This is a genomic window from Flavobacterium sp. 123, from assembly GCF_003634825.1.
Classification (GTDB): Bacteria; Bacteroidota; Bacteroidia; order Flavobacteriales; family Flavobacteriaceae; genus Flavobacterium.
Window position 1 is genome coordinate 2,812,374 of the sequence record NZ_RBXD01000001.1, and the last position, 57,671, is coordinate 2,870,044.

The following is a 57,671-nucleotide window of genomic DNA, read 5'->3' on the forward strand; positions in this document are numbered from 1 at the left end:
TGAAGCTTATATTGATTTTTCTAAAAAAGAAAGCTGGGTTAACGAGTTAGACGAATATCCAAATTTAATCATCACTCAAACTCTTTCAAAAGCCTATGGTTTAGCAGGAATTAGATTGGGAATATGTTATGCATCAGCTGAAGTTATTTCGGTTTTAAATAAAATCAAACCTCCTTATAACGTCAACGAATTAACTCAAAAAAGAGCTTTAGACCGATTAGACAATCCGAATAAAATTAATTCAGAAATTGAATCAATTATAACACAAAGAGAGCAATTACTTAAAGTTTTACTTAATGTAAAATTTGTCGAAAAAATCTATCCTACTGAAGCTAATTTCATCTTGATAAAAGTAGATGACGCAAATAAAAGATACGATGAATTAATTGCAAAAGGAATTGTAATTCGCAACAGAACAACACAACCTTTATGCGAAAATACTTTGCGTTTAACTATTGGAACGGAAGTAGAAAATAAGAAATTAATTGAAGCTTTGTCTTCTTTATAAACGTTTTAAAAAATGAAAAAAATACTTTTTATAGATCGTGACGGAACAATGGTTTTGGAACCAAATGATTATCAATTAGACAGTTTTGAAAAATTGGAATTTTATCCAAAAGCCTTTCAATATCTAGGTAAAATTGCTACCGAATTGGACTTCGAATTGGTAATGGTGACCAATCAAGATGGTTTAGGAACAGATTCTCATCCCGAAATTAACTTTTGGCCAGTTCATAATTTAGTGATGAAAGCGTTTGAAAATGAAGGAGTGGTTTTTAGCGACGTTTTTATTGACAAGACATTTCCTCACGAAAATGTACCGACTCGTAAGCCTGGAACGGCTATGTTGACTAAATACATCAATAACCCAGCATACGATTTAGAAAATTCATTTGTAATTGGTGACAGAATAACTGACGTAGAATTGGCAAAAAATCTAGGTTCAAAAGCTATTTTTATCAATACTGACGAAGAGTTGGGAAGTGATGAAATTTCGTCCAAAAGACACGAATTAGAAGATGTTATCGCTCTACAAACTACAGAATGGAAAACGATTTATGAGTTTTTGAAGCTGGAAGAACGTTCAGCTTCCATAACCAGAAAAACGAATGAAACTGACATTTATATCAATTTAAACCTTGATGGAACCGGAAAAAGTAAAATAGAAACCGGAATTGCTTTTTTCGATCACATGTTAGACCAAATCGCGCGTCACGGACAAATGGACTTAGAAGTTATCGTAAAAGGCGACCTCGAAGTCGATGAACATCACACGATTGAAGACACTGCAATTGCTTTAGGTGAAGTTTTTGCCAAAGCATTAGGAAATAAATTAGGAATCGAAAGATATGGTTTTTGTTTGCCAATGGACGATTGTTTGTCACAAGTAGCCATTGATTTTGGAGGTAGAAACTGGTTGGTTTGGGAAACCGAATTCAAACGTGAAATGGTAGGTAAGATGCCGACAGAAATGTTTTATCATTTCTTCAAATCATTCTCAGATGGAGCAAAAGCCAATATCAACATCAAAGCGGAAGGAACCAACGAGCACCACAAAATTGAAGCTATTTTCAAGGCTTTCGCCAAAGCAATAAAAGTGGCCGTAAAACGTGATACGGAAAAAATGATTTTGCCAAGCACAAAAGGAATGCTTTAATCCCCCTAACCCCCAAAGGGGGAATTACTAAGCTTTATAAAGAAATTATGAATAAAGAAAAAACACAAGTTTCTTCAACTCCCCCTTCGGAGGCTGGGGGGATAGTAATTATAAATTACGGAGCAGGAAACATTCAAAGCATTATGTTTGCCATCGAAAGATTGGGTTTTCATGCGGTTTTGAGTAACAATCCAGACGAAATAAAAGCAGCTGATAAAGTGATCTTTCCAGGTGTTGGCGAAGCAAGTTATGCTATGAAAATGTTACAAGAAAGTGGCTTAGATACTTTAATTCCAACGCTGAAACAGCCTGTTTTAGGAATTTGTCTCGGAATGCAACTAATGTGCAACAAATCAGAAGAAGGAAATACTAAAGGATTGGGGATTTTTGATGTTGATGTAATTAAATTTACATCGAAAGTGAAAGTACCACAAATGGGATGGAACCAAATTTACAACCTAAAATCGGATCTATTCAAAGGAATTAATGAAAATGAATACATGTATTTAGTTCACAGTTATTATGCTCCTGATTGTGCCGAATCAATTGCTACTACGAATTATGAAGTAGAATATGCCTCGGCATTAGAGAATGGAAATTTTTATGGAACTCAATTTCACCCTGAAAAAAGTGGGGATATTGGAGAACAAATCCTAGGAAATTTTTTGAAGTTATAAATATTTCAATGGCAATGGCAAAAATCAATTTCAATTTAAACTTCTAATTTCAAACCTCTAATCTCTAACTTTAAAATGAGAATAATACCTGCAATAGATATCATAGAAGGTAAATGTGTTCGCCTATCAAAAGGGGATTACAATACCAAAATCATTTACAACGAAAATCCACTTGAAGTAGCTAAATCATTCGAAGCGCATGGAATCGAATATTTGCATTTAGTAGATTTAGATGGTGCAAAATCAAGCAAAATTGTCAATTATAAAATATTGGAACAAATTGCTACACAAACCAAATTGAAAATTGATTTTGGTGGTGGTTTAAAAGCAGATTCTGATTTAAAAATCGCTTTTGAATCTGGAGCAAACCAAATAACAGGTGGAAGTATTGCTGTGAAAAACAGAGCTATTTTCGAAAAATGGATTGCCGAATATGGTTCAGATAAAATCATTTTGGGAGCAGATGCCAATAACGAAAAAGTAGCGGTTTCAGGATGGTTAGAAGATTCAAATGAAGATTTGGTTCCCTTTATTCAGGATTATCAAGCAAAAGGAATTCAGTACGTAATTTGCACTGATATTGCCAAAGACGGAATGCTGGAAGGACCAAGTTTCGATTTATACGCTAAGATTTTGGCGAAAGCCAAAGGAATCAAATTAATTGCCTCTGGAGGGATTTCAACATTTGACGAATTACCAAAATTAGCCGAATTGGGTTGTGAAGGAACTATTATTGGCAAAGCGATTTACGAAGGAAGAATTTCGTTGAAACAATTGGAAAACTATGTTTTAAGTATAAAGTCATAAGTTTCAAATATGAGTTCAGATGTAATAAAAATAAAAAGCTTTTCTTTTGCCGTTAGAATTGTTAATTTATATAAAACTTTAAATACAAGAAATGAATATGTAATGAGTAAACAAATTTTACGCTCTGGAACTTCTGTTGGTGCAAATATTAGAGAAGCAAAAAATGCAGAAAGCAAAGCTGATTTTATTCATAAGATGGGAATTTCTCAAAAAGAAGCAGATTAAACTTTATATTGGTTAGAGCTTTTACAAGCAACAAGTTATATTTCAAATGAAGAATTTTTGAGTTTAAATAATGATGGGGTCGAAGTTTTAAAATTGATTAATAGCATAATTATTACTTCTAAAAACAACATTTCAAAAACTTAATAATTCATCCTTACAATTTAATACTTTATTTAGATGTTAACAAAAAGAATAATTCCTTGCCTCGACATAAAAAACGGAAGAACCGTAAAAGGGGTTAATTTCGTGGACTTGCGCGATGCAGGTGATCCCGTAGAATTAGCTAAAATTTATTCGGATGAAGGAGCGGATGAATTGGTTTTCCTTGATATTTCAGCAACGGAAGAACGAAGAAGAACCTTGGTTGATTTAGTTCGAAAAGTTGCAGCTACAATTAATATTCCGTTTACGGTAGGTGGTGGAATTTCAGCGGTTGAAGATGTTGAAATTTTGTTGCAAAACGGAGCGGATAAAGTTTCTATTAATTCTTCAGCGGTCAAAAATCCACAATTGATTAATGATTTGGCACAAAAATTCGGTAGTCAATGTATAGTTGTAGCTATTGATGCCAAACAAATTGATGGCGAATGGATCGTGCATCTTGTAGGAGGAAAAGTCCCAACAGAATTACGATTATTTGACTGGGCGAAAGAAGTTGAAGAACGTGGTGCTGGAGAAATCCTTTTTACATCTATGAATCATGATGGAACAAAGAATGGATTTGCTAATGAAGCTTTGGCAACACTTTCTGACTTGGTGAATATTCCCATAATTGCATCTGGTGGTGCAGGAAATATGCAACATTTTGTAGATACCTTTGTGGAAGGAAAAGCAGATGCAGCATTGGCGGCAAGCGTATTTCATTTTAAGGAAATTGAAATAAAAACATTGAAAAAAGAACTTAAAAACAACAATATAGAAGTACGTATTTAAGTAATAAGTCGGAATTATTAAGTTTGAATTGCTCAATACTTACGACTTTATGCTTACGACTTAACACTTAATACTTATAAAAAATGAACATAGATTTTTCAAAAAGCGCACATGGATTAATTCCTGCAATCATTCAAGATAACGAAACTAAATCGGTTTTAATGTTAGGATACATGAATGCCGAAGCTTATCAAAAAACAATTGATACCCAAAAAGTAACTTTTTACAGCCGCTCTAAACAAAGACTTTGGACAAAAGGCGAAGAAAGTGGTAATTTTTTGAATTTGGTTTCTATCAAAAATGACTGCGATGATGATACCTTATTAATTCAAGTGAATCCAGTAGGGCCAACATGTCACAACGGAACGGATACGTGTTGGGCTGAAGAAAACAAGTCTGATTATGGCTTTATTTCTCATCTTGAAAACACTATAAAAGTTCGCAGAGAAAATGCTGATTCTGAAAAAAGTTATGTTGCTTCTTTGTTTGAAAAAGGAATTAATAAAATTGCACAAAAAGTAGGAGAAGAAGCTGTAGAAGTAGTTATTGAAGCCAAAGATGATAATGATGATTTGTTTTTGAGCGAAAGTGCAGATTTACTATTTCATTATCTGATTTTATTACAAGCAAAAGGTTTCCAGTTACAAGATGTTATAAATGTTTTAAAAAGCCGTCAGAAGTAGCAATTACTTTTAAAATTTTCATTTATAAAACCCAATAGTAAATTAATATACTATTGGGTTTTCTTTTTTTTCCAATGACAATCAATTATATTTACTACTTATTAAAATGATAAGTATCCCGATGCAAGCGAATATTTCAGAAAACGACGTTTTTAATCCCGAATTAAAAAACAAAAAAACAGAAACGGGATTGCATATCATTTTAACCACAGATGAAGTTGATGCGCGTCCTATTTATATTTCTGGAAATTTTAATGGCTGGGTAACTCAGGATAAAGATTTTGTGATGGAACAAATTGGAATTAATTCCTATCAATACAAATTCCCAGAAAACTTTAATTATCCTGAAATACTTTTATATAAGTTTACCAAAGGAGATTGGAGCGATGTAGAAATTGATGTGCATGGAAACCGTACCGAAAATCGTTTTACAAAAATGCATACTGGAATACAAAAAGAACATGTAGCACGATGGCGAAAGAACTGGTTGCCGTTCAAACAATCTTATTTACCTCAGGTAAAAATTATTTCAGATGAATTTAAGATTCCACAACTTAATAAAACAAGAAAAATTTGGGCATTACTTCCTCATGATTATGACAAAACAGATGAGCGTTATCCGGTAATGTATTTACAAGATGCTCAAAATTTATTTAATGAAAAAGCAGCATATGGAAACTGGGAAATAGACAAGAAACTAGCCGTAATGTCCGAATATAATATTGGAAAAATAATCATTATCGCTATTGAACATGCCGAAGAAGATCGCATAAAAGAATATAATGTAGGCAAAACGGTATTGGGTAAAGGACAAGGAAAAAAATACATTCGCTTTGTTACCGAGACATTAAAACCATTTGTAGATCAAAATTTCAGAACAAAAACAGAACGAGAATTTACAGGAATAGGCGGGAGCTCTATGGGAGGATTAGTTAGTATCTTCAGTGGGTTAAAAAATCCAGAAACATATGGCAAATTGATGATTTTTTCACCTTCGCTTTGGGTTGTTCCAGAACTAAAAATTAATCCTAAAAAAGCCTATTCAGCAGATACAAAAATCTATTTGTATGCCGGTGGGGATGAAAGTGAAACGATGATTGAGCATGTCAAAAAATTTCAAGAAAACTTGCTTTCTAGTCACTTTGTTAAAGATAAAATCAAAATTAATTTAAGTATCAATAGGTACGGAACCCATAGCGAAACTTATTGGAGTGATGAGTTTCCAAAAGCAATTGAATGGTTGTTTTTTCAATCTAAATAACTATCAATCTTTATATAAACTATTTATTTTATTGCATTTAATTCCCAATTTTTAAAAAATGAAAACAAATACAATTCAAAATCTAGATAATTTTTCAGGAACAATTTTAATTCCTGTTTTTGAAACTTACGAAAAAAGCATTGTCCCAATATCGTTTAACGGATTGGAAATACCAGCTAAAGTTTTTTATGGAAAAAAAGACACTCATTATGCTGTTGAACAAAATAATGCTATTTATTTGTTCATTGGTTTAGGAGAGAAAATTGATTACAAATCATTGAAAACTGTTTTTAGAAGTGTTTCTTCCAAACAAAAAGATAAATTAAACACGAATATAGCGCTTGTTTTACCAGAACAATTTGATGACAATCAAGTGGAAGCAATTGTATCTGGATTGTTTTTAGGAACCTATGATTTAGGACATTTCAAGTCAGATAAAAAAATCCATCCTTTTTTAGAATCTGATTTTGTTTTAAATTTATTTTCTGAAAAAGATTATTTACCTACAATCAAAAAAGGAATAAAAATTGCCAAAGCACAGCTCGAAATCTACAATCTAGTTGATTTACCTCCAAATAATGTAACTCCAAAATATTTAGCTAAATGGGCTCAAGAAACTGGAAAAAAATATGGCTTTGATGTTGAAGTTCTTGATTTTGAAGCTTCAAAAAAAGCAAAATTAGGTGCTTTTTTAGCGGTAGGAAAAGGCAGTGAAAATGAGCCTCAATTTGTAATTATGAATTACACTCCAAAAGAAAATGTAGCTAAGATAAAACATATTGGATTGGTAGGTAAAGGAATTACTTTTGATACTGGCGGATTGAATATAAAAACATCTGGGATGCTTCACATGAAATGCGATATGGCTGGTGGAGCAGCGGTATTTGGTGCAATGCAACTTATTGCAGATTTACAATTACCAGTAAAAGTTACTGCAATTGTTCCTTGCGCAGAAAATTCAGTTGATGCAAAATCATTTGTACCAAGTGATGTGATTCACAGCTATAGCGGACATTCTATTGAAATTATTGATACAGATGCTGAAGGAAGATTGGTCTTAGCTGACGGACTTTCGTATTTAATTACAAATTACAAACCCGAATATATCATTGATATTGCAACACTTACAGGAAGTAGCGTAGGAACATTTGGTTATGAATGTGCAGCATTATTTACCAATAATGACGAAATTTCAAAAAAACTACAAGAATCAGGAGATGAAATTGGGGAGAGATTATGGCCTTTACCACTTTGGGAGGCTTACAAATCTGATATTGAAAGTGATATTGCTGATGTCAAAAATTATAGCGGAAAACCAGTAGCTGGAGCCATTAGTGCCGCTAAATTTTTAGAATATTTCACTCAAGAACATCCTGCTTGGGCACATTTAGATATTGCTGGAGTAGCTTTTGGAGATGATGAATTTGCAAAAAGCAAACACGCAACTGCTTACGGAGTTCATTTATTGACTAAATTCATTGAAAATTTATAGTTTATGAAAAACGCAAAGACTTTTATCTGTATTTCAAATTATTTCAAAGGAGCTGATTTTTTAATTAATTTAAAAAACTTAGGCAATAAAGTCTATTTAGTAACTAGTGAAAAACTAAGAAATTCACCTTGGCCAAACGAACATATAGATGAGATTTTTTATATGGAAGGGCAAGATATGGATTGGAATTTAGAACATTTGTTACTTGGCGTTGGAAATTTAATGAAATCAACTAAAATAGATGCTATAGTGGCTCTTGATGATTATGATGTTGAAAAAGCAACTTATCTTCGAGAGAATCTTCGAATTGACGGAATGGGGCAAACCACAGGGCGTTATTTTAGAGATAAACTTGCTATGCGCATGAGAGCAAAAAGTTGCGGTATTCCAATACCTAATTTTTGTTCTTTATTCAACGATCATGATATTAATACTTTTGCTGATACAATTCCAGCTCCTTGGGTTTTGAAACCACGTTCCGAAGCTTCCGCAAATGGTATCATAAAAATATTTGACAAAGAAAGTTTGTGGATACATATCAACGAAATGGGGAATAACAGATTCAAATATCTATTGGAACAGTTCAAGCCTGGTGATGTTTACCATTGTGATAGCTTGATTTTAGATCGTAAAATTTTGTTCAGTCTGACTTCAAAATATTTGGCAACGCCAATGGAAATTTCACAAGGAGGGGGCGTATTTCGTTCTGCTAATATTGCATATAATTCTGAGGATGAAAAAGCTATAAAAGCGGTTAACGAACAAGTTTTGAAAGGTTTTGGATTAAAACATGGGGCTGCACATACTGAATTTATAAAATGTAAAGAAGATGGTAAAATCTATTTTCTGGAAACATCATCCCGAGTTGGTGGTGCACATATAGCCGAAATGGTAGCAGAAGCTTCAAATATAAATTTATGGAAAGAGTGGGCGGCAATTGAAGATTCTTTGGTAAAAGAAACTAAGTACACACTCCCTAAAGTAAAAAAAGAATATGCTGGAATCGTCTTAACCTTATCAAAATACCAACATCCAGATTTATCCTCTTTTTCAGATCCGGAAGTTTGCTTTAGAGTTCCACTCGATTATCATGCTGGATTAATTGTTAAATCAGACAAGCAAGAAAGGGTTTTAGAACTTTTAAATACCTATACCGATAGATTCGTAAATGATTTTACAGCCATCGTAGCACAAAATAAAGTTTCTAATTTGCACTAATTTTCTAATTTTACAAAAAATCAATTTCAGATTTATAAATAAAAAATACATGAAAAAACAACTTCTTATTCTTTGTATTGCATTTCTTTCGGTCACTTCTATGAATGCACAAGGCTTACTTTCAAAATCAAATGTTGTATTTACAAGGCAAGATACTTTACGTGGAAGTATTACAAAAGAAAGAGTTTGGTGGGATGTCAAAAAGTACCATTTAGACATTAAAGTAAATCCTTTAGATAGCACTATTACAGGATATAACACTATTCAATATAAAGTATTGAAAGAATATAATAAAATGCAAATAGATTTACAAAATCCAATGGAAATCTATAAAGTAATTCAAGATGGTGTAGCATTAAAATACACTAGAGAAGGAAATGCTTTTTTTATTGAATTAGTTGCATCCCAAAAAATCGGACAAACTAAAGAATTAATTGTGTTTTATGGTGGAAAACCAAAAATTGCTGTGAGACCACCTTGGGACGGAGGAATTACTTGGAAAAAAGATACCAATGGAAAACCATTTATTGCTTCCTCCTGTCAAGGTTTAGGTGCCAGTGTATGGTGGCCAAACAAAGATCACATGTACGATGAAGTCGAAAATATGCTTATCAGTGTGAATGTTCCTAAGGGATTAATGGATGTTTCAAACGGTCGTTTGCAAAGTGTAAAGCATTTAAAAGATGGCACAACAACTTACAATTGGTATGTTTCAAACCCTATTAACAATTACGGTGTAAACATAAATATAGGAGATTATGTTTCTTTTTCAGAAAAATTCAAAGGAGAAAAAGGTGATTTAGATTGTAGTTACTATGTACTAAGAGATAATTTAGCCAAAGCAAAAACACAATTTAAAGACGCTACTCGCATGCTTAAAGCCTTCGAATATTGGTTTGGACCTTATCCTTTTTATGAAGATAGTTATAAATTGGTAGAAGCTCCTTATTTAGGTATGGAACATCAAAGCAGCGTCACTTATGGCAATGGGTATCGAAACGGTTATCGAGGTAGAGATTTGAGCGGAACAGGATGGGGTTTGAAATTTGATTTTATAATCATTCATGAATCGGGTCATGAGTGGTTTGCAAATAATATCACATACAAAGATATTGCTGATATGTGGATTCATGAGAGTTTTACAAATTACTCCGAAAGCCTTTTTGTGGAATACTACTACGGAAAACAAGCTGGTTTTGATTATGTAAAAGGAACTAGACAAAATATCGAAAATGAATCAACTATTATTGGTCATTATGATGTAAACAATGAAGGTTCAGGTGATATGTATTACAAAGGTGGAAATATGCTACATACTTTACGCCAAATTGTAAATGATGATGAAAAATGGAGAGGTATACTAAGAGGTTTAAACAGTACTTTTTACCATCAAACAGTAACGACAAAACAAATTGAAGACTATCTGAGTCAACAAGTTGGTATAGATTTAAATCCGTTTTTCAATCAGTATTTAAGAGATATCAGAATTCCAACTTTAGAATACTGTTTTAAAGATGAACATCTTACTTACAAATGGGCTAATTGTGTTCCTGGATTTAATATGCCTGTGAAAGTAACTGTTAATGGAAATGAAAAACTATTAAATCCTACAACAGAGTGGAGTAGTACTGCTGCTAATGCGGAAAACAACACCCTAGAAGTAGATCCGAATTTTTATGTAGCAAATTTTAATATTTTAAAATAAATTAATTTAAGGTTGTATTTTTTAATACAACCTTTTTTATATTTTTTTGAATTGAATTGGGTTTTGTCCAACAACCTTTTTGAAAATTCTATTAAAATAGGACAGACTTTCAAAACCACATTCAAAACAAGTTTCGGTTACATTTTTATCCTCTTTCAACAAACGTTTAGCTTGTTCTATGCGATATTGATTCAAAAATTCAGTAAAAGTTAATCGTGTCATTTTCTTAAAATATCGGCAAAAAGCAGCTTTAGACAAATGAGTTAGTGTGCCCATTTCCTCTATTGTTATGTTTCTTTGAAAATTATTCTCAATAAACTTATAGACAACTTTCAATCTGGATTGCTCTTTATTATTATAAAAATTTTCAAAAGCTTCTTCGTGTAAAAAAGTCCTCTCATCAGATGTTGCCAACATTTGAAATAGAGACAATACTTCAATAAACTGTTCGAAGTTTGGTAAAAGATGAATTTTTTTTAAACGTTTACCAACCATTTCTCTCGTGGTTCCATTAAAACAAATTGCTTTTTTTGAATTTTCAAATAATTGATAAATTGCCGAAAGTTCTGGAGTAGTTACAAAATCATTTTTAAAAAAATCTTCTTTGATTTGTAAAACCACTTTTTGGTATTCCGTTCTGATTCCATAATCAAAATTTAAATGGGGAATATTAGAACCTATAAAAACCAAATCAGAACCCTCAAATTCACCTACATGATTTCCTACTCGTCTTGTACCATGTGGCGCTTCAATAAATGTTAATTCAAATTCAGGATGAAAATGCCAATAATAAAAGTCATTTAGTTTGGGATTCACTAAAATTCGGAAAGAACTTCCTGCTAAGCGTTTGATATCTTCAAAAACAATTTTCATATGATTTTATCTTAATTGCCCCATAAATATACTATTGATTGTTTAAATATAAAAATAAATGTCAATATAGTACAAATTTTGGTAATTTTTGTTGAAATCCAAGTCGGATTATCCTACTACTTTTGAATTATGAAATTTTAATAACATATCAATATGGAAAACAAGAACCAAACCATGAACCCTACAATGACGCCAACTATGGCTACTAACGCACATAAAGATATTCCTGGAAATCCTTCTGTTGCAAAATCTAGTGTACACAAATTAAACAGTCGCTCAAATGGTGAGCCGCTTCGTTTATTAACTGAAGAGCAATGGAATTTCTGGATTGAAAATGGCTTTATCGTAATCAAAAATGCTGTACCAAAAGAAAATGCAAAAAGATTAGCAGATTTCATTTGGGAATTTGAAGAAAAAGACCCTAATAATCCTGAAACATGGTACGCACCTCCAAGAGCAGAAATGCAGATGAAAGAATTAAACAATAGCGGAATGGTGGAATTATACAACCACCAATACCAATGGGACAATCGCCAAATGCAAAAAGTATACGATGCATTTGCTGATGTTTGGGGGACAGAAAAATTATGGGTAACAATTGACAGAGCTAATCTAAATTTTCCAGTAAGACCTGACCACGAATTCAAAGGATTTATTCATTGGGATTATGATCCAGAAACAAAACCTCAAAACGTTCAAGGTGTATTGGCATTAGTAGATGCGGACGATGAAAATATGGGTGGTTTTCAATGTATACCTGAACTATTCCGTACTTATGACACATGGAAATTAACGCAACCTGAAGATAGAAATCGCTTTCAACCTGACACTACAGGTTTTGAAGGACAATTCGTAAAACCTAAAATGGAAGCGGGTGATTTACTAATTTTTAATAGTTCACAACCCCACGGAATTCGTCCAAATTTAACAAAAGATAGAGTGAGAGTGGCACAATATATTTCAATGATGCCTGCTGAAGAAGATAACGAAGAATTAAAAGAATGGCGAATCAATTCTTGGAAAAACCGAATTGCGCCAGTGGGATATGCATTCCCTGGAGATCCTCGCAACTGGGAGCAAACCAAACACAAAACTGCTGAGTTGAGTGAATTGGGAAAAAAACTCCTTGGAATAGAGAAGTGGTAATAAATAAAAAAGGGATACTTGATGTATCCCTTTTTTTATTTATTCATTTAAATTATATCAAATTTTTCTTGATGTAATCATAACTTATAGCGGTAGACACTATTGGGTTTGGTTTGTAATTTGTTTCGTGTTCTAAAAAGAAACGTTTCATACCTGCAAGCTCAGCTTGAGCAAAAATAGATTTAAAATCAATTGAGCCAGTTCCTATTTCTGCATTCCAATCTGGATTAACTTTATCCATATCTTTAACATGCCACATTTTGAAACGACCCGGGTGATCTTTAAATAATTGCAATGGATCATTACCTGAACGAACTACCCAGTATAAATCCATTTCAAAATCAACTAAATTTTTATCAGTTTCATTCAATAAAATCTCATATCCATTTGTATCCCCAAATTTTGTAAATTCAAAATCATGATTATGATATGCTAATTTTAAACCTCCAGCTTTACAAAGCTCTCCAACTTTATTAACTTGTTCCGCTAGTTTTTTATAATCATCACCCGTTTTTCCTCTTAGTTCTTGAATTACATAAGGTACGGTTACATACTCACTTCCTAAATGATTAGCAGTTTCAATATATGATTTAACCAAATCAGTTGTACCATCTTTAATCATTGAATTAAAATCAAAATGATTACTAGTTGCTTTTAAACCGTTATCATCAAGCATTGATTTAAAATCATGTACTGATGTTCCAAAAAAGCCTTTGTCAACAGAATAGCCAAAAGTTTCTACTTCAGTGAAGCCAACTTTCCCTACTTGAGCTAAAACTCCTTTAACATCTTTAGGCAATGTATCTCTTAGTGTCCATAATTGAATTCCGATAGCTTTTTTTCTTGAGTCGAAAGCAAATGTTGGTGCAATTGCTAAAGCTCCCAATGCTAATCCTGCATTAATTAAAAATTCTCTTCTTTTTATCATAGTATATTTTTTTAAATTAGTTAAATATCACAAATTGTTATAGCCTGTTTCAATGAGGCCAATTTATTTAGATTTTTAGGAATGAATTCTTGGCCAACAAATCCTTGAAAACCAGTTTTAGCAATAGCTTTCATTATTGCAGGATAATTAAGTTCCTGTGTTTCGTCAATTTCATTTCGACCAGGAACGCCTGCAGTATGAAAATGAGCAATATATTGATGATTGTCTCTAATGTTTCTAATGACATCACCTTCATCAATTTGCATATGGTAAATATCATAAAGCAATTTAAAATTCTCAGATCCTAAACGTTTAGCTAATTCCACACCCCAATGCGTTCTGTCACATTGGTAATCCTTGTGATCAATTTTGCTATTGAGCAATTCCATAACTAAAGTTACATTGTGTTTTTCGGCTAACGGAATTAATTTCTGTAAACCTATAACACAATTATTCCAGCCTTCTTCATCCGTTTTTCCTCTTCGGCTTCCGCTAAAGCAAATCAAGTTTTTATAACCAGCTTCAGCAACTAAAGGTATCATTTCGGTATAATTTTTAATGAGTATCTCGTGAAATTGAAGATCATTAAAACCATCAATTAGATTTATTTCAGCCCCATTACACATGGTAGAAACCATATTATACTTTTTTAATATTGGCCAATCTTTTGGTCCAACCAAATCAATACCTGTGATTCCTAATTTTTTAGCTTCTATACAAAGTGTCTCAATGTCTAAATCATTAAAACACCATCTTGCAACAGAATGATTAATATTTCCTTTAAGCATATTCGATTGCAATTTTTTGTCCTGTTTAGAATCCTCAAAATCAGAAAATCCAGAAGAAATACCAATAACAGCAGTTCCTGCTAATATTCCTTTAATAACAGATCTTCTATCTAAATTGGTACTCATTATTATTATGCAGCAGAAGAAACCTCTTCTGTTTTATTTTTATCATTAAATAAAAGGGCAAAAAGTATAAATACAGCCAAAGCTATTCCTGCAGGAATAATCCAAACCATTTGCCAATTAATACCACCTTCTAAGGTTTTGTAATTATCAGTAATCCAGCCTGCTACAGCAAAACCAATCAACATTCCTACACCATATGTAGCTAAAGTGATTAACCCTTGAGCGGCACTTTTATATTTTTCACCAGCTTTAGAGTTGGTGTAGATTTGCCCTGATACAAAAAAGAAATCATAACAAATACCATGTAACGCAATTCCAATGATTAACATGAAACTCAAATCATTACCATTACCATAAGCAAATAATACATAACGAATAGCCCAAGCTAACATACCCACTAAAATAGTTTTCTTAAATCCGAAACGGCTAAAAAATACAGGAATTAACAATAAAAATAATGCTTCAGATATTTGACCTATTGCCATTTTTCCTGTTGGATTTTCAACTCCAGCTTCTGTTAAAAATGGGTGTGCATTTTGATAATAAAAGGCTAGGGGAATACAAATAAGAATTGATGAGATAAAAAATACTGCGAAGTTTTTGTCTTTCAAAAGTTTTAGAGCATCAAGACCGATAATATCTGAAATCTTAATTTTTTCATCTGAAACTTTTGGAGGAGTAGCAGGTAAAGTAAAACTGAAAACACCTAATATTAACGCAGCAATACCAGCTAATAAGAAAGTATTTTTAAGCATTCCTTGTGATATTGCTTCTGAAGTATCCCAATGGAATACAAAACTAATAGCTAATCCAGCTAAAATCCAACCAATAGTACCCCAAACCCTAATGTTTGCAAACTCTTTTTCAGGATCTTTCATTTGATTAAAAGCAACTGAGTTTACAAGTGCTAATGTTGGCATATATAAAACCATATAACTCAATACATAAGTATAAAACATACCTACTTGTTCTGATTGATACATTTGATACATCAAAAATGCACCAACAAGATGAAGAATACCTAATATCTTTTCTGCATTAAAATAGCGGTCTGCAATTAAACCAATGATGAAAGGAGCAATGATTGCACCCCATGATTGTGTTGAAAAAACAGCAGCAGTTTCAGATCCAGTTGCACTTAGATTATTACCTAAAAAAGTACCTAGTGTTACAAACCAGGCGCCCCAGATAAAAAATTCTAAAAACATCATGGTTGATAATTTAATTCGGGTAGTAGTATTCATTCGTTTTTGGTTTTTTAATAGTTATAGTTTTACTTAGTTATATTTTATTACATTCCTGTTTCACAACCAGTTGTAACTTTCATTGAATTCCATTCTTTAATCATAATGTTTCTATACCAAACATTTTCACCGTGATCTTGCAAAGCAATTTTACCTTTTTTAGACGAAGCAAAACCTGGCCATCCAGCAAATTTACTACCAGCAACCAATGCTTTAAAATTATCATCCCAAAGTGTTGTTTCAACAACTTTTACACCATTAAGCAACATCGTTAGTTTTCCAAATTTGCATACTAAATCAACTGAATTCCATTCGCCAACTGGTTTTACTGGCTCTGAAGAACTTTTAATTAAATCATACAAATCTCCTGCTCTGTGTTTTTCGATTTTCCCGTCAGGATGACCGTCATTGTCTAAAACTTGCATTTCTAAACCTGTTTCATAAGTATTTTTATATTTATCTAAATCTTCATTTACATAAAAAATAATACCACTGTTTGATTTTGGAGCTACTTTCCATTCTAATTTCAAATGAAAATTCTCATAATCTATATCTGTTACTAAATCTCCTCCTTGACCATTTTTAGCCGCCGCAGGATCAAAGTGTAAGACTCCATCTTCAATTTTCCAAGCTGTACCAGCAGTTTTCTTTCCGTAAGAATGCCATCCAGTTGTTGTTTGTCCATCAAATATTGATTTAAATCCTTTTGGTAATGTTTGTCCATTTGCTGTTTGAATCATTATCATAAGAATTAATGAGCTACAAATATTTTTAACCATTTTTTTAAAATTTTATTTTTTTGAATTAATAATTACCCTTTTTATAAAGTTAAAGCTTTCCAACCTTGACGATATTCTCTTTTGATAAATTGGTTCACTTCATCAAAATTTGTAATTTTCATAGCATCATTATCCCATAATAATTTTGCTGAACGTCCTGGATAAACTTCTTCACCAAGTTCTTCTCTCATTACATCATAACCTCTGATAGCAAGGTTTGCCATCAATAAAGCTTCAGTCAAAGGACCTGCGATTTCAAAAGGAGAACTTAATTCCTGTTTGCCATAACCAGCCATAGCTGCTTCAATCCATTGTTTGTAATGACCATCTGAACCATCTTTTACTCTAGCATATTTTTGAGCTACATTAAGATTTTCATTTTTACTTAAAGGAAGTAAACGAGGATTTAATCCGTATGTATCACACATCATTTTACCTTTAGTTCCGGTAAATAAAGTTCCGTTACCTCCATCACCAAAAATTTCATTTGGACCTAATTCTGTAGGTCTTTCAGGCTGAATACCACCATCCATCCAATGAACAGTTACATCACCTAAAGTTTTTTCAGTTTTAGGAAAAGTTAAAGTTACATGACTTGAAGGCGGGCAACTTTCTGGAAAATAACCTCTTTTGAATTCATCAACATAAACAGACCCAACACTACATTGTACATCTTTAGCATATTTTAAATTCAATACACTAAATGGAGCTTCAAGTAGGTGACATCCCATATCTCCTAAAGCACCTGTTCCATAGTCCCACCATCCACGCCAGTTAAAAGGCACTAACTTATCTACATAATTTTTATATGGAGCAGTTCCTAACCACAAATCCCAATCTAATTCTTTTGGAATTTCAGTGTTAGCTGTTGACCAAGGAATTCCTTGTGGCCAAACAGGACGATCGGTCCAAGCATGAATTGTATGTACATCACCAATTAAACCAGCTTCGTACCATTCTTTCATAATTCGAGTACCATCATTTGAGGCACCTTGATTTCCCATTTGGGTAACAACTTTATATTTTTTTGCAGCTTGAGTCAAAAGACGTGCCTCATAAATATCATGAGCCATTGGTTTTTGAACATATACATGTTTTCCTAGTTGCATTGCTGCCAATGCTTGTATAGCATGGTTATGATCCGGAGTTGAAACAGAAACAGCATCAAAATTTTTATGCTCTTTGTCTAACATTTCACGCCAATCTTTATAAAATTTAGCCTTTGGATATGCTTTTACACTATCAGCAGCTCTTCTTGTATCTACATCACATAAAAAAGAAATATCTGCTTTCCCACTTTTATAAAACATAGCAGTGTCTGACTTTCCTTTACCACCAACACCAATACTTGCTATTGATAGACGATCGCTTGGTGCAATATATCCTCTTCCTAAAACGTGACGAGGTACAATCATGAATGCAGCAGCTGCCAAAGCACCTGTTTTTATGAAATCACGACGGTTATTTGTGATTTTATTATCTTCTTCTTTTTTCATGTATATATTTAATGGGATTAGTTAGTCTATTTTAAAAACTTATATTTCAAATCAATATTTCGCGTGAACAAGCAATATATTGACCTATTTTTTCAAGGATAAAATATAAGTAGCTATTGTTTTAGCATCTTCTTTTTTCAAACTTGGATGTGCAGCCATTGGAATTGATCCCCAAACACCTGAACCACCTTTAATTATTTTTGCAGATAAATAATTAATGTTTTTATCATTTAATGTATATTTTTTTGCAATGTCTAAATAAGAGGGTCCAACTAATTTTTTGTCAATTTTATGACAACCAACACAATCCATTTTAGCAATTAATTTCTCTCCATTTGAAGCTTGATAAACTGCTTCTGTTTTTTTTGTGTATTTTTCTTCTTTATTTTCTTTTGAAAAAGAAGTTAAAGTAATCATTGCAACGCTCAATAATAAATAAGTAATTTTCATTTTTTTGTTTTTTATAATCCTAAATTTTTTCTGTTTAACTCTGTATTTGTTTCTACGGCTGCAAAATCATCAAACGCCTTATCAGTAACTTTAATAATGTGTTTTTTAATAAATTCAGCACCTTCGCGAGCACCATCTTCTTGATTTTTAATACAACATTCCCATTCCATTACTGCCCAGCCTTTATAATCATATTGCGCTAGTTTGCTGAAAATAGTTTTAAAATCAATTTGACCATCACCCGGAGAACGGTAGCGTCCTGCACGATTAGCCCAACTTTGATATCCACCAAAAGTCCCTTGTTTTCCAGTTGAATTGAATTCGGCATCTTTTACGTGAAACGCTTTTATACGTTCATGATAAAAATCGATATATTGGATATAATCTAATTGTTGTAAAACAAAATGCGATGGGTCATATAGAAGGCAAGCTCTAGAATGATTATTTACTGCTTTCAAAAACATTTCATATGTTTCTCCGTCAAATAAATCTTCTCCAGGATGAATTTCATAACAAACATCAACACCATTTTTGTCAAATTCATTCAAAATTGGTAACCAACGTTTGGCCAACTCTGCGAATCCATCTTCAATTAAACCAGGTGGACGTTGTGGCCAAGGATGAAAATATTGCCAAAGTAAAGATCCACTAAACGTAGCATGCGCATTTAATCCTAAGTTTTGAGAAGCTTGTGCCGCATATTTCAATTGTTGAACCGCCCATTCTTGTCTAGCTTTTGGGTTTCCTCGTAAGTTAGCAGGAGCAAAACCATCAAAAAAATCATCGTAAGCAGGGTGTACAGCTACTAATTGACCTTGTAAATGAGTAGATAATTCTGTTACTTGTAATCCGTAAGATGCAATTTTACCTTTCAACTCATCCGCATAGGTTTTACTTTCTGCTGCTTTTTGCAAATCAATAAATCGAGCATCTAAAGTTGGTATTTGCATCCCTTTGAAGCCTAAATCAGCAGCCCATTTGCATATACCATCTAATGAATTAAATGGAGCTTGGCCACTAATAAATTGTGCTAAAAAGACACCAGGTCCTTGTATTGTTGTCATATTTTATTATTGTAAACTTTTAAGAATTCCTAATGATGTATTACAAAACGTAAGGAGTCCATTTTTTATCGGACTGCGCAGAAGCTACTACGTTATCAATAAACGCCATACCTCTTAATCCGTCTTCAACAGAAGGGAAGTCTAACATTTCTGGTGTTGGTTCTTTACCATCTAATTTGCAACCAAGCGTTAAAGCAAAGTTGCGATAGATATTAGCAAAAGCCTCTAAATAACCTTCTGGATGTCCACCAGGAGTACGACAATTATGTATGGCAAATGAAGATAAATGTGCGCCATAATTTGAACCAGCTCTTAAAATTTGAGTTGGTTCATCTAACCATTTAACTATTAGAGAATTTGGTTCATGCTGAAACCATTCAATTCCTCCTTTTTCACCATATACTCTAATTCTTAAAGCATTTTCTTCACCAGCAGCAACTTGAGATGCCATCAAAACACCTTTTGCACCATTATCAAACTTTAACATTACCGCACCGTCATCATCCATTACACGACCTTCAACTAGAGTGTTTAATTCCGCGCAAATATCAGTGATTTTTGAACCTGTAATATATTCAGCAAGATGCGCTGCATGAGTTCCAATATCACCCATAACAGAACTTTTTCCTGATTTCTTTGGATCAGTTCTCCAAGCAGCTTGAGCATTACCTTCTCTTTCAGATAATTTACTCAACCATCCTTGAGGATATTCAACCCAAACTTTACGAATTTTTCCTAGTTTTCCTTCGCGAACCATTGCTTTCGCTTGTTTCACCATTGGATAACCAGAGTAGGTATGTGTCAAACAAAGAATTAATCCTGTTTCTTTTAATTTTTGTTCTAAAAGTCTCGCTTCTTCCATTGAAAAAGTGATTGGTTTTTCGATAACAACATTAAAACCATAATCCAAAGCCATCATTGCTGGAGCAAAATGAGCAAAGTTAGGAGTAACTATAGTTACAAAATCGATTCGTTCATCAGCAGGCAGAGCTGCTTCAGCTTTAATCATTTCTTCATAAGTAAGGTATGTTCTTGATTCTGGAAGAAACAACGCTTTACCAGATGCAACTGCTATTTCTGGATTAATACTCAATGCACCGCAACTTAATTCTATAAGTCCGTCCATATTTGCTGCTAATCTATGAATTGCTCCGATAAAAGCATCTTGGCCACCACCGACCATACCCATTTTTAATTTTCTCATAATTTGTAACCTAGATATTTTTTTTCTTTAATTCTTTTACTGCATAATCACAAGCACGAGCTGTTAAAGCCATGAATGTTAACGATGGGTTTTGACACGCAATTGAAGGCATACAAGAACCATCAGTAACAAATACGTTGTTTACCTCATGCATTTGATTCCATTTGTTTAAAACAGATGTTTTTGGATCATTACCCATTCTAGCAGTTCCCATTTCGTGGATAGCCATACCTGGATAGCAATCGTTATCATACGTTCTAACATTTTTCATTCCTGCAGCTTCAAGCATTTCAGCAGCATCATTAATCATATCTTCACGCATTTTTGCTTCATTCTCTTTGTATTCACAATCAATAGCCAATACAGGTTGTCCCCATTTGTCTTTTTTAGAATGATCGATGTATACTTTGTTTTCGTAGTAAGGCAACATTTCACCAAAACCACCTAATCCCATACTCCAAGAATCAGCAGGAAGAGACATTGTATCTTTGAAATCACCACCAAAGGCTAATTCAGCAACTTCTTTATGCCACAAACCTCTACTAGCACCACCTTGATATCCAAAACCTCTTAAGTAATCTCTTTTGTCGTTACCAATATTTTGGTATCTTGGAATATAAATTCCGTTTGCTCTACGTCCGTAAGTGTATTTATCTTCAAATCCTTCTGCACTTCCTTCAGCTCCACAACGGAAATGGTGATCCATTAAATTGTGTCCTAAATGTCCACTTCCATTTCCTAATCCTGTTGGATGCGCCTCCGAAGTAGAGTTTAATAATATAAAAGTTGATCCTAAAGTTGATCCATTTACAAAAACAATTTTAGCATAAAACTCCATTGTTTCATTTGTTTCAGCATCTATAACCATTACACCTTTTGCTTTTTTAGTGTCTTTATCATAAATGATATGATTCACAATAGAGTAGGGTCTAACCGTTAATCTTTTAGTAGCCATTGCAGCTGGAAGAGTAGCAGATTGTGTGCTAAAATAAGCACCAAAAGGACATCCGCGACTACATAAGTTTCTGTATTGACAATTTCCACGACCATTGTGAGGAACCGTTAAATTTGCGGTACGACCAATTGTCATAATTCTTGATCTGTTGTAGTGTTTCTCAATTCTTTCTTTAACTGATTTTTCTACACAGTTCATATCCATTGGAGGAAGGAAATGTCCATCTGGCAATAAAGGCCAATTTTCATTTTGCCCACTAATCCCTGCAAATTTCTCAGCATAATCATACCAAGGAGCAAGATCTTTGTAACGAATAGGCCAGTCATTACCATGACCATCTTTTGCATTATCTTCAAAATTATGGTCGCTAAAACGGTAACTTTGACGTCCCCACATTAATGATTTTCCACCTACGTGAAATCCTCTATACCAATCAAAACGTTTGTCTTCAGTATATGGACATTCAATATCATTTACCCACCATTTTTCATTAGCTTCACTGTACGGATAATCTCTTTTTTGAACCGGATGCGTAGCTTTTTGTTCTTCAGTAAGTCTACCAGCGTGTTCAAATTCCCATGGCGCTTTCATAGCAGATTCATAATCTGTTACGTGTTCAATGTTCATTCCTCGCTCCAGCATCAATACTTTAAGTCCTTTTTCTGTAAGTTCTTTTGCTGCCCAACCACCACTAATTCCTGATCCTATTACAATAGCATCATAAGTGTTTTGTTCCTTTAAATTGGTATTTATATTCACGTGTATGTAATTTTTTATTTGTAAAATAGTTTAATAGCAAGTAGATTTTGATAACTACTAGTTAGTAGCCCAAGCTTTTTGTCCAGGTTTGTATTCTGCACTTCCATCATATCTACCAGGTACTGGAAGATATTCACGAGCTTGAGTACATCCAATTTCTGAAGAGAAATAACCAAGAATTGTTAAATCTCTAGCGATCAAAAAGAATGAAGGTGCTTTATTAGAAGCAATAGCTTCATCAGTTAAACTATGCATTAATTTTTGACGCTCTTCGATAGACATTGACATAAAATCTTTATTGAAATCTTTTAAGCATTTCGCTTGCATATCTTTCATTCCAGAAGCAAAAATTTGTTGCATTTGAGCTGGGTAACAATCACGAACCATCATTGGAATAAATGCTCCCAATCCTGCTGCTTTAGCTCCAGGAGATGATGCTGTAGTTGGAATTATAATATCTGCAAATTCAGCTAAGATTTCTTCATCTGTTGCAGAGAAAGATATAAAGTTTTTATCCTTATCTAAAACAGTAAAACTTTCAAATAAAACTCCCATTGTTGTCGCTGATATTGCGCCACCCATTAAAAACGCTACTTTTTTTAGTGCTTCCCGTCTATCCATTTGATATAATTATTATTTATTATAAATTATTGATGAAAATTATGCAATTATTAATGCATTACAATAATAAATAAAAAAAAGACAGATTCGTTTTTTTAATGTTAATTTATTGACGGAATTAAATAATTTATAAATTATTAAGGGTTTAGCTTTAAAAAATTCATCAAAAACTAGCTCAATTTAGTTAAACACAAAGGAAAATGCAGTTTTAAGAATTATCATAAAATGTTAAAAAGAGTAATAACGCGATTTTAAGTAGGTTTTTTATTCCAAAAAAAGCTTCTACAACGTTTTTTTCGTCCTCATTGCGTTAAAATGACGTTTTATGTTGAAATAATTTTAAAAAAAATACGCTCCTAAAAACTAGAGAAATTTAAGCTTTAATTCTGGAAACATTATTCGAAATTTATCTTTCAAATAACCCCAATGTACCACCAACCCAATCCTTGTCTTTATTAAATTTAACACCTATCATTTCGCCACGACTCAGCCTAGCTAGATTACAAAGAAGAGTAGGGGAATCATTCCCTTTTTTCCATACACAAAGGACTCGAATTTCAGCTTTAACCTTTCCATCTGGCGATTGTACTATAGGAATATAATTAACTTTCTTTTGCAGAATATAAAGTTCTTTATCCAAAACAGATTCGACATCTTCTTTTTTTACATGAAAAATAACACCTGAACCCGAAAACGAAAACAAAGGCTTTAGAACATAATTTTCAAGATCTTCAGGTATTTCTTTTAAGTCACTCAAAAGAGTAGTTTCTATAAAATACTTTCCTTTTAAAAAAGGTAAAATAAACTTACTGATTCTAAAAAACCAATTCGGATGGCCCGCCCATTCTACATCTAGGTCATCTGAAAAACTAAAATTCAATTTTAAATCTGTTCGCAAATCTAATTCATCAAAAATGACTCGATTGTAAATTCGCTTTATCTGAATGTCATTTCCAGCTTCGTTTTTATAAAATAGTTGTTTCCCTTTTTTTATTACATCTGTAACACATACTATAGGAATACCAATATCTCTTCGGCAGTAGTAGAAATCAATTTTTGTGTTTTGCTTTTCAGGTTCAATCTCAAGTAAAACTACATTTTCTTTGGGATGATTATTACAAATTACATCCTCTAAAATAGTCAGATATTCTTGAGATTCAATGCCATTAACAAAAGGCGTTAACGATTCAAGAAAAGAATATTGCTTCTTGAATTTTTCATATAAATTAATCTGATAATTAAATAAAGAAGGGAATCCTTGAACCTCAATTAACTTAGGAATAACAAGTCCATCTTCTTCACATATCCCAAAATCAATAGCCAAAAAAGTGGTGTGTTCATCTTCATTTGGAACTTTATTATTTAATTCTAACGATTTATCAGTTAAAGATTTAAACCTTTCGTCCTTAATCAAAGCTATAACTTCATTTGAACCTTCAATCAATTGATTTTTTAGTTCATTTGAAATAAAAAACGGTGTTTCTCCTAATCGAAAAGTTGGCATGTAATCAAAATCAGAAGCAATATCATCTTTTAATTGCTGGTATTTATCTTCTGTAAATTGAGCATTAAATAACTCCCGATATTTAGAAACCATATTCTTATTTCTTTAATTAATTAGAAAGTGTTTTATTTGTTTTTATCAAGTCATTTATAGCAATACGGAGAAAATTTGGTATTAAAGTTTCATTTGTTCGGTATATTTTATCATCATCTAATAAATCTTCCAACATATTTCGGAACTTTCTTTTTCCTTTCATTTTTCTAATCTTATCCTTAACCTCTTTATTTCTAAGATGCGAAATAAAACTTATTGGATCTGCTTCTGGATGAAATTGAGTACCAACAAAATAATCTGTGAACCGAACCGCCATAATTGCTCGCTCATATTGCACGTAATCCCGTATTTTTTCCAAAGAAATGATTTTAGCACCTTTGGCTTTAAAAACACTCAAATTGGGTTGAACAACCTGATAATCTCTAGAATCAATAGCGTAAAACGGATCGTCTAATCCTTCAAAAAGAGGATCGTTAATTCCTTCTTTTGTTTTATGAATAGTCATCACACCAAAAGAAGTATCGTTGCGCTTTGTAATTTCGGCCAAGCCAAAATGTTTACAAGCCATTTGAAACGAATGACATATAAACAAAACGTGTTTTTTAACTTCATTTTCGGTATTCCATCTATTGAGCTTATCAATAAATTCATAGTATTTTACGTCCCAATCCCCATCACCAACCAAGGGATTTCCTGGACCACCAGAGGAAATATAAATATCAAATTTTTCTATATTAGGTAATTCAGCTTTTTTTCTTACATCAAAAATCTCAAAGCTAATAACTGGGGTAAATCGATTTATGACATCAATAATACAGCGCATTCCTTGATTTGGCTCGCCATTATACATATCTAAAATTGCAACTTTTATGGTATTTTGATTCATTATGTTATTTTTAAAAAATCATACAAATATATTGATTTTTTATATGTGATTTTTTGATTTAAAGCCCTTTAGTAAATTCATCTGTAATAAAATCTACAACCTTACATAAATCATTTGTTTGTTGAAAAACAGCCAATTGTTTATCTGCTCCAGTTCCGTTTTTTAATATTTCATGCACAAAATTAATGTCCTCCCGACTGCCTAATTCATCAACTACATCATCAATAAAATCCAATAATTCCAGAATCAGCATCTTAGTTTCTACTTCTTTTTGCAATCCAAAATCAATCATATTATTATCGATTCCGTAACGAGCAGCTCTAAATTTATTTTCTTTAATCAGTGCCAAACGATAAATATTGAAACTGGTATTGTTCATGTTTAGTTTGTACAACTTAGCCACAATAGCCTGAATTATAGCTACAATACAAATTGTTTCTTCCACAGTTAAACACATATCGCAAATTCTAAATTCGATGGTATTGTAAAATGGATGTAGACGTAAATCCCACCATATTTTTTTAGGATTATCAATACAATTGGTTTTAACTAATGTGTCTAAATAATTTTCATAGGAACTTACGGAATCAAAATATTCAGGCAATCCAGTTCTTGGAAATTTATCAAAAACCTTAGTTCTAAAAGATTTATATCCCGTTTGTCTTCCTTCCCAAAAAGGAGAATTTGTAGAAAGCGCAAATATATGTGGCAAAAAATAGGTTGCTTGATTCATTAATTGCAAGCCAATTTCTCGATTTTCAATACCTACATGACAATGCATTCCAAAAATTAAATTAGAACGCGCTGCATCTTGCAATTCATTAACAATGTCATGATATCGGGGATCATCCGTTATGGGTTGGTCTTGCCATTTAGAAAAGGGATGGGTTCCTGCACCACCTACAATCAGTTCTTGTTTATGAGCTAATTCAACTATTTTTGACCTCAAAAACCGAATCTCATTTCTGGCATCACTAACACTATTACAAATATTAGTCCCTACTTCAACCACAGATTGATGCATTTCTGCTTTGACCTGCTCGTTTAAAATTATTTTTGCACCATCAACAATTTTTGATAAATGGGAACGTAAATCTCTAGTAACAGGATCTATAATTTGATATTCTTCTTCAACACCAAGTGTAAAAATCGGCAATTTTTTCATTTTCATTCTTTTTTAAAAACAGTTCCTTTCGGAAGCACAGCATACTCTTTTACATTCAAATTGGATAGATAATTTATTTATTCTCAGCAACAGCTTCTTTGATAAAAGTACCCCAAGTCAAATTGATTTTTCCTGATTTTTGTTTTTTTGCGAAAGCAATAGCCATTTTAGCTGATTCTTCCACAACCCATTCGAAATTCTCTGCTCCAACAGAATTAATATCCGCATCAGGCGCAGGATTTCCAAAATCTATGGCATATGGAATTCCATCTCGAACAGCAAATTCAACAGTATTAAAATCATATCCTAATCCTTTACAAAGGCGTAAAGTGTACTCTTTTATGGTAGCGAGTAACTTTTTATCTACTGGCGGTCCATCTATCACATAGCGTAAATGGTGCGGATTCCTAGGTTCATACTGCATAATTCGAACTGCTTTACAACCCAAACAGTATACTCTGAAATACTCTGTGAATACAATTTCCTCTTGTAACATCATAACTAATTGTCCCGTTTCCTGATGCTTCTCCCAAAATTCTTCTTTGTTCTCAAGGCGATATACATTTTTCCAGCCACCACCAGCATAAGGTTTCATGTATGCAGGAAAACCAATGTAATCAAAAATATACTGCCAATCCATTGGATATTTTAGGTTTCTGAAAGAATTTCCGGTTGTATCAGTAGGATGTTCCGCAGAAGGTAAAATAACGGTGTTAGGCAAGGGAACGCCTAAAGTATTCGCTAAAGCATTATTGAAAAATTTATCATCCGCACTCCACCAAAAAGGATTATTAATCACATTAGTTCCCGTAAGTGCAGCATTCTTTAAATAGGCGCGGTAAAAAGGAACATCTTGCGAAATTCTGTCTATAATTACAGCATATTCTCCTCCTTGATTTTGAACTACTTTATCTATAGAAACTGCTTCGGCTATAATTCCTTTCTCGTTTTTTGAATTCACTCTATCAATAAAAGCCTGAGGATAGGTATCTTCCATACCATATAAAATTCCAATTTTTTTCATATTAATCTATTTTTAGAAAAATTTAATTCGAGATAAATAATGTGGGAACATTTCTTTCCAAACAGGCCAATCGTGTTCTCTATCTGGTCGGATATCCAACCAATGATGTACGTTTCTATCACTTAATATTTTGCTAAGTTTTAGATTAGAATCATAACAAATGTCCCAATTTGATGTTCCTAAAACAATATCCATATTCCATAATTCAGGATCGTTTAAACCATACAGATAATCTTCAGGACTATTATAAAAAACATCATCATTATGAAATCCATCCATAAAACTCTTGATGCTAAATGCTCCGCTCATAGAAAACATATGACTCACATAACCTGGGTGTCGAAAAGCAAAATTAGCGGCATGATACCCTCCAAAACTACATCCAGCAAGTGCTACTTTTCCAGAAGGAGTATTGTTTTTAACTCGTTCAACTAACTCATGACAAATCATTTTATCATACCAAACATGATTTTCAATACGATGAATCGGGTAAATTTGTTTGTTGTAAAAGCTATCTTTATCAATACTCGCCGGACAAAATATTTGGATTAATCCTTGTTCTAAATACCATTTAGCAGATTCAATTAATCCCATATCCTTGTTTTCATGAAAGCTCCCCATAGAAGTTGGGAATAAAATTACAGGATATCCAGCATGACCAAAAACTAGCATTTCAACATCTCTGCTCAAATTTGGCGAATACCATTTAAAATACGCTTCTTTCATAGCTTTATTTTTAACAATTATAATGAAAAAAAACGAGCCTGAGGCATTATTTTATATGATTAGTGGAATTTTTTTACAAAAAAACGCAATGATAATCAAATGATGATAAATCAATAACGTTTACTTAAATAAGACCTTTTTTTTTAAATTTTAAGCAACAAAAAGCTGCTTAAGAAATTGTAATCCTTGTCCAATTATAATTAAATAGTTTCAAAGAGTTGTATTTGACTTTTTAATCTTTCGATAAGCATTCCCATCATCCTTTTGTTTAGACTAGAAGAATTTTTGATATACAAGGCATATTCCTCTGCGGTGAATAATCCAATAATCATTCCTTTCAAAGAATTTCTAAACTTGATATCTTTTTGAATGGCATTGTCTATAATGGTCATTCTTTTTTCAATGGAATGCGCATTAAAATCAATATGATTTTTACTTGTATAATTTAGAAATGAAACAATAAACAAATCGTTTTGCAGTTTCAAAATTGGACGAAGTACCTCATTTTGAAACAATTCATCTGCTGAGGATTGAGGTGTCACGGTTCCTAATGTTGGACCACGGAATTCTTTTAAAAAAGCATCTCTTTGATTCATCTGTTTTTTCTTTAAAAATAAAAAAAATAGCAATAGTAAAAGCTTATTTTTGTCATTATAAATAAACAATATGAGATTTCATACTAGAAAATGGGTGAAACCCGAAGATTTGAACCCAAACGGAACTTTATTTGGAGGAAAACTATTAGCTTGGCTTGACGAAGAACTAGCTTTATATTCGATTATTCAATTAGAAAACTCTCGAATTGTTACCAAACATATGTCGGAAATTAATTTCAGAAGCTCTGCAAAACAAGGAGATATTATTGAAATTGGAATTGACGTGGTGAAATTTGGAAACACATCGCTCGTATTGACTTGTGAAGCTAGAAATATGATGACACGTGAAACCATTATTACCATTGACAACACAACTATGGTTAGTCTTGGCGCAGATGGAAAACCACAAGCACATGGCAAAACTCAAATAGAATACGTTAAAGATCGTTTGTGAAAAATCTAAATACTTGTTTCATTTGAAAAACGATTTAGAATTTCCATAGCTTTATCTGTGTCTTTTTTGTCTACAAAAATATGATCGTGATAAAAAGCCGCAACTACATTACAGCTAATCCCATCTTGAGATAAAGCTTTAGAAAAAGCTGCAGTCAAACCAACAGCTTCTAAAGAAGAATGAACCGTTAATGTTATCCATGAAGCACTATAGGAGTAGGGAAGTGAGTGTAAATTCGCTACTTCTTTTTTAAGTATAATTGTAGTTCCTTCTTGCTCTTTGAAGGACATAAGAACATCACTATCCGCTAAATTCACTACTGAATTCATTACACAAAAAACATATTCACCTTCGTTTAACTTCGGTTTCATGGTTTTGAGTAATTTTTCTAAATCTTTTTCTCCAGTCATTTTATTTCTTTTTAAAATACTGAATAATCCCATACGCAGAAACTAATGTCCAAGAACCTTCCAAAATAATGAAAGGCATATAATCCAATAGGATAGAAGCAAAGCAAGCTATTCCAGCTCCCATAAAATTTATAGATAAATATCCTAAACTCTCTTTAGATAATTTATTAGTAAGGTTCAGAAAATAGGCTATCGAAAGTAGGGTTACTCCAATAAATCCAATCCAGTCTGTTAAAGTCATAATGTATGTGTTTAGCCCATTAAATTCCCGAAGAAGCGATTGATTTTTCAGTAGGAAGCTCATAAATTTCCAAATCAAAATAGCCTACTGAGGCAATAATATGATCAAAAATATCAGCCATAATGTACTCATAATTTTCAAAGCGTTTGTCATACGAAAAAGCATAAATCTCTAAAGGAATCCCTTGAGAAGTTGCTTGTAATTGTCTGCAAAGCATAATCATCTCCTTATTCAATCCTGGATGTTGATGCAAATACTCTGTTATATATTTTCTAAAAACACCAAAATTTGTCATGTTTCGTCCATTAACAGGCACAGATTTATCGATATTATGTGCTAAATTGTATTTATTAATTTCTGCTTTTCGAGTATCAATATAGGCGCTAATGAGTTCAATTTTTTTTAAATTTTCTAATTCGGTGTCATTCAAAAATCGGATACTCCCTGTTTTTATAAGCACGTGCCTTTTGATGCGTCTCCCATCTGAATTCAACATACCACGCCAGTTTCTGAACGAATCTGAAATCAAACTATACGTTGGAATTGTAGTGGTCGTATTATCAAAATTTCGAACTTTAACCGTAGCCAAATTGATTTCGATAACATCACCATCAGCTCCATAGCGCTCCATTGTAATCCAATCTCCTATACGAACCATGTCGTTAATCGCAACCTGAACACTCGCTACAAAACCCAAAATCGTATCTCTAAAAACTAAAATAATAACCGCAGAAACAGCTCCTAAAATAGTCAATAGTTCATTTTGGTTGATATCAAATATTTTTGATACAATAACTGTCAGACCAAACAACCAAAACACTATCATGATAACTTGAATAAAACTATCAATTGGTTTATCACTATATCGAGGTTTCAGTTTCAAATAATCTCTTAGGGAACTAAAAATTGTTCTAATAATCCACAATAGTAGAAGAACAATGTATACACCAACTAATTTTCCGAAAACACTTTCCCAATATTCAAATCGATCTAAAATAATTGGAACTGCTTTATAAATGAACAACAGCGGAATTAAATGCGCAATATACTTTTCAGTCTTATTAGCAACCAGAATATCATCAAATCTAGTTTTAGTATTTCGTGCTATAATGGCCATTACTTTAACCAAAACAAATCTAAAAACTAAATAAATCAAATAGGATATAAGACATAAAACTAAAATATTTAGCACTAAGCTCAGGTAGGACGCAAAAGTACTTCCCAATCCCCATTTTCTGAAAATTGGATATAAAAAAGTGAATATCTTTTCAATGATTTTATACATTTCTCAAGTATTTCTTCTCCATGTAAAATGTACCAAATGGCACTACAGAAGCCGCACAAACAAGGCCTAATTTTTTCATTCCCCAATTATCTTCAAATTTCAACATCAATGCTAAAATGATGTAGCCAACAAATAATAAACCGTGAGCCATTCCTATAGGAAATAATAGTGTTTTATATAAATCAAAGTTTGTTGGTTTGATAAAAAGCATATTTGAAAATAAAACCAAATATGAAATCCCTTCAAGGATTGCGATAATTTTAAAAATTTTGAGCATTTAAAATACAATTAACGATTTAAAGAATAGATAAAGAACTAAAAATCCTGTTTTAAGGACTTTTACACACACAAAATTAGGTATTATCGTTCGTTTTTGATGCATTCATTGTCAAAGTAATTTACTTTTGTAATCTTAAACTTTGATAATGAGCAAACGTGATTTAAAAAAATACCTGTCGGAGCTGAATAAAGAGCAACTTGAAGAACAAATCTTAGCGTTGTATGAAAAATTCAGTCCCGTAAAAGTGTATTATAATTTTGTTTTTAATCCAAAAGAAGAAACACTTTTGCAGGAATGCAAACTCAAAATTTCGAATGAATATTTTCCTATAAAAAATTCAGGACGACGATGCAAACCTAAGATGAGACGCTCTGTGGCACAGAAATACATCAAACATTTCATCTTGTTAGGAGTAGATCCATTTGTAATTGCTGATGTAATGTTATACAATATTGAAATCGCTCAAGCATATTCTTCCGAAAATCTTATCAAGCAAGAACTTTTCTATAAAAGTATGTTTAATTCCTTTGAGCAAGTCATAAGTTTCTTGATTTCGAATGGTATTTTAACCGAGTTTAAACCCCGTATAATGAACATTCACAAAGAAACCATTGCTCAAAAATGGAAAAATGAACCTGAATTCAATGCCGTTATTGAACGATTTGAGTATTAATTTATCCCCATAAACCAATTTTATTTAATCCAATCTAATTCTTTTAAATTAAAAGTAGCGGATTAACTGTTTTTTAGGCGTACTTTTGCAAAAATCCAATAAAAATAAATGCCGCAAAATACATTAGAAATAGAAATCGAGGACAAAAAAGAACTTTATGCTTACCAAAAAGGTGACATAGATGCCATTTTTGAACGCATAGATAATGGCCCCCAACAACATCATTTATTGTATCAATTGCCTACAGGTGGAGGAAAAACTGTGATTTTTTCAGAAATCGTAAGACGCTATTTATCCAAGCATGACAAAAAAGTGGTCGTTTTAACACACCGAATTGAACTTTGTAAGCAAACTTCAAAAATGCTCAAAGGATTTGATGTCAAAAACAAAATCATAAATAGTAAAGTTAAAGACCTACCAGACCAAAACGATTATTCTTGTTTTGTGGCGATGGTTGAAACACTAAAAAACCGAATCAATGATGAAAAATTGCATTTGGATAACATTGGGCTTGTAATTATTGACGAGGCGCATTATAATTCCTTCCGAAAATTATTGAGCTCTTTCAAAAACGCATTTATATTAGGAGTTACTGCAACGCCTTTGAGTTCTAATATTAAATTACCAATGCACGAAAGCTATGATGAATTAATCGTAGGAGACACCATTGGTTCTTTAATCGACAAAGGATTTTTGGCGAAAGCCATAACTTACAGCTATGATGTAGGATTAACTTCTCTAAAAGTTGGAATCAACGGGGATTACACCGTAAAATCTTCGGATGATTTATATACCAATATGGCCATGCAAGAAAAATTATTGCATGCTTATACCGAGAAATCGTTAGGTAAGAAAACATTGATTTTCAATAATGGAATAAATACATCATTGTATGTATACGAAACATTCCGAGAAGCAGGTTATGGTATTCGTCACTTAGATAATACCAGCAGTGCCGAAGAACGAAAAGATATTTTACATTGGTTCAAACACACGCCAGATGCTATTTTGACCTCGGTAGGAATCTTAACCACAGGTTTTGATGAGCCTACAGTAGAGACAATTATTCTAAACAGAGCTACAAAATCATTGACTTTATATTTTCAAATGATTGGTCGTGGTTCCAGAAAATTAGCTCATAAAGATGAATTTACCGTTATCGATTTAGGAAACAATGCCGCTCGTTTTGGCTTGTGGAGCGAACCCGTAAACTGGCAACACATTTTTAAATCACCAGAATTTTATCTAGAAAATTTACGTGATGATACTGAAATCGAATTGTATTTCAAATATTCAATGCCTCCAGAAGTTCGTGCTAAATTTAGCAAAACTGCGGATGTAACTTTTGATGTAGATGAAGAACACAAACTGATTATCAAACAAAATCTGCGTTCAAAAGTAGTTTTAGAAAAATCATTGGAGCAACATGCGTCAATGTGTATTGATAATTCTGAAACGCTGCAAGAAGCTAAAGCGCTAGGAAAATTACTTGATGACGATATTGAATGTCGCATCAAACGCTATTCAAAATGCTTGAGCCAATGCAGTAAAAACTACCGCGAATGGTTAGTTGACGATTACAAACTAAAATTAGTTTTGTTAACCGGTAAAAAGTATCGTGAAAAAATCATGAACGAACCTGATTGATTTATACTTTAGGAGCTAATCCCGCTATTCGTTGCAATCTTTTCCTTTTTAAAGAAAAAAAGGAAAAGGATTTTCGCTGCTATCGGGGCTAAAAATAAAGTAGAAAACATCACTTTTTTATAAAATTATAAAATTCAAAAAAATGCAAAAACAATTCTCTGATTTAGGAATTTCCACTCCCATACTGAAGGCACTTTCTGATTTGAAAATTGTTGTGCCAACAGAAATTCAACAAAAAACAATTCCATTACTTTTATCCAATACAACGGATTTAGTTGGGCTTGCAAAAACGGGTACAGGAAAAACAGCTGCTTTTGGATTGCCAATTTTACAATTAATTGATACTAATTCACCCGTAATACAAGCCGTAATTCTAGTTCCTACACGTGAACTAGGGCAACAAATTTTCAAAAACTTAGAAAGTTTTGCTACTTATTTACCTGAAGTTTCTATTGCAGCAACTTGTGGTGGAATTCCAATCAAACCACAAATAGAACGCTTAACAACACCAACTCATATAGTTGTAGCAACTCCAGGACGTTTAATTGATTTGATTCAACGCAAAGCCATAAACTTAAAAGAAACCAAGTTTCTCGTACTCGACGAAGTGGATGAAATGGTAACAATTTTAAAAGAAGGTTTAGACGAAATCATTACAGAACTCCCTAAAAACCATAAAACATTTTTATTCTCTGCTACTTTAGCAGGACCTATAAAACAACTCATTCAGAACTACTTAAACAAAAATGTTGTTCAAGTCAGTGCTAATATGGAAACTGTAGGGAATCAAGGAATTGATCACGAATATATCGTAGTTGATCCAATTGAAAAACTAAATGTTTTAATGCATTTTTTAAATTCAAAAGAAGGAGAAAGAGGAATTATCTTTTGTAAAACAAAAGCTGCCGTTAATAAATTAGCCAAAAATCTGGCTATCAACAGATTTTCTTCTGGAGCTTTACACGGTAGTTTATCGCAAGGAATTCGGGATCGTATTATGGAACAATTTCGCGAAGGCCATATTAATATATTAGTTGCAACGGATTTGGCAGCAAGAGGAATTGACGTCAAAGAAATTTCTTATGTAGTAAATTATCACTTGCCCGATGTTTATGAAGTCTATGTTCATCGTAGTGGTAGAACAGCCAGAGCAGGAGCAAAGGGACTTTCATTAACGGTATTACAACCTGAAGAAGTTCCAGAAATTGCTGATTTTGAAAAAGAACTAGGAATAAAATTTACTGAATTTAAAAAACCTACAGATACTAGTATTGAAGAAAATAATACCCTTTTGTGGGCAAAACAAATCTTTAAAACTAAACCAAATCACGATGTTAATCCAGAGGTAAAGGAAAAAGTAAAAACTATTTTTCATCATTTAACTAAAGATGAATTGATTGAAAAATTATTAGCAAATCATCTGTTGCAAAACAAAAATGAACCTAAAGAAAAGCCCATTAAAAAAATGAAAAGAAACTAATTTTAGATTTTTTTAATAAATCATACCTCTAAAAGCATCCATAAATAGTGTATATTTATAGGATGCTTTTTTTATAACTCAAATTATAAAATAATTTTATGGAAATTATAATCATCGGAGGAGGTTTTGCAGGTATTAATCTAGCTAAAGAGCTATTAAATCAAGAAGGAATTAACGTTACTCTTGTTGATAAAAATAATTATAATTTCTTTCCACCACTCATATATCAGGTAGCTACAGCTTTTTTGGAACCATCCAGCATTAGTTATCCGTTTCGTAAGTTTTTTGCAGGTAAAAAAAACTTGCAATTTCGACTTGGAGAACTTGAAAAGGTAATTCCTGCTGAAAACAAAATTATTCTTAATAATGGAACATTAAATTACGATTATCTGGTTTTTGCAACTGGAGCAGAAACGAGTTATTTTGGAATGGAGAACGTAAAGAAAAACGCCATTCCAATGAAAACACTCAATGATGCTATTGAGATGAGAAATACAATTTTAAAAAATTTAGAAAAAGCGGCCATTTGTAAAGACATCCGAAAACGCAGAATGCTTTTAACGGTTGTAGTTGTTGGAGGTGGGCCAACCGGAGTTGAAGTCTCTGGAATGTTTGCTGAAATGAGACGAAGTATTTTTCTTAAAGAATACCCAGAATTAAGTACAACGGCCAGTAATGTATATTTAGTTGACGGTGGTGATGCATTATTATCACCAATGAGCAAAGAATCACAAAGCGACACACTCGAAGCTTTGACTAACTTAGGAGTGGTTGTAAAACTTAATAATAGAGTCGTTGATTATGTTGATGACACCGTGTTTTTTTCGAATGGAGAAACCATTAAAACTAAAAATCTAATTTGGGCAGCAGGAGTTTCCGCTAGAGAATTTGAAGGAATTCCAGCAGAAAGTTACGGACGTGGCAAACGTATGGCAACAGATGCTTTTAACAAAGTAAATGGGACACAAAACATTTATGCAATAGGAGATACCTGTATTCAATTTACCGATAAAAATTTTCCAGAAGGACATCCACAAGTGGCACAAGTTGCCATTCAACAAGGAATAAATTTAGCAGATAATTTCAAATTAATGCATCAAAATAAACCATTAAACCCCTTTGAATACAATGATAAAGGTTCGATGGCGATTATCGGAAAAAACAAAGCAGTGGTTGATTTACCAAAATCTAAAATGCATTTTAAAGGTTTCTTCGCTTGGATGATTTGGCTATTTATACACCTAATTTCATTGATTACGTATCGCAATAGGATTAATACATTCTACCATTGGATGATTGCCTATTTCTCTAAAGATCAATCTTTACGAATGATTATTAGACCTGATAAAAAATAAAATGCTATTAATGCCCTATTTGAATTTCATCATTAGGGGAATTTACAATAGTATTTTTAATTTTTATTTTTCCAATATTCAAAACTATAAAAGCAGCAATAGTTGTTACTGCAATTATAACTACAATAGGTGTCATAGAATCTTTTACAAAAACACCCACTAAAAAAGAAGCAAATGCACCAAATCCTAATTGGATAGCTCCCATCAAAGCGGATGCGCTACCTGCATTTCTTGAAAAAGGAGCAAGGGTAAGTCCAGCCGTATTTGGATTTGATATTCCTAAACATGCTAAAAACAGAAATAACATAGCAATAGTTCCATACAATCCTAACATATCATTCATTGTTAACACTAAAAAAACAATAGCTATGATAGATTGACTTAAGAATGCGCCATATATCATTTTTTCACTAGAAAATTTCCTTAAAAGCAATGAATTGAGTTGGCTAGCACCTATAAAACTCAAAGACATAAACGCAAATATCCAACCATAGGATTTAGGATCAACCTTAAAGATGTCCATAAATAAAATAGGAGAAGCAGCAACATAAGTAAACAATCCAGAAAAGGCTATGGATCCAGAAAAAGCATAAGTATAAAATTGAGGAACTTTTATTATGCTTATAAAATTAGTAATGATAGGTTTTGGTTTTAATGAAATAGAAAGATTAGGTTCATAACTATTAGGAAGAAGCATTTGAGAGGCCAAAAGAATTATAATTCCCATAAACATCAATATAAAAAACACCGTATGCCATCCATAATCTTCCGTGATATAGCCACCAATAGTTGGAGCTAACATTGGAGAAAGTCCAACAACTAACATTAATAATGAAAATACTTTTGGAATATCTTTTACAGGAAATAAATCTCGTACCATTGATACCGAAGCAACCGCTGCAGCACAACTTCCAACAGCTTGAATAAAACGCAATCCAATAAAAACATCAATATCTGTTACAAATGCACATTCTAAAGATGCCAATATATAGACTAACAAACCCCAAAACAAAGGCTTTTTTCTACCAAAACGATCTAATAATGGCCCGTATAATAATTGTCCCGCAGAAATTCCTATAAAATAACTAGACAATGTCAACGAAACATTAGCAACTGAAGTATTCAAATCTTTAGCAATACCAGCAAAACCAGGTAAATACATATCAATAGAAAACGGACCTAATGCCGTTAGTGAACCCAAAATCAAAATTAATTTAATGTATTTTCCTTTAGTCATTGTGTAGAATTACTTTTGGCAAAGGTAAATATTTAAAATACGAATCAAAATTTATCATTAAATCTGATACATTTGATAGTGTTTGCAATGTCATTTTATGCACTATAATTTATATTATGTAAAATAGAATATCCAACAAACCAAAGAAATAGACTTAATTATATTTATAACTAAAAAGCATCACCTATTTAAAGATGATGCTTTGTTTAAACTTAAATAAAAATTATTTCACAGAGAATGAAATATTCCAATTATCCCAACTTAAAGCAATATCATTCGGATTAATAGTATATACTAATTTTTCAACTCTTGAATCAGAAATATTCTGTTTAACAATAACTCTAAGCTGATCTTTTTTGTCATTATACTTATAAGCGCCCCATTGTTTAGCATCATTGTTGAAAATAAGCACACATTGATTTTCATTTGGAATAATAAAAAAAGAATATTTACCAGCGGGTAATTTCATTCCTTCGATTGTTAATTCCTTATCTGTTTCAAAAGTTGTTGCTTCATTTGCACCAGCACGCCAAACTTCATTAAAAGGAACTAATTTTCCCCAAATTTGTCTACCTTTAACAGATGGACTACCGTATTTGATAGTAATTAAAGCATCATTAATTTTTCCGCTTGCAATCTCTGCTGAACTTAATGGTTTATCTTGTGCATTTGCAAAAGTTACCATAAATAATGTCAGAATCAATACCTGTATTTTTTTTTGTAATCCCATGGTTTTAAATGTTTTATTTTAAGCAATAAATATAAAATAACCGAATTAAATTTCCCGAAATTATCCTTGATTTTAAGAAAAAATTAAGTTTTTATATAAATAACAATTTTCACTTCCATAGCATTTTATTGTCAGTGTTTATTTTATTATTTTTACATTCAATACATAATCATTTATCAAATCTATGAACACAATTGCGGAACACATTGCTGATTTTTTAAAAGAATACCAGCCCTTTGATAATTTAACTTTTCAAGAGTTGTCAGAAATAGCGTCAAATATTCGCGTTGTGAACTTAGAAAAACATAAAACTTTATTCCAAATTGATGATTCTCTTCACGATAGCTTTTATGTTGTAGCTTCTGGAGTTATCAATTTATCTGTAATTGCAGATGCCGAAGAAACACTTTTGAACAAATGTCATGAAGGCGATATCTTTGGATTACGACCGTTTTTTGCAAAAAACAATTACATGATGACAGCCAAAGCTCGTGAAGAAAGTATTGTTTATGCGATTCCTATTGCAACTTTCAGACCTTTTGTTGCTAATAATTCAGAGGTTTTAGATTTTTTATTAGAGAGTTTTGCTTCTAATTCAAATAATTATAAAGACAAAGAAAATTTACGTGGAAAACTGATTTCAGATAATGTTTTCTATTCTGATCAACAATCAGAAATGCAATATTTTCAATCCTTATCCTACAACAAAGCGCCACTTACAACCACAACAAATAACATTGTTTCGGAAGTAGCACAAGTTATGACTAACAATTTAGTCAATAGCATTATTATCATCGAAAACGACATGCCCATTGGTATTGTTACACATACGGATATGTGTACAAAAATTGCTACTGGACGTTTTCCGATATCCGCTACAATAGATAAAATCATGTCTTCACCAGTATTAACGGTTGTTGAAAATGTTTCTTTAGCGGAAGCTCAATTGTTGATGATTAAAAATAACGTAACCCATTTGTGTGTAACAGCAGACGGAACGAATAAATCAATGGTAAAAGGAATTATTTCTGAACACGATTTGATTGTGGCTCAAGCTAGTAATCCTGGGGTTTTAATAAAAGAAATTAAACGCTCACAAACAGCAAAAGATCTGAAAGAAGTTCGAGACCGATTGACTGATCTTATTCAAAATTCGATTCATAAAAATATACCGCTTTCACATGTTAATAATATTGCAAGCGAAGTAAATCTTGCCATAATAAAACGTTCTGTAGAACTATCCATTTTAGATTTAGGCTCTCCTCCTGCCCGTTTTGCTTGGTTAAGCATTGGTAGTCAAGGAAGAAAAGAACAATTATTATTGACCGATCAAGATAGCATTTTAATATTTGAAGATGTAACTCCAGAAAAGTATAGAGAAGTAAAAGATTATTTCCTAAAACTAGGTAGAAGAACTACTGTAACCCTTGAAAAAGTTGGATATACATTTTGTCCAAATGGTCATATGGGAAGCAATATGCTTTGGTGTAAATCATTGACAGACTGGACAAAACAATACAGTAGCTGGATGAATACTCCAGGTGAAAACAGCAATGATTTAAGTAGTATTTTCTTTGATTTTGAAATAGCTTTTGGCGAACCAAAAATTGAAGAAGCTATTGAAAATGTCATTTTTCAAAATGCAAAAAACAACGCTTTATTCTTTGATTTCTTAGGAAATGATGCACTTAGAAAAAATGCTCCTTTAAGCTTTTTCAAAAAATTCATCGTTGAGGAAGAAGAAGGACCTAATAAAAACAAATTTGATATAAAAACTCGTGCATTAATGCCGCTTATTGATGGAGCCCGTTTATTTGCTTTGAGTTTCAATATAAAAGGAGTTAACAATACTTACTTTAGATTCAAACAATTAGCAATTGTAGATCCTAAAAACGCTGAAATTTACTTGAATTGTGCGGATGCTTTTTTAACCTTGTCAAAATTCAGAACCATAGAAGGAATGAAAAACGACGATTCAGGTCAGTATATTAATTTAAATGAACTAACTAAAATAGAACGTGAAAAGCTGAAAAATGCTTTTGCTCCAATGAGAGAATTAGAAGAATTAATTAAAAGCAAGTTTCAACTCACTCAATTTTCTTAATATGCTAGACTGGCTGAAAAACATCAATAAAGAATACCCTGAATTTTGGAAAAACTATCTTTCTAAATTCGAAAAAAAGTCCAATCGATTTGTTATTATTTCTACCGAAACATCTGGAATGAATCCTGTCAAAGATGTGATTTTATCCATAGGATCTTTTGCAGTAATTGACAATAGTATCTTCATTGGAGATAGTTTTGAAGCGGTATTATTACAATACAAGTTTCTGCATGATAATGGACTTTCAAATGAGTTTATTGTTGAAAGCAAGATGAAAAAACTAGTTGAACCTGAGGCGATTATGTCACTAATCGATTATATCGGAAATGCAACTTTAGTAGGTCACCATGTTGATTTTGATGTAGAAATGATTAATGCATCATTAGAAAAATTAGGTTGTGGAAGATTAAAAAATGAGGCTTTAGATATTGATGTAATGTATAGAAAATTACATGATATTACTGATAAACAATTTTCACTTGATGAATTGTGTACCATCTATAAAACACCAAAAAGCGACCGTAATTCATCTTCAGAAGATGCTTATAAAATTGCATTACTGTTCTTGAAATTAAAATCTAGATTAGGCATTAAATAGTAATTCCTTTCCAAAATTCACCGTGATGACTTATGGAAACTGGTTTTAGAGCTTTAGAAGACCCATCCATTACAAACGGAATTCCATCTATTTTTATGATTTTAGTTTCAAAACTTAAGGGTTTTATTTGAGCAAAATATTCTTTTTTAGCAACTGCTATTGTGTGAATTTGATTATTATTAAATGAGGTTTGAGTATAAACTTCTCTTCCTTTTAGAACAACATTTCCTCTATTAGATTCGTCAAAAACACATTCTATTTCTAAAGGAAAATACCCTCTAATCCCTGTTTCTCGATTGTATATTTTATAGGCCGCTTCCTTCTTACTCCATAAATTCCAAACCATCAACTCTTGGTCATCAGAAAGAAAAATTATTTCTTGCTCTTTTTTAGTAAAAATTTTAGCTAAAAATCGAGACCGTTGCCAATTGCTCTCAATTTTAGCCAAAGCTAAATCTACTACATCATTACCAATCATTTTTTAGACAGTTTTGCTTCTATAACTTCAATCGTTGCCTTTAAATTGAGCATTTTTTCCATAGATTGATTGTCAATTTCTATATTGAATATTTCTTCTACATCAAGTATGATATCTACTAAATTAGCTGAATTTATCTTTAAATCATTGATAAAATCGGTACTCTCGGTGAGATTTTCAAATGCATTTTGATCTTGCACATACGGTTTAACTATTTCTTTTAGTTTCGCAATTACTTCTATTTTATTCATAATGAATTTTATTTCTAATTTATTTGGAAATTTTTTACTCTGAAAACCTTTTAAAAATTACGCAACTATTTACATCTCCAAACCCAAAACTGGCTTTTGCAATTATATTCAACTCTTTTTCAATCAGCTTTTGAGGAATCTTGGAAGCATCAATTAAAGCGGTTATTTCAGGGTTAATATCTTCACAATTAATATTTGGAAAAACAAATCCGTGATACAATTGCAAAACCGAAGCCACGCTTTCGACACTTCCAGCGCCTGACAAACAATGACCTACTAATGATTTCAAAGAATTAATATAAGGAAAATCAACCCCACTTCTTCCTAAAGCCACAGTCCAATTTTCAATTTCTAAACTGTCTTTTGATGTCGCTGTTAAATGCCCATTGATAGCATCAATATCGTTTGGATTTATTCCTGCATTTTCAATGGCACTTTTAATGCATTTTTGCACCGCTATAGGATTTGGAGCAGTCATAGTTCCTAAACCCCGCTGTCCTCCGGAATTAATATTTCCTCCTAAAACTTCAGCATAAATTGTAGCTCCACGTTCTAATGCAGTTTCTAAATCTTCTAGTAACAAAGCTCCTGCTCCACTTCCTGGAACAAATCCTGAAGCCATTGCCGACATTGGTCTTGAACCCTTTTCGGGTGAGTCATTATGCTTAAAAGTACACACTCTCATAGCATCGAATCCTCCCCAAATATAAGGTCCAGAATCACTCGTACTTCCCGCTAAAATACGTTTTGCTTGCCCTGATTTGATTCTTTCATATCCCATCAAAATACTTTCAGCACCTGTAGTACAAGCGGAGGAATTTGTAGTAACTTGGTTTCCCAGCCCTATTTTCCCTCCTAAATAAGCACTTACACCACTATTCATGGTCTGCGCAACCGCTGTGCTTCCTAGTTTACGAGTTTGAAAATCATCAATTTTATATATACTTTCTCTAAATTTATCTATACCCGAAGTTCCTGTTCCAAAAATAGTTCCGCTATCCCAATCTGGTTCATCACTAATTGACATCGATAACCCCGCATGGAGCCATGCATCAATTCCTGCAATAACACCATATAAAATTCCCGAGGAGTTAAAATTTTTCAATTCTAATTCTGAAAAATAGCGCAATGCTAACTCTGGAGTTATTTCAGGTTTTCCTGCTATTTGACATGAAAACTGCAATCTTTCTAATTCCAAGTCGTGTTTAATTCCTGAAATTCCGTTTTTTATGGCATGAGTAAAATTATCAAGTCCTACCCCGTTTGGAGCAACGACACCAAGACCTGTTACAACTACTCTTTTATTCATTTTACTATATAATTTCTATACTATTACGTTGAGATTCAAACAATCATTCCTGCTATTGTACCACGACAAACTTCAATTCCGTCATTATTAAACATGGCCACTTTACATTTTAATTTACCAAATCTAAAATATATTTTTTGGGAAATCACATTTACTTTTTCATTTGGAAAAACAGGTTTTAAAAAATCTATTTCACTTGATGTTAAAGCAATTGAAGCTTCTTTGTTTAATTTATCATTTAATAAAAATATTCCTAAACAAACCAGTCCTATTTGCGCCATAACTTCAATTAAAATCACACCTGGAGTTACTGGATTATTTTTGAAATGCCCTTTGTAAAAATCAAGATTTTTATCAAAAGTAAATGTCCCTTCAACTCCATTTTCATTAATACGAATGATTTCATCTACAAATAAAAATGGTTTAACATACGGTAATTTTGATACAATTATTTCTTTTTCCATGTTTGACTTTTATGAAATAATCATTTTTAAAATTCCAATAAAATACGTTGTGCCGAAAATCCGGGACCAAAACTAAGCATCAACCCTTTTTCTCCTTTTTTAGGCTTTTTATCCATAATCTGTTCTAAAACATATAAAACCGTAGCGCTTGACATATTACCGTACAAACGCAAAACCTCTTTTGTGTCATCTATATTTTTTCCTAATCCAAAAAACAAAGCTTCAACAGTTTGAATAATTTTTTTTCCGCCAGGATGAAAAATTAAATGATCAATATCTTCAATTTTTGAATTATTTTTTTCTAAGAAAGGGTGAATAATATCTGGAAAATGCGACGCAATTGTTTCGGGAACTTCAATATCTAATACCATTTGCAATCCAGAATTAGTAAGCTTAAACCCCATCATGTGGATATTATCGTAAAAATGATACATGTCTTCAGCAAGAATCTCAGGACCTTCATCTTCTTCATGTGAAGAAAGTAAAACGCAGGCAGCTCCATCTCCAAAAATAGCCGCACTAACTATGTTCGCCATTGAAAAATCTTCCAGTTGAAATGTAGCCGTAGGACTTTCAACAGCAATTACGGCAGCACGTTTTCCTGGATTGGCCTTCAAGAAATTTTTAGCATAAATTATCCCTGAAATTCCTGCAGCACAACCCATTTCAGTTACAGGAAGTCGCACAATATCTTGGCGTAATTTTAATGAATTAATTAAATATGCATCTAATGATGGAATCATAATTCCTGTACAGCTTACGGTTATTATATAATCTAAATCTTCCGGATTCCAATTAGATTTTACCAATGCTTTTTGTAGCACTTTTGTACCTAATTCAATTACTTCACGAACATAAATTGAATTTCTCTCTTCAAAAGATGTTTTAGTAAAAACTTCGATTGGATCCATAATAGAATACCTTTTATCAACGGCTGCTCCTTCGAAAATTTTTTTTACTTTCTTGATAAATCGTTGGTCTTGCCCTACTAACCAAGTGTCTAAAAAAGGAATAATTTCATCAGTTGACCTAAAGTATTTTGGCAATTGTTTCGTAACCGTTTTAATTCTTACACTCATATTTTTGAAATTATCCATTCATAACGGAATGCCCATCTCCATTTAATTCTGTAGTTTTTAAAATTCAATTTTTTAGAAAAATGGATTAATTCATTTCGTTTAAATCCTCTTAAAATCGAAATCAACCCATCTTCTCGGGACATTTTATTCAATCGAAAAACAATACATATTAGTTGAAATAACCGATATGCAATAGTGCTTCTATGCAAGTCATTAATAACTATTCCTATATTAGAATTTGCATTAAAGACGGTCAACAACTTATTAATTTCTTCTTCTTTAAAATGATGTAAAGTCAAAGTACACAATACAATATCATATTTTAACTCAACAAAATGTTGACCAAAAATATCTTGGCATTTATAGGTTATATCAGGATAACATTTGGATAATTTTCGCGCATGATTTATTGTAAAAGCATTTGCGTCAATTCCAATCAATTCAAATTTGTAATCGTTTTCCAATCCAAAATCAGATATAGTTCGCAACATATCACCATTTCCACAACCAACATCTACTATTGTAATTTTTTGCGACTTCGAAATTGAGGTTAACAAACTTTGAACTCCTCGTAAAGTTAGCTTGTTTCCACCCAACAGCTGATTGATTTTTGCTATTTTATCCAAGGCATCCCTTAAATCCTCACCTTCCAAAGTAAAATCGTCCATAATTTCAGGCTCATCAGATCTATATTTTGTATTTAAAGCCATTTTATTGTTCTATAATTATTGGTTTACCGTGGGTTTTCTCTATAATTTTTGACAATAGTATTGGGAATTTAATTAACAATGACATTAATAAAACCGAAATTCTTGGACTCTGTAAAATTTTAGCTAAAACTCGTCCAATGAACAATCGTTTTTTAAAATTAAAATTCCACTTTTCAATATATTTTGTTTCTAATTCTAATCTCGTTTGAGATTCATTGGTAAAATAGTCCTGCACTAATTCTGAAACTATTTTAGCGCTATGAATTGCCATAGCCATTCCATTGCCACACAAAGGATGAATAAGCCCTGCTGTATCTCCAATCATTAGAATATGATTTTCAACTGTTTGTTTTTGTTCAAAATTAATTTGACTTATCGTCAACGGTTTTTCAAAAATCAGATTAGATTTTTCGAAAATCAATTTTAAATTGGGGTTTTTAAAAACTACTTCTCGCTGATAATTATCAATATTTTTATACTTTTTGAACGTTTTGTAATTAGCTAAATAACAAATGTTTATTGTGTTATTTTCTACTTTTGAAACACCACAATATCCACCAATGAAATTATGTAAACCAACTAAATTATTTTCAAAAACACCTGAATAATGCGCTTTAACAGCTAACCAATTTGTTTTTTTTTGAATGAAATCTCTATTTAATTTTTGATCAATTATAGAACGTTTTCCAAAAGCTCCAATCACAATTTCTGAGGTAAAAATAGTTCCTTTTGAAGTGCTTACCGTGAATTGATTGTCTAAAAAAACAATATCATCTACCGTATCCAAAATGATTTTGCAGCCATTAGCAATTGCCTTTTTATAAAGAAAATGATCTAATGCATATCTGCTAATACCAAACCCTCCTAAAGGTAATTTTGCATGAATTGTTTTTCCGTTGAAATTAGAAAACTGAAGTTCGGTTATATGTGTAGGCTTTAATTCTTCAATATTAATTTCTAACCAACTCAAGTAATCCAAAACTTCATTAGAAATATATTCGCCACAAACCTTATGTTTTGGAAATTCATTTTTTTCAATTAGAATTACATGAAATCCATTTTTAGACAAATGTATTGCTGCGATTAATCCTGCTAATCCTCCACCAACAATTAATACTTCATTACCTTTCATCTTACAGTAAATTTAGCAAATTGATTTCATATTAAGGAATTTCAATGTGTAAAAAATAATGGAATAAAAAAAACTGTTTTATCAATATTGACAAAACAGTTTTTAAAATAAAAATATTCTATTTATTTATAATTTTCCCTCTTTAATTTCATCAATGATTTCAGGGTTTAACAAGGTAGATGTATCCCCAAAATTTGAATAATCACCTTCTGCTATTTTACGTAGAATTCTACGCATAATTTTACCAGAACGTGTTTTAGGCAAACCAGACACAAACTGAATCTTATCTAATTTTGCAATTGGTCCAATATGATCTGTTATATGTTGATTAATCTCGTTAGCTAAATTCTCTTTATTTCTATATTCACCTGTTTCTTTAAGGATAACAAAACCATAAAGTGCATTTCCTTTGATTTCATGAGGAAAACCAACAATCGCAGATTCTGCAACAGCTGGATGTTCATTAATAGCATCTTCAATAGGAGCGGTTCCTAAATTATGTCCCGAAACAATTATTACATCATCCACACGACCTGTAATTCTGTAATACCCAACTTCATCACGTAAAGCTCCATCTCCAGTAAAATATTTACCAGGGAAAGCAGAGAAATAAGTGTCAATATATCTTTGATGATTTCCCCAAATTGTCCTAGCGATACCAGGCCATGGAAATTTTATACATAAACTACCAACTACTTGATTTCCTTCAATTTCGTTACGTCTTTCATCCATCAATACAGGTTGTATTCCTGGTAATGGCAAAGTAGCGTATGTAGGTTTTGTAGGAGTAATGAAAGCAATTGGCGAAATCATAATTCCACCCGTTTCTGTTTGCCACCAAGTATCAACTACTGGACATCTTTTATCCCCAACATGATCATTGTACCAGTGCCAAGCTTCCTCATTAATAGGCTCACCTACAGATCCAATTACTTTTAATGATTTTAAAGGAAATTTTTGAATGTATTCTAAACTTTCTTTTGCCAAAGCACGGATAGCAGTTGGAGCTGTATAAAATTGTGTTACTTTATGTTTTTCTATAGTTTCCCAAAATCTACTAAAATCAGGATAAGAAGGAATTCCTTCGAAAATTACTGTTGTACCTCCGTTTAATAATGGACCGTATAAAGTGTAAGAATGACCTGTAATCCAACCAATATCGGCTGTACACCAGAAAATATCGTTTTCTTCATAACTAAAAACATTTTTAAAAGTATAAGCCGTATAAACCATATACCCCGCAGTAGTATGAACCATTCCTTTTGGTTTTCCAGTGGAACCCGAAGTATAAAGAATAAATAAAGGATCTTCTGCATCCATTATTTCAGCTACATTATTACTTAAAGCTTGGTCTAAAAGTGGTTGCAACCATTGGTCACGACTTTCTTTCATTTTAATTTCAGTATTAGTTCTTTTAGAAACCAAAACAGAAGTCACTGAAGGGCAGTTAACTAATGCCTCATCAATAATTCCTTTTAAATCAATAGTTTTATTTCCTCTATATCCACCATCTGAAGTAATGACCATTTTACATTCACAATCATTAATTCTAGCTGCAACCGCCGAAGCTGAAAATCCAGCAAAAACAACAGAATGTATAGCTCCTATCCTAGCACAAGCTAAAATTGAAACCGCTAATTCAGGTATCATTGGTAAGTAAATACAAACACGATCTCCTTTTTTAACCCCTTGTTCCCGTAAAACATTTGCCATTTTAGAAACACGTTCGTATAACTCATTGTAGGTTATGTGTAATGCTTCTTCTTTTGGGTCATTTGGTTCAAAGATAATCGCTGTTTTATCTCCTCTTTTTGCAAGATGTCTATCAATACAATTTTTAACAATATTAACTTTAGCTTCTGTAAACCATTTAATTTCTGCTTCAGCCATATTAAAATCAACAACTTTATCCCAATATTGGTACCATGTAAAGTTTTCTTCGGCAATTTTTCCCCAAAATTTTCTTGGTTCACGGACAGATTTATTGTAGTGCTTAAAGTATTGTTCTAAATTATCAATTTTATAATAGCTCATCGTTTTAATTTTTTATAAAAGTATTAAATCAATTGCTATTCTTAAAATTATTTAAATTATAAATTCCTTAAAAAAATTATATTTTTTACAAAAAAAATCATTCTGAATAACAATATGTTCGTTTTATGCTTTTTTGTTCATTCTTATTACAACAACAAAAGCGAGATAGAATAACTACCTCGCTTTTAGCTTAACAAAAATTTACAACAATAATTTAGTAATAAAACCGTGCTTTATTACCCCTTTTCAATTATGAAAATTTTAAAAAAAAATACTATTTAAAAAATAGCATTTAATTTTCTTTTAATTAGGAATTACTTCACTTAACTCAATTTAACATAAGTTAAGTGAATGTAACATGCATCCATACCCGCTTATCTTTTAATAAATGCTTTACTAATTCAAAATATTATGGATTCAAATGATATAATGCAAATTCCAGCACACCCTCATGTGTGGTAATTCCAGTTTTTAATTATCCAATTTTTTTCATAGCAGTCATTGATTCTCTCAACCACTCACCTACTTCTTCAATAGGGTGTTGACGAATACTTTTGTTAACTGCAATAAGAACTGCATTATCTACTCCATTTGATGTAGAAAATGGTTTTCCAATAATATTAGTTTCAACAGTTTTCATGAAGTCAACTAATAATGGTTTACAAGCATGATCAAATAAATAACAACCATATTCTGCTGTATCAGAAATGATTCTGTTCATTTCATATAATTTTTTTCTTGCTACAGTATTTGCAATCAAAGGCAATTCATGTAAAGACTCATAATAAGCTGATTCTTCAATGATTCCAGACTCAGTCATCGTTTCGAAAGCTAATTCAACACCGGCTTTTACCATTGCAATCATTAATATTCCGTTATCGAAATATTCTTGTTCAGAAATTGGAGCTTCAGTTGGAGCTGTTTTTTCAAAATTAGTTTCAGCTGTTGCTGCTCTCCAAGTTAATAAATTAACATCATTATTAGCCCAGTCAATCATCATATTTCTTGAAAATTCTCCAGAAATAATATCATCTTGGTGTTTTTGAAACAAAGGACGCATGATATCTTTTAATTCTTCAGCAATTTCGAAAGCTTGAATTTTTGAAGGATTGTTCAAACGATCCATCATGTTAGTAATACCACCATGTTTCAACGCTTCAGTTACAGTTTCCCAACCATATTGAATTAATTTTGAAGCATATCCTGGCTCGATTCCTTTTTCAACCATTTTGTCAAAACATAAGATAGAACCTGTTTGTAACATTCCACAAAGAATAGTTTGTTCTCCCATTAAGTCTGATTTTACTTCAGCTACGAATGAAGATTTCAAAACTCCTGCTCTATGACCTCCAGTTGCAACAGCATACGCTTTTGCTTGCTCAAGACCTAGACCGTTTGGATCATTTTCAGGGTGAACTGCAATTAATGTTGGAACACCAAATCCTCTTTTGTACTCTTCACGTACTTCAGAACCTGGACATTTTGGAGCACACATAATTACTGTGATATCTTTACGAATTTGCATTCCTTCTTCAACGATATTAAAACCGTGAGAGTACGCTAAAGTCGAACCATTTTTCATCAAAGGCATAATTGCTGCAACTACTGCAGTATGTTGTTTATCTGGTGTAAGGTTACAAACCAAATCAGCCGTTGGAATTAATTCTTCATAAGTTCCCACTTTGAAACCATTATCAGCAGCATTCATGTAAGAAGCTCTTTTTTGAGCAATTGCTTCTGCACGCAAAGCATAAGAAATATCTAAACCAGAATCTCTCATATTCAAACCTTGGTTTAAACCTTGAGCACCGCAACCTACGATAACTACTTTTTTTCCTGCTAATGCAGTTATTCCGTTTGAGAATTCAGATTGATCCATGAATTCACAAACTCCTAATTGTTCTAATTGTAATCTAAGTGATAATGAATTGAAATAATTTGCCATTTTCTAATATTTAATTTATGATTTTAATTCTTCTAATAATGATGATATTTCCATTTTTGATTTGGAAACAGATATTCTTCCTGAACGTACAAATTGCATGATTCCGAAAGGTTTTAATTTTTCGTATAATTCTTCTATTTCAGAACGTCTTCCTGATTTTGATATTACAAAAAAGTCTCTTGAAACAGTTACTATTTCTGAATGACTTTCTTTAATAATATTTTGAATTTGTCTTTCGTCAAATAACAAACTAGATTCTATTTTGAATAACGCACTTTCTAAAAAGATAGTTTCCTCATCTATATGATAAAATGCTTTTATAACTTCTATTTGTTTTTCTATTTGCCCAACAATATTTTGAACCCATTTTTCAGTTGTGTCAACCACAATAACAAATCGAGAAACATTTTCGATTTCTGATTCGGATACATTTAAACTTAAAATGTTGATATGGCGTTTCAAGAATATACCTGATATTCTATTTAGTAAGCCAACGTTGTTTTCTGAATAAACAGAAATGGTGAATGTTTTATTTTCCATTTTTTTATGTTTAAAGTTTTTATGTTTAAAGTTTAAAGTTGAGCAACATTATTTTCAGTTCCGAACAACTTTAAACCTTAAACTTTAAACTATTTTAGGACAAACGAATGTCCGAAACCGATGCTCCTGTTGGAATCATTGGGAATACGTTATTTTCTTTTTCAACCATAACTTCAAGGAAATATGAATCTTTTGAAGCCATCATTTCAGCAACCGCTGCATCTAAATCTTCTCTTTTGGTTACTTTCTTAGCCTTAATATAATATCCTTCGGCAATAGCAATAAAGTTTGGATTTATCATTTCTGTGGAAGCATATCGTTTGTCAAAAAACAATTGTTGCCATTGGCGAACCATTCCTAAAAATTCATTGTTAAGTACCACAATTTTCACGGGAACTTGTGTTTGAAAAATTGTTCCTAATTCTTGAATTGTCATTTGAAACCCTCCATCTCCAATGATAGCCACTACTTCACGATCTGGCCTTCCCATTTTAGCTCCAATTGCAGCTGGCAAAGCAAATCCCATAGTTCCTAAACCTCCTGATGTAATGTTACTTTTTGTAGTGTTAAACTTTGAATAACGACAGGTAAACATTTGGTGTTGCCCTACATCCGAAACCATAATAGCATCTCCTTTAGAATGTTTATTGATCATTTCAATAGTTTCTCCCATAGAAATTCCTTCATGATTTGGTTTCAACTCTTCATCAATAACCTTTTCTAATTCAATTTTGTATTTTTCTTTGAATTCATTATGCCATGAATCATGATTATTTTTTTCAACAAGAGGAATCAATGCTGTCAAAGCTTCTTTTAAATCTGCTAAAACAGCTACCGTTGTTTTTACATTTTTATCGATTTCAGCAGGATCAATTTCAACGTGAACCACTTTAGCTTGTTTTGCATACGTTGCTAAGTTACCCGTTACACGGTCATCAAAACGCATTCCAAGCGCAATCAAAACATCACACTCGTTAGTCAAAACGTTTGGGCCATAATTTCCATGCATCCCTACCATCCCTACATTTAGTGGATGATCTGTTGGCAATGCCGAAAGACCTAAAATAGTCCATGCTGCAGGAATTCCTGATTTTTCAATTAAAGCTTTAAGCTCCGCTTCTGCTTCGCTAAGAATAATACCTTGACCAAATATGATCATTGGTTTTTTGGCATTATTAATTATTTCCGCTGCTGCTGCAACTTTATCAAGTTTTAAAGTTGGCTTTGGAGTATAACTTCTTATGCTAGTACATTTTTTATAACTAAATTCTAGCTCATCAAATTGAGCATTTTTAGTAATATCAATTAATACTGGCCCTGGACGACCTGATTTTGCAATAAAGAATGCTTTAGCAATAATTTCAGGTATTTCATGTGCCTCAGTAACTTGGTAATTCCATTTTGTTACTGGGGTTGAAATTCCAATAATGTCAGTTTCCTGAAAAGCATCAGAACCTAATAAATGCTTTCCTACTTGACCTGTAATACAAACCAAAGGCGTTGAATCTATTTGAGCATCAGCAATACCAGTAACTAAGTTTGTAGCACCTGGACCTGAAGTTGCAATTGCAACACCTACTTTTCCTGTTGCTCTAGCAAAACCTTGCGCAGCATGTGTAGCACCTTGTTCGTGGCGTACTAAAACATGATGCAGTTCATCTTTAAATTTATATAATTCATCATAAACAGGCATTATAGCACCACCTGGATAGCCATAAACCACGTTTACTCCTTCTTCTAATAAGCATCTAATAACGGCTTCGGCGCCTGATATTTTATTTGTTCCCATTTTTTGTTTTTTTTAGCAACTGCCTTTTTTAAAATTAATTGGCAATAGCAATTTCAATATCAATGGCAATTTCAAAATTCAGTGGTAATAACAATCAAAATGTTTTTTTGATATGGATATTGACTTTTGAAATTGCTATTGGTTTTTATTTGTCAGTAACACATCCTTCAGAGGCACTGGAGACCGAACGCATATATTTAAGTAAAACCCCTTGTTTAATTTGAGATTCTGGTTTTTTCCAATTGGCTTTACGTTTTGCAAATTCTTCGTCAGAAATCTTCATGTTAATGGTGTTATTTACAGCATCAATGGTAATAACATCTCCGTTTTCGATTAAAGCAATTCCTCCACCTTCGTAAGCTTCTGGAGTAACGTGCCCCACTACAAAACCGTGTGAACCTCCAGAAAAACGTCCGTCAGTAATCAAAGCAACCGTATTTCCTAAACCAGCTCCCATAATGGCAGATGTTGGTTTTAACATTTCAGACATACCTGGACCACCTTTTGGACCACAGTAACGAATAATCACTACGTTTCCAGATTTTACTTCACCTGCCTGAATTCCTCTAATTACATCTTTTTCACCTTCAAAAACTACGGCTGTACCTTCAAAAAACTCTCCTTCTTTACCACTAATTTTAGCCACACAACCTTCTGTTGCAATGTTTCCGTAAAGAATTTGAATATTTCCAGTAGCTTTTAAAGCTTTTTGAATTTCAAAAATCACTTCTTGACCATCTTGTAAATCAGGAATTGAAGCTAAATTCTCTGCTATTGTTTTTCCTGTTACTGTTAAACAGTCACCGTGTAAGAAACCTTCTTTTAACAAATATTTCATTACTCCTGGAACACCACCTACATTATGTAGATCTTCCATTAAGTATTTACCACTTGGCTTCAAGTCGGCTAATAATGGTGTTTTATCACTGATATCTTGAAAATCTTTTAATGTCAATTCAATACCTACTGAGTGCGCCATTGCAATTAAGTGCATTACCGCATTAGTAGAACCACCTAAAACAGCGACCATAGTAATTGCATTTTCAAATGCTTTACGAGTCATAATATCTCTAGGCTTAATATCTTTTTCCAATAATATTCTGATAGCTTTACCAGCATCAACACATTCTTGTTTTTTTTCTGGACTCAAAGCAGGATTTGATGAGCTATAAGGCAAACTCATTCCTAATGCTTCAATTGCTGATGACATTGTATTTGCGGTGTACATTCCACCACAAGCACCTGCACCTGGACAAGCATTTTGAATTACTCCTTTGAAATCTTCAGGTGTAATTGTGTTCTTAATTTTTTTACCTAAAGCTTCAAAAGCAGAAACAATATTTAAATCCTCTCCTTTCCATTTTCCTGGATGAATAGATCCTCCGTAAACCATAATGGAAGGTCGATTTACTCTTCCCATTGCCATTAAAGCTCCCGGCATATTTTTATCACAACCTGGCACAGCAATCAGACCATCATACCATTGTGCTCCCATAACAGTTTCGATAGAATCTGCAATCACATCACGAGAAACTAAAGAAAAACGCATTCCATCATTTCCATTAGAAATACCATCACTTACACCAATAGTATTAAAAATCAACCCAACCATATCAGCAGCCCAGACGCCAGTTTTTATATCTTTAGCTAGGTCGTTTAAGTGCATGTTACACGGATTTCCATCGTAACCCATGCTCACAATTCCTACCTGCGCTTTTTTAAGATCCTCTTCTGTCAAACCAATTCCGTAGAACATGGCTTGAGAAGCTGGCTGTGTTTCGTCTTGCGTGATTGTTTTGCTGTATTTATTTAATTCCATTGTATTTATGTTTCTATGTTTTAAATTCTTTCTAAAAAAAAACCTCCCAATTAATATGGGAGGTTTTAAATATTTTTTTAATTATATCTATACCATTCCCTCTGCACATGTGTTTACCACATTGACATTAATAATTGAAGAAATAATAGTTGAGATTAGCATTTTTGTTTTAATTGAGGTGTAAAAGTATAAAAACTAATACAACTACAAAAACATAATCTCATTATTTTGGCATTCAATTATAAATGCTTTTTGACTATTTTAAACAATAGTCGATTGTCCTATTTGAACAAAATCCTTTTTAAAATATAAATCACCTTCGTTCATTATATAATTTGAAATAAAATCACCCACTTCATTCGTTCCAAATTGTGAATTTACTTTTAAATCAACCGTAACCACCTGAGTAATAATAGCTCTTTCTACAGCTTTAATAACTTTTTTAGATTCTGTTGTAAGTCCAAAATGTTCTAGCAACAACGCCACCGATAGTATTGCTGCAATTGGATTTGCAATATTTTTATCTTTTGCCTCGGTATAACAACCGTGAATTGGCTCAAAAAGAGAATGTTTTTCTCCTAAAGATGCCGAAGCCATTAACCCAATAGAACCCGAAATAACGCTCGCTTCATCAGAAAGAATATCTCCAAAAAGATTATCAGTCAATAAAACATCAAACTGTCTTGGATTCGAAATAATTTGCATTGCAGCGTTGTCAACATACAAGAAGTTTAACGTAACATCTGGATATGCTGCAGCAATCTTAGTAACTACTTTTCTCCACAAACGAGAGGTTTCTAATACATTAGCTTTATCAACTAAGGTAACTTTCTTACGTCTACCTTGTGCTGCTTTGAAAGCTAAATGGGTAATTTTTGTAATTTCTTCTTCATTATATTCACACAAATCAGAAGCATATGTTCCTTCTTCATTTGTGGTTTTGTCACCAAAATACATTCCGCCATTCAATTCTCTATAAACTATAAAATCAGTCCCTTGTAAAACTTCTTTCTTTATTGGAGAAGAATCCATTAATTTAGGATACGCTTTGATTGGTCTAATATTAGCAAATAAACCTAATTCTTTTCTTAGCTTCAACAAGCCTAATTCTGGACGAATTTTAGCAGTTGGATCGTTATCATACATTGGATCACCAATGGCCCCAAACAAAACAGCATCCGTGTTTAAACAAAGATTCAAGGTTTGCTCAGGCAATGGATTACCCGTTTTATCAATTGCGATAGCACCAATGAGAGCCTCTTCAAAAACAAACTCATGATCATACACAACACCTACTGCATACAAAGCTTTCTTTGCTTGCAGAATCACTTCCGGACCTATTCCGTCTCCTGATAATACTGCTATTTTTAAGTTCATAATAATGTTTGTTTTGGGTTGATTTGGTAACCTATATTCTGGTTAAATTAAGCGTTTGTTAAGGTTTTACAAGCTTCAATAATTTGATGAATATCTTCGTCAAGTACTTCTTTCTTAATATCTGCAAATTTCAAAAACTCAACATAGACAATGTCTAATTGTACTTTTGTCAATTCGTAACCTACTTTTTTAGCTCTATAAGCTAATGCTGCTCTACCGCTTCTAGCAGTAAGGATAATTGAAGATTCATTTACACCTACATCTAAAGGATCCATGATTTCATAAGTAGCTCTATTTTTAATAACACCATCTTGATGAATTCCAGAACTATGAGCAAAGGCATTCGCACCAACAATAGCTTTGTTAGGTTGAACCATCATTCCCATACTTTCAGAAACCAAACGGCTCATCTCATTTAATTGTTTACTATCAATATCGGTATATAAATTTAAATATGGATGTTGTTTAAAAACCATAACCACTTCTTCAAGGGCCGTGTTTCCTGCTCTTTCTCCAATTCCATTTATAGTACATTCTATTTGTCTCGCGCCATTTACCGCACCAGCAATTGAGTTAGCAGTTGCCATTCCTAAATCATTATGACAATGACAAGAAAGAATTACATTTTCAATCCCTTTTACGTTTTCTCTTAAATATTTTATTTTCGCACCATATTCATCAGGCAAGCAATATCCTGTAGTATCAGGAATATTAAGCACAGTAGCACCAGACTTGATAACTTCTTCGCAAACTTTAGCTAAAAATTCATTATCAGTTCTTCCTGCATCTTCAGCATAAAATTCTACATCTTCCACATACGATTTAGCATGTGCAACAGCAAATTTTGCTCTAGCAATAATATCTTCTCTTGTAGTTTGTAGTTTGTGAATAATATGGGAATCTGAAGTTCCGATTCCAGTATGAATACGTGGCTTTACAGCGTGTTTCAAAGCTGCTGCAGCTACATCAATATCATTTTTAACTGCTCTGGTAAGTCCACAAACAGTTGCGTTTTTTACAATTTTGCATATTTCTGAAACAGATAAAAAATCACCTGGACTAGAAACAGGAAAACCAGCTTCGATAATATCAACGCCCATTTCGTCTAAACGATTGGCAATTATCAACTTTTGATTTGTATCTAATTTACATCCCGGGACCTGTTCACCATCACGTAAAGTGGTATCAAAAATTTGAACTTTCT

56 protein-coding genes (2 of these 56 cut by a window edge) are annotated in these 57,671 nt (G+C 32.5%); 19 read left to right on the top strand and 37 right to left on the bottom strand.

Features of this window, described 5'->3' with window-relative positions:
* From hisC to C8C88_RS12410, 11 genes are all read left to right on the top strand, one after another.
* A protein-coding gene (gene hisC, locus C8C88_RS12360) for a histidinol-phosphate transaminase (protein ID WP_121338416.1) crosses the window boundary here: on the top strand, window positions 1-508 show its end. 542 nt of this gene lie to the left of the window's left edge; only the last 508 of its 1,050 coding nucleotides appear in the window; the start codon falls outside the window, past its left edge; the stop codon is at window positions 506-508.
* A 12-nt stretch (window positions 509-520) separates the two neighbouring features.
* A complete protein-coding gene (hisB, locus tag C8C88_RS12365) occupies window positions 521-1,657 on the top strand; it encodes a bifunctional histidinol-phosphatase/imidazoleglycerol-phosphate dehydratase HisB (RefSeq protein WP_121338417.1) in 1,137 nt (378 codons plus the stop codon).
* Window positions 1,658-1,704: 47 nt separating this feature from the next.
* Entirely contained in the window at window positions 1,705-2,334 is a 630-nt protein-coding gene (gene hisH / locus C8C88_RS12370) for an imidazole glycerol phosphate synthase subunit HisH (RefSeq protein WP_121338418.1), read from the top strand.
* A 75-nt stretch (window positions 2,335-2,409) separates the two neighbouring features.
* Window positions 2,410-3,141, top strand: a complete 732-nt coding sequence (hisA, locus tag C8C88_RS12375) for a 1-(5-phosphoribosyl)-5-[(5-phosphoribosylamino)methylideneamino]imidazole-4-carboxamide isomerase (protein ID WP_121338419.1) — start codon at window positions 2,410-2,412, stop codon at window positions 3,139-3,141.
* A 9-nt stretch (window positions 3,142-3,150) separates the two neighbouring features.
* A complete protein-coding gene (locus C8C88_RS13025; protein ID WP_370453801.1) occupies window positions 3,151-3,366 on the top strand; it encodes a four helix bundle protein in 216 nt (71 codons plus the stop codon).
* A gap of 177 nt (window positions 3,367-3,543) precedes the next feature.
* The gene (gene hisF / locus C8C88_RS12385; RefSeq protein ID WP_121338420.1) at window positions 3,544-4,299 is read left to right on the top strand and encodes an imidazole glycerol phosphate synthase subunit HisF; all 756 of its coding nucleotides are present in this window, start codon (window positions 3,544-3,546) and stop codon (window positions 4,297-4,299) included.
* A gap of 83 nt (window positions 4,300-4,382) precedes the next feature.
* Window positions 4,383-4,982 (top strand): bifunctional phosphoribosyl-AMP cyclohydrolase/phosphoribosyl-ATP diphosphatase HisIE, encoded by a 600-nt coding sequence (gene hisIE, locus C8C88_RS12390; RefSeq protein ID WP_121338421.1) that lies wholly within the window; start codon window positions 4,383-4,385, stop codon window positions 4,980-4,982.
* A 106-nt stretch (window positions 4,983-5,088) separates the two neighbouring features.
* Complete coding sequence (locus C8C88_RS12395) at window positions 5,089-6,243, top strand: alpha/beta hydrolase (protein ID WP_233549337.1); 1,155 nt, start codon at window positions 5,089-5,091, stop codon at window positions 6,241-6,243.
* Between the two features lie 58 nt (window positions 6,244-6,301).
* On the top strand, window positions 6,302-7,735 hold the full coding sequence (locus C8C88_RS12400; protein ID WP_121338423.1) for a M17 family metallopeptidase: 1,434 nt from the start codon (window positions 6,302-6,304) through the stop codon (window positions 7,733-7,735).
* Between the two features lie 3 nt (window positions 7,736-7,738).
* Complete coding sequence (locus tag C8C88_RS12405; protein WP_121338424.1) at window positions 7,739-8,953, top strand: acetyl-CoA carboxylase biotin carboxylase subunit family protein; 1,215 nt, start codon at window positions 7,739-7,741, stop codon at window positions 8,951-8,953.
* A gap of 49 nt (window positions 8,954-9,002) precedes the next feature.
* Window positions 9,003-10,658 (top strand): M1 family metallopeptidase, encoded by a 1,656-nt coding sequence (locus C8C88_RS12410; protein ID WP_121338425.1) that lies wholly within the window; start codon window positions 9,003-9,005, stop codon window positions 10,656-10,658.
* A 36-nt stretch (window positions 10,659-10,694) separates the two neighbouring features.
* Here the strand turns inward: C8C88_RS12410 and C8C88_RS12415 are convergent, their stop codons facing one another.
* Complete coding sequence (locus tag C8C88_RS12415) at window positions 10,695-11,531, bottom strand: AraC family transcriptional regulator (RefSeq protein ID WP_121338426.1); 837 nt, start codon at window positions 11,529-11,531, stop codon at window positions 10,695-10,697.
* Window positions 11,532-11,684: 153 nt separating this feature from the next.
* Between C8C88_RS12415 and C8C88_RS12420 the strand changes: the two genes are divergently transcribed.
* Complete coding sequence (locus C8C88_RS12420) at window positions 11,685-12,677, top strand: phytanoyl-CoA dioxygenase family protein (protein ID WP_121338427.1); 993 nt, start codon at window positions 11,685-11,687, stop codon at window positions 12,675-12,677.
* A 52-nt stretch (window positions 12,678-12,729) separates the two neighbouring features.
* On the opposite strand, the gene C8C88_RS12425 is transcribed toward C8C88_RS12420, so the two are convergent.
* The 16 genes from C8C88_RS12425 to C8C88_RS12500 form a co-directional block, all read right to left on the bottom strand.
* Window positions 12,730-13,605: a sugar phosphate isomerase/epimerase gene (locus tag C8C88_RS12425; RefSeq protein ID WP_121338428.1), complete on the bottom strand. Its 876-nt coding sequence runs from the start codon at window positions 13,603-13,605 to the stop codon at window positions 12,730-12,732.
* A gap of 20 nt (window positions 13,606-13,625) precedes the next feature.
* Complete coding sequence (locus C8C88_RS12430) at window positions 13,626-14,519, bottom strand: hydroxypyruvate isomerase family protein (RefSeq protein ID WP_121338429.1); 894 nt, start codon at window positions 14,517-14,519, stop codon at window positions 13,626-13,628.
* 5 nt (window positions 14,520-14,524) lie between these two features.
* A complete protein-coding gene (locus C8C88_RS12435; protein ID WP_121338430.1) occupies window positions 14,525-15,763 on the bottom strand; it encodes a nucleoside permease in 1,239 nt (412 codons plus the stop codon).
* 47 nt (window positions 15,764-15,810) lie between these two features.
* Window positions 15,811-16,503: a DUF1080 domain-containing protein gene (locus tag C8C88_RS12440; protein ID WP_233549338.1), complete on the bottom strand. Its 693-nt coding sequence runs from the start codon at window positions 16,501-16,503 to the stop codon at window positions 15,811-15,813.
* 80 nt (window positions 16,504-16,583) lie between these two features.
* Window positions 16,584-18,038 carry a Gfo/Idh/MocA family protein gene (locus C8C88_RS12445; protein WP_121338432.1) on the bottom strand — a complete coding sequence of 485 codons (1,455 nt, stop codon included), beginning with the start codon at window positions 18,036-18,038 and terminating at the stop codon, window positions 16,584-16,586.
* Between the two features lie 84 nt (window positions 18,039-18,122).
* A complete protein-coding gene (locus tag C8C88_RS12450) occupies window positions 18,123-18,488 on the bottom strand; it encodes a c-type cytochrome (RefSeq protein WP_121338433.1) in 366 nt (121 codons plus the stop codon).
* Window positions 18,489-18,499: 11 nt separating this feature from the next.
* Window positions 18,500-19,552, bottom strand: coding sequence for a sugar phosphate isomerase/epimerase (locus C8C88_RS12455; protein WP_121338434.1), 1,053 nt, complete (start codon window positions 19,550-19,552; stop codon window positions 18,500-18,502).
* 40 nt (window positions 19,553-19,592) lie between these two features.
* A complete protein-coding gene (locus tag C8C88_RS12460) occupies window positions 19,593-20,756 on the bottom strand; it encodes a Gfo/Idh/MocA family protein (protein ID WP_233549339.1) in 1,164 nt (387 codons plus the stop codon).
* Window positions 20,757-20,766: 10 nt separating this feature from the next.
* Complete coding sequence (locus C8C88_RS12465; protein ID WP_121338435.1) at window positions 20,767-22,470, bottom strand: GMC oxidoreductase; 1,704 nt, start codon at window positions 22,468-22,470, stop codon at window positions 20,767-20,769.
* A 57-nt stretch (window positions 22,471-22,527) separates the two neighbouring features.
* Window positions 22,528-23,091, bottom strand: coding sequence for a gluconate 2-dehydrogenase subunit 3 family protein (locus C8C88_RS12470; RefSeq protein ID WP_121338436.1), 564 nt, complete (start codon window positions 23,089-23,091; stop codon window positions 22,528-22,530).
* Between the two features lie 406 nt (window positions 23,092-23,497).
* Window positions 23,498-24,688 carry a hypothetical protein gene (locus tag C8C88_RS12475; protein WP_121338437.1) on the bottom strand — a complete coding sequence of 397 codons (1,191 nt, stop codon included), beginning with the start codon at window positions 24,686-24,688 and terminating at the stop codon, window positions 23,498-23,500.
* A 16-nt stretch (window positions 24,689-24,704) separates the two neighbouring features.
* Complete coding sequence (locus C8C88_RS12480; protein ID WP_121338438.1) at window positions 24,705-25,535, bottom strand: type 1 glutamine amidotransferase; 831 nt, start codon at window positions 25,533-25,535, stop codon at window positions 24,705-24,707.
* A 58-nt stretch (window positions 25,536-25,593) separates the two neighbouring features.
* Window positions 25,594-26,700, bottom strand: coding sequence for a carboxylate-amine ligase (locus C8C88_RS12485; RefSeq protein WP_121338669.1), 1,107 nt, complete (start codon window positions 26,698-26,700; stop codon window positions 25,594-25,596).
* Window positions 26,701-26,773: 73 nt separating this feature from the next.
* Window positions 26,774-27,724 carry a RimK family alpha-L-glutamate ligase gene (locus C8C88_RS12490; protein ID WP_121338439.1) on the bottom strand — a complete coding sequence of 317 codons (951 nt, stop codon included), beginning with the start codon at window positions 27,722-27,724 and terminating at the stop codon, window positions 26,774-26,776.
* A 12-nt stretch (window positions 27,725-27,736) separates the two neighbouring features.
* Entirely contained in the window at window positions 27,737-28,450 is a 714-nt protein-coding gene (locus C8C88_RS12495) for an esterase family protein (protein ID WP_121338440.1), read from the bottom strand.
* Window positions 28,451-28,650: 200 nt separating this feature from the next.
* The gene (locus C8C88_RS12500; protein ID WP_121338441.1) at window positions 28,651-29,046 is read right to left on the bottom strand and encodes a glyoxalase; all 396 of its coding nucleotides are present in this window, start codon (window positions 29,044-29,046) and stop codon (window positions 28,651-28,653) included.
* Window positions 29,047-29,116: 70 nt separating this feature from the next.
* Between C8C88_RS12500 and C8C88_RS12505 the strand changes: the two genes are divergently transcribed.
* On the top strand, window positions 29,117-29,500 hold the full coding sequence (locus C8C88_RS12505) for an acyl-CoA thioesterase (protein ID WP_121338442.1): 384 nt from the start codon (window positions 29,117-29,119) through the stop codon (window positions 29,498-29,500).
* A gap of 5 nt (window positions 29,501-29,505) precedes the next feature.
* On the opposite strand, the gene C8C88_RS12510 is transcribed toward C8C88_RS12505, so the two are convergent.
* Genes C8C88_RS12510 through C8C88_RS12525 form a run of 4 tightly spaced genes read right to left on the bottom strand, consistent with a single transcriptional unit; the run spans window position 29,506 to window position 31,713 of the window.
* Entirely contained in the window at window positions 29,506-29,910 is a 405-nt protein-coding gene (locus C8C88_RS12510; protein WP_121338670.1) for an ACT domain-containing protein, read from the bottom strand.
* Window position 29,911: 1 nt separating this feature from the next.
* The gene (locus tag C8C88_RS12515) at window positions 29,912-30,151 is read right to left on the bottom strand and encodes a hypothetical protein (RefSeq protein ID WP_121338443.1); all 240 of its coding nucleotides are present in this window, start codon (window positions 30,149-30,151) and stop codon (window positions 29,912-29,914) included.
* Between the two features lie 19 nt (window positions 30,152-30,170).
* Window positions 30,171-31,436, bottom strand: coding sequence for a mechanosensitive ion channel family protein (locus C8C88_RS12520; protein WP_121338444.1), 1,266 nt, complete (start codon window positions 31,434-31,436; stop codon window positions 30,171-30,173).
* The gene (locus C8C88_RS12525) at window positions 31,429-31,713 is read right to left on the bottom strand and encodes a DUF3817 domain-containing protein (RefSeq protein WP_121338445.1); all 285 of its coding nucleotides are present in this window, start codon (window positions 31,711-31,713) and stop codon (window positions 31,429-31,431) included. Before C8C88_RS12525 ends, C8C88_RS12520 begins: the two co-directional genes overlap by 8 nt.
* A 148-nt stretch (window positions 31,714-31,861) precedes the next feature.
* Here C8C88_RS12525 and C8C88_RS12530 point away from each other — a divergent pair, with 148 nt between their 5' ends.
* The 4 genes from C8C88_RS12530 to C8C88_RS12545 all read left to right on the top strand — a co-directional run bounded on the left by C8C88_RS12530 (window position 31,862) and on the right by C8C88_RS12545 (window position 36,871).
* A complete protein-coding gene (locus C8C88_RS12530) occupies window positions 31,862-32,389 on the top strand; it encodes a DUF6155 family protein (protein ID WP_121338446.1) in 528 nt (175 codons plus the stop codon).
* Window positions 32,390-32,497: 108 nt separating this feature from the next.
* A complete protein-coding gene (locus C8C88_RS12535) occupies window positions 32,498-34,036 on the top strand; it encodes a DEAD/DEAH box helicase (RefSeq protein WP_121338447.1) in 1,539 nt (512 codons plus the stop codon).
* A gap of 142 nt (window positions 34,037-34,178) precedes the next feature.
* The gene (locus C8C88_RS12540; protein WP_121338448.1) at window positions 34,179-35,516 is read left to right on the top strand and encodes a DEAD/DEAH box helicase; all 1,338 of its coding nucleotides are present in this window, start codon (window positions 34,179-34,181) and stop codon (window positions 35,514-35,516) included.
* Between the two features lie 98 nt (window positions 35,517-35,614).
* The gene (locus tag C8C88_RS12545; RefSeq protein ID WP_121338449.1) at window positions 35,615-36,871 is read left to right on the top strand and encodes an NAD(P)/FAD-dependent oxidoreductase; all 1,257 of its coding nucleotides are present in this window, start codon (window positions 35,615-35,617) and stop codon (window positions 36,869-36,871) included.
* 7 nt (window positions 36,872-36,878) lie between these two features.
* Here C8C88_RS12545 and C8C88_RS12550 read toward each other — a convergent pair whose 3' ends face one another.
* Complete coding sequence (locus C8C88_RS12550) at window positions 36,879-38,108, bottom strand: multidrug effflux MFS transporter (RefSeq protein ID WP_121338450.1); 1,230 nt, start codon at window positions 38,106-38,108, stop codon at window positions 36,879-36,881.
* A 223-nt stretch (window positions 38,109-38,331) separates the two neighbouring features.
* Window positions 38,332-38,838 (bottom strand): DUF2911 domain-containing protein, encoded by a 507-nt coding sequence (locus C8C88_RS12555; protein ID WP_121338451.1) that lies wholly within the window; start codon window positions 38,836-38,838, stop codon window positions 38,332-38,334.
* Window positions 38,839-39,022: 184 nt separating this feature from the next.
* On the opposite strand from C8C88_RS12555, the gene C8C88_RS12560 reads away from it, so the two are divergent.
* Window positions 39,023-40,942, top strand: a complete 1,920-nt coding sequence (locus C8C88_RS12560; RefSeq protein WP_121338452.1) for a DUF294 nucleotidyltransferase-like domain-containing protein — start codon at window positions 39,023-39,025, stop codon at window positions 40,940-40,942.
* Window position 40,943: 1 nt separating this feature from the next.
* On the top strand, window positions 40,944-41,540 hold the full coding sequence (locus C8C88_RS12565; RefSeq protein ID WP_121338453.1) for a PolC-type DNA polymerase III: 597 nt from the start codon (window positions 40,944-40,946) through the stop codon (window positions 41,538-41,540).
* Here C8C88_RS12565 and C8C88_RS12570 read toward each other — a convergent pair.
* The 14 genes from C8C88_RS12570 to C8C88_RS12635 form a co-directional block, all read right to left on the bottom strand.
* The gene (locus tag C8C88_RS12570; RefSeq protein ID WP_121338454.1) at window positions 41,533-42,018 is read right to left on the bottom strand and encodes a 4'-phosphopantetheinyl transferase superfamily protein; all 486 of its coding nucleotides are present in this window, start codon (window positions 42,016-42,018) and stop codon (window positions 41,533-41,535) included. The two genes, C8C88_RS12565 and C8C88_RS12570, sit on opposite strands and share 8 nt — an antisense overlap.
* Window positions 42,015-42,269, bottom strand: a complete 255-nt coding sequence (locus C8C88_RS12575) for an acyl carrier protein (protein WP_121338455.1) — start codon at window positions 42,267-42,269, stop codon at window positions 42,015-42,017. Before C8C88_RS12575 ends, C8C88_RS12570 begins: the two co-directional genes overlap by 4 nt.
* Before the next feature lie 34 nt (window positions 42,270-42,303).
* On the bottom strand, window positions 42,304-43,578 hold the full coding sequence (locus tag C8C88_RS12580) for a beta-ketoacyl synthase (protein ID WP_121338456.1): 1,275 nt from the start codon (window positions 43,576-43,578) through the stop codon (window positions 42,304-42,306).
* 35 nt (window positions 43,579-43,613) lie between these two features.
* Complete coding sequence (locus C8C88_RS12585) at window positions 43,614-44,042, bottom strand: 3-hydroxyacyl-ACP dehydratase FabZ family protein (protein ID WP_121338457.1); 429 nt, start codon at window positions 44,040-44,042, stop codon at window positions 43,614-43,616.
* Window positions 44,043-44,068: 26 nt separating this feature from the next.
* On the bottom strand, window positions 44,069-45,121 hold the full coding sequence (locus C8C88_RS12590; RefSeq protein WP_121338671.1) for a type III polyketide synthase: 1,053 nt from the start codon (window positions 45,119-45,121) through the stop codon (window positions 44,069-44,071).
* Complete coding sequence (locus C8C88_RS12595; RefSeq protein WP_121338458.1) at window positions 45,118-45,831, bottom strand: methyltransferase domain-containing protein; 714 nt, start codon at window positions 45,829-45,831, stop codon at window positions 45,118-45,120. Before C8C88_RS12595 ends, C8C88_RS12590 begins: the two co-directional genes overlap by 4 nt.
* 1 nt (window position 45,832) lies before the next feature.
* The gene (locus C8C88_RS12600; RefSeq protein WP_121338459.1) at window positions 45,833-46,963 is read right to left on the bottom strand and encodes an NAD(P)/FAD-dependent oxidoreductase; all 1,131 of its coding nucleotides are present in this window, start codon (window positions 46,961-46,963) and stop codon (window positions 45,833-45,835) included.
* A 126-nt stretch (window positions 46,964-47,089) separates the two neighbouring features.
* Window positions 47,090-48,997: an acetate--CoA ligase gene (gene acs, locus C8C88_RS12605; protein ID WP_121338460.1), complete on the bottom strand. Its 1,908-nt coding sequence runs from the start codon at window positions 48,995-48,997 to the stop codon at window positions 47,090-47,092.
* Window positions 48,998-49,472: 475 nt separating this feature from the next.
* Window positions 49,473-50,942, bottom strand: coding sequence for a ketol-acid reductoisomerase (gene ilvC, locus C8C88_RS12610; RefSeq protein ID WP_121338461.1), 1,470 nt, complete (start codon window positions 50,940-50,942; stop codon window positions 49,473-49,475).
* Between the two features lie 15 nt (window positions 50,943-50,957).
* On the bottom strand, window positions 50,958-51,482 hold the full coding sequence (ilvN, locus tag C8C88_RS12615; protein WP_121338462.1) for an acetolactate synthase small subunit: 525 nt from the start codon (window positions 51,480-51,482) through the stop codon (window positions 50,958-50,960).
* Window positions 51,483-51,576: 94 nt separating this feature from the next.
* Window positions 51,577-53,271 (bottom strand): biosynthetic-type acetolactate synthase large subunit, encoded by a 1,695-nt coding sequence (ilvB, locus tag C8C88_RS12620; protein WP_121338463.1) that lies wholly within the window; start codon window positions 53,269-53,271, stop codon window positions 51,577-51,579.
* Between the two features lie 145 nt (window positions 53,272-53,416).
* A complete protein-coding gene (ilvD, locus tag C8C88_RS12625) occupies window positions 53,417-55,090 on the bottom strand; it encodes a dihydroxy-acid dehydratase (RefSeq protein ID WP_121338464.1) in 1,674 nt (557 codons plus the stop codon).
* Between the two features lie 261 nt (window positions 55,091-55,351).
* The gene (leuB, locus tag C8C88_RS12630; RefSeq protein WP_121338465.1) at window positions 55,352-56,467 is read right to left on the bottom strand and encodes a 3-isopropylmalate dehydrogenase; all 1,116 of its coding nucleotides are present in this window, start codon (window positions 56,465-56,467) and stop codon (window positions 55,352-55,354) included.
* 47 nt (window positions 56,468-56,514) lie between these two features.
* Window positions 56,515-57,671, bottom strand: the 3' portion of a protein-coding gene (locus C8C88_RS12635) for a 2-isopropylmalate synthase (protein ID WP_121338672.1). Its footprint extends 10 nt past the window's final position; 1,157 of the gene's 1,167 nt are visible here — the last part of the coding sequence; the start codon falls outside the window, past its right edge — the gene reads right to left on this strand; it ends in the stop codon at window positions 56,515-56,517.

Coding starts and splice junctions, on each gene's coding strand:
- hisB (WP_121338417.1), top strand. CDS start 521: ATGAAAAAAATACTTTTTATAGATCGTGACGGAACAATGGTTTTGGAA.
- hisH (WP_121338418.1), top strand. CDS start 1,705: ATGAATAAAGAAAAAACACAAGTTTCTTCAACTCCCCCTTCGGAGGCT.
- hisA (WP_121338419.1), top strand. CDS start 2,410: ATGAGAATAATACCTGCAATAGATATCATAGAAGGTAAATGTGTTCGC.
- C8C88_RS13025 (WP_370453801.1), top strand. CDS start 3,151: ATGAGTTCAGATGTAATAAAAATAAAAAGCTTTTCTTTTGCCGTTAGA.
- hisF (WP_121338420.1), top strand. CDS start 3,544: ATGTTAACAAAAAGAATAATTCCTTGCCTCGACATAAAAAACGGAAGA.
- hisIE (WP_121338421.1), top strand. CDS start 4,383: ATGAACATAGATTTTTCAAAAAGCGCACATGGATTAATTCCTGCAATC.
- C8C88_RS12395 (WP_233549337.1), top strand. CDS start 5,089: ATGATAAGTATCCCGATGCAAGCGAATATTTCAGAAAACGACGTTTTT.
- C8C88_RS12400 (WP_121338423.1), top strand. CDS start 6,302: ATGAAAACAAATACAATTCAAAATCTAGATAATTTTTCAGGAACAATT.
- C8C88_RS12405 (WP_121338424.1), top strand. CDS start 7,739: ATGAAAAACGCAAAGACTTTTATCTGTATTTCAAATTATTTCAAAGGA.
- C8C88_RS12410 (WP_121338425.1), top strand. CDS start 9,003: ATGAAAAAACAACTTCTTATTCTTTGTATTGCATTTCTTTCGGTCACT.
- C8C88_RS12415 (WP_121338426.1), bottom strand. CDS start 11,531: ATGAAAATTGTTTTTGAAGATATCAAACGCTTAGCAGGAAGTTCTTTC.
- C8C88_RS12420 (WP_121338427.1), top strand. CDS start 11,685: ATGGAAAACAAGAACCAAACCATGAACCCTACAATGACGCCAACTATG.
- C8C88_RS12425 (WP_121338428.1), bottom strand. CDS start 13,605: ATGATAAAAAGAAGAGAATTTTTAATTAATGCAGGATTAGCATTGGGA.
- C8C88_RS12430 (WP_121338429.1), bottom strand. CDS start 14,519: ATGAGTACCAATTTAGATAGAAGATCTGTTATTAAAGGAATATTAGCA.
- C8C88_RS12435 (WP_121338430.1), bottom strand. CDS start 15,763: ATGAATACTACTACCCGAATTAAATTATCAACCATGATGTTTTTAGAA.
- C8C88_RS12440 (WP_233549338.1), bottom strand. CDS start 16,503: ATGATTCAAACAGCAAATGGACAAACATTACCAAAAGGATTTAAATCA.
- C8C88_RS12445 (WP_121338432.1), bottom strand. CDS start 18,038: ATGAAAAAAGAAGAAGATAATAAAATCACAAATAACCGTCGTGATTTC.
- C8C88_RS12450 (WP_121338433.1), bottom strand. CDS start 18,488: ATGAAAATTACTTATTTATTATTGAGCGTTGCAATGATTACTTTAACT.
- C8C88_RS12455 (WP_121338434.1), bottom strand. CDS start 19,552: ATGACAACAATACAAGGACCTGGTGTCTTTTTAGCACAATTTATTAGT.
- C8C88_RS12460 (WP_233549339.1), bottom strand. CDS start 20,756: ATGAGAAAATTAAAAATGGGTATGGTCGGTGGTGGCCAAGATGCTTTT.
- C8C88_RS12470 (WP_121338436.1), bottom strand. CDS start 23,091: ATGGATAGACGGGAAGCACTAAAAAAAGTAGCGTTTTTAATGGGTGGC.
- C8C88_RS12475 (WP_121338437.1), bottom strand. CDS start 24,688: ATGGTTTCTAAATATCGGGAGTTATTTAATGCTCAATTTACAGAAGAT.
- C8C88_RS12480 (WP_121338438.1), bottom strand. CDS start 25,535: ATGAATCAAAATACCATAAAAGTTGCAATTTTAGATATGTATAATGGC.
- C8C88_RS12485 (WP_121338669.1), bottom strand. CDS start 26,700: ATGAAAAAATTGCCGATTTTTACACTTGGTGTTGAAGAAGAATATCAA.
- C8C88_RS12490 (WP_121338439.1), bottom strand. CDS start 27,724: ATGAAAAAAATTGGAATTTTATATGGTATGGAAGATACCTATCCTCAG.
- C8C88_RS12495 (WP_121338440.1), bottom strand. CDS start 28,450: ATGAAAGAAGCGTATTTTAAATGGTATTCGCCAAATTTGAGCAGAGAT.
- C8C88_RS12500 (WP_121338441.1), bottom strand. CDS start 29,046: ATGAATCAAAGAGATGCTTTTTTAAAAGAATTCCGTGGTCCAACATTA.
- C8C88_RS12505 (WP_121338442.1), top strand. CDS start 29,117: ATGAGATTTCATACTAGAAAATGGGTGAAACCCGAAGATTTGAACCCA.
- C8C88_RS12510 (WP_121338670.1), bottom strand. CDS start 29,910: ATGACTGGAGAAAAAGATTTAGAAAAATTACTCAAAACCATGAAACCG.
- C8C88_RS12515 (WP_121338443.1), bottom strand. CDS start 30,151: ATGACTTTAACAGACTGGATTGGATTTATTGGAGTAACCCTACTTTCG.
- C8C88_RS12520 (WP_121338444.1), bottom strand. CDS start 31,436: ATGTATAAAATCATTGAAAAGATATTCACTTTTTTATATCCAATTTTC.
- C8C88_RS12525 (WP_121338445.1), bottom strand. CDS start 31,713: ATGCTCAAAATTTTTAAAATTATCGCAATCCTTGAAGGGATTTCATAT.
- C8C88_RS12530 (WP_121338446.1), top strand. CDS start 31,862: ATGAGCAAACGTGATTTAAAAAAATACCTGTCGGAGCTGAATAAAGAG.
- C8C88_RS12535 (WP_121338447.1), top strand. CDS start 32,498: ATGCCGCAAAATACATTAGAAATAGAAATCGAGGACAAAAAAGAACTT.
- C8C88_RS12540 (WP_121338448.1), top strand. CDS start 34,179: ATGCAAAAACAATTCTCTGATTTAGGAATTTCCACTCCCATACTGAAG.
- C8C88_RS12545 (WP_121338449.1), top strand. CDS start 35,615: ATGGAAATTATAATCATCGGAGGAGGTTTTGCAGGTATTAATCTAGCT.
- C8C88_RS12550 (WP_121338450.1), bottom strand. CDS start 38,108: ATGACTAAAGGAAAATACATTAAATTAATTTTGATTTTGGGTTCACTA.
- C8C88_RS12555 (WP_121338451.1), bottom strand. CDS start 38,838: ATGGGATTACAAAAAAAAATACAGGTATTGATTCTGACATTATTTATG.
- C8C88_RS12560 (WP_121338452.1), top strand. CDS start 39,023: ATGAACACAATTGCGGAACACATTGCTGATTTTTTAAAAGAATACCAG.
- C8C88_RS12565 (WP_121338453.1), top strand. CDS start 40,944: ATGCTAGACTGGCTGAAAAACATCAATAAAGAATACCCTGAATTTTGG.
- C8C88_RS12570 (WP_121338454.1), bottom strand. CDS start 42,018: ATGATTGGTAATGATGTAGTAGATTTAGCTTTGGCTAAAATTGAGAGC.
- C8C88_RS12575 (WP_121338455.1), bottom strand. CDS start 42,269: ATGAATAAAATAGAAGTAATTGCGAAACTAAAAGAAATAGTTAAACCG.
- C8C88_RS12580 (WP_121338456.1), bottom strand. CDS start 43,578: ATGAATAAAAGAGTAGTTGTAACAGGTCTTGGTGTCGTTGCTCCAAAC.
- C8C88_RS12585 (WP_121338457.1), bottom strand. CDS start 44,042: ATGGAAAAAGAAATAATTGTATCAAAATTACCGTATGTTAAACCATTT.
- C8C88_RS12590 (WP_121338671.1), bottom strand. CDS start 45,121: ATGAGTGTAAGAATTAAAACGGTTACGAAACAATTGCCAAAATACTTT.
- C8C88_RS12595 (WP_121338458.1), bottom strand. CDS start 45,831: ATGGCTTTAAATACAAAATATAGATCTGATGAGCCTGAAATTATGGAC.
- C8C88_RS12600 (WP_121338459.1), bottom strand. CDS start 46,963: ATGAAAGGTAATGAAGTATTAATTGTTGGTGGAGGATTAGCAGGATTA.
- acs (WP_121338460.1), bottom strand. CDS start 48,997: ATGAGCTATTATAAAATTGATAATTTAGAACAATACTTTAAGCACTAC.
- ilvC (WP_121338461.1), bottom strand. CDS start 50,942: ATGGCAAATTATTTCAATTCATTATCACTTAGATTACAATTAGAACAA.
- ilvN (WP_121338462.1), bottom strand. CDS start 51,482: ATGGAAAATAAAACATTCACCATTTCTGTTTATTCAGAAAACAACGTT.
- ilvB (WP_121338463.1), bottom strand. CDS start 53,271: ATGGGAACAAATAAAATATCAGGCGCCGAAGCCGTTATTAGATGCTTA.
- ilvD (WP_121338464.1), bottom strand. CDS start 55,090: ATGGAATTAAATAAATACAGCAAAACAATCACGCAAGACGAAACACAG.
- leuB (WP_121338465.1), bottom strand. CDS start 56,467: ATGAACTTAAAAATAGCAGTATTATCAGGAGACGGAATAGGTCCGGAA.